Source organism: Sphingomonas sp. AC435, assembly GCF_979253005.1.
The window spans coordinates 56,489-114,159 of the sequence record NZ_CEEDCJ010000004.1; the positions used below are offsets into that span (position 1 = coordinate 56,489).

At 67.2% G+C, this 57,671-nt stretch carries 43 protein-coding genes and 1 tRNA gene (2 of these 44 running past the window's edge); 26 read left to right on the forward strand and 18 right to left on the reverse strand.

Annotated features, from left to right (window positions below; translation table 11 throughout):
- The 3 genes from AC0CH8_RS09340 to AC0CH8_RS09350 all read left to right on the forward strand — a co-directional run.
- Positions 1-64: the 3' end of a membrane-bound PQQ-dependent dehydrogenase, glucose/quinate/shikimate family gene (locus AC0CH8_RS09340; protein WP_465239649.1), read on the forward strand. It extends 2,333 nt beyond the left edge of the window; only the last 64 of its 2,397 coding nucleotides appear in the window; the start codon falls outside the window, past its left edge; the stop codon is at positions 62-64.
- Positions 65-78: 14 nt separating this feature from the next.
- A complete protein-coding gene (locus AC0CH8_RS09345; protein ID WP_465239650.1) occupies positions 79-1,098 on the forward strand; it encodes an SMP-30/gluconolactonase/LRE family protein in 1,020 nt (339 codons plus the stop codon).
- A gap of 198 nt (positions 1,099-1,296) precedes the next feature.
- The gene (locus AC0CH8_RS09350) at positions 1,297-3,540 is read left to right on the forward strand and encodes a TonB-dependent receptor (protein ID WP_465239651.1); all 2,244 of its coding nucleotides are present in this window, start codon (positions 1,297-1,299) and stop codon (positions 3,538-3,540) included.
- A gap of 370 nt (positions 3,541-3,910) precedes the next feature.
- Here the strand turns inward: AC0CH8_RS09350 and AC0CH8_RS09355 are convergent, their stop codons facing one another.
- Positions 3,911-5,284: an MFS transporter gene (locus tag AC0CH8_RS09355; protein ID WP_465239652.1), complete on the reverse strand. Its 1,374-nt coding sequence runs from the start codon at positions 5,282-5,284 to the stop codon at positions 3,911-3,913.
- 282 nt (positions 5,285-5,566) lie between these two features.
- Between AC0CH8_RS09355 and AC0CH8_RS09360 the strand changes: the two genes are divergently transcribed.
- Positions 5,567-7,207 carry a GMC family oxidoreductase gene (locus AC0CH8_RS09360; RefSeq protein WP_465239653.1) on the forward strand — a complete coding sequence of 547 codons (1,641 nt, stop codon included), beginning with the start codon at positions 5,567-5,569 and terminating at the stop codon, positions 7,205-7,207.
- On the opposite strand, the gene AC0CH8_RS09365 is transcribed toward AC0CH8_RS09360, so the two are convergent.
- The 4 genes from AC0CH8_RS09365 to AC0CH8_RS09380 all read right to left on the reverse strand — a co-directional run bounded on the left by AC0CH8_RS09365 (position 7,192) and on the right by AC0CH8_RS09380 (position 12,470).
- Positions 7,192-7,962, reverse strand: coding sequence for a YkgJ family cysteine cluster protein (locus AC0CH8_RS09365; RefSeq protein ID WP_465239654.1), 771 nt, complete (start codon positions 7,960-7,962; stop codon positions 7,192-7,194). The genes AC0CH8_RS09360 and AC0CH8_RS09365 overlap by 16 nt on opposite strands.
- Positions 7,963-8,039: 77 nt before the next feature.
- On the reverse strand, positions 8,040-9,737 hold the full coding sequence (locus tag AC0CH8_RS09370; protein ID WP_465239655.1) for an MFS transporter: 1,698 nt from the start codon (positions 9,735-9,737) through the stop codon (positions 8,040-8,042).
- Between the two features lie 13 nt (positions 9,738-9,750).
- Positions 9,751-11,196, reverse strand: coding sequence for an NAD-dependent succinate-semialdehyde dehydrogenase (locus AC0CH8_RS09375; protein ID WP_465239656.1), 1,446 nt, complete (start codon positions 11,194-11,196; stop codon positions 9,751-9,753).
- Positions 11,193-12,470: an NAD(P)-dependent oxidoreductase gene (locus AC0CH8_RS09380; protein ID WP_465239657.1), complete on the reverse strand. Its 1,278-nt coding sequence runs from the start codon at positions 12,468-12,470 to the stop codon at positions 11,193-11,195. Before AC0CH8_RS09380 ends, AC0CH8_RS09375 begins: the two co-directional genes overlap by 4 nt.
- A 244-nt stretch (positions 12,471-12,714) precedes the next feature.
- Here AC0CH8_RS09380 and AC0CH8_RS09385 point away from each other — a divergent pair, with 244 nt between their 5' ends.
- Entirely contained in the window at positions 12,715-13,038 is a 324-nt protein-coding gene (locus AC0CH8_RS09385) for a YciI family protein (RefSeq protein WP_465239658.1), read from the forward strand.
- A 28-nt stretch (positions 13,039-13,066) separates the two neighbouring features.
- Here the strand turns inward: AC0CH8_RS09385 and AC0CH8_RS09390 are convergent, their stop codons facing one another.
- From AC0CH8_RS09390 to AC0CH8_RS09410, 5 genes are all read right to left on the reverse strand, one after another.
- Complete coding sequence (locus tag AC0CH8_RS09390) at positions 13,067-15,811, reverse strand: DUF5695 domain-containing protein (RefSeq protein ID WP_465239659.1); 2,745 nt, start codon at positions 15,809-15,811, stop codon at positions 13,067-13,069.
- A gap of 67 nt (positions 15,812-15,878) precedes the next feature.
- The gene (locus AC0CH8_RS09395; protein ID WP_465239660.1) at positions 15,879-17,117 is read right to left on the reverse strand and encodes a chymotrypsin family serine protease; all 1,239 of its coding nucleotides are present in this window, start codon (positions 17,115-17,117) and stop codon (positions 15,879-15,881) included.
- A gap of 52 nt (positions 17,118-17,169) precedes the next feature.
- On the reverse strand, positions 17,170-17,934 hold the full coding sequence (locus tag AC0CH8_RS09400) for an SDR family oxidoreductase (RefSeq protein WP_465239661.1): 765 nt from the start codon (positions 17,932-17,934) through the stop codon (positions 17,170-17,172).
- A gap of 82 nt (positions 17,935-18,016) precedes the next feature.
- A complete protein-coding gene (locus AC0CH8_RS09405; protein ID WP_465239662.1) occupies positions 18,017-20,095 on the reverse strand; it encodes a beta-galactosidase in 2,079 nt (692 codons plus the stop codon).
- A gap of 57 nt (positions 20,096-20,152) precedes the next feature.
- On the reverse strand, positions 20,153-23,974 hold the full coding sequence (locus tag AC0CH8_RS09410; RefSeq protein ID WP_465239663.1) for a PAS domain S-box protein: 3,822 nt from the start codon (positions 23,972-23,974) through the stop codon (positions 20,153-20,155).
- A gap of 92 nt (positions 23,975-24,066) precedes the next feature.
- Here AC0CH8_RS09410 and AC0CH8_RS09415 point away from each other — a divergent pair, with 92 nt between their 5' ends.
- Together AC0CH8_RS09415 and AC0CH8_RS09420 are read left to right on the forward strand one after the other, a co-directional pair.
- The gene (locus AC0CH8_RS09415) at positions 24,067-25,566 is read left to right on the forward strand and encodes a tryptophan halogenase family protein (protein ID WP_465239664.1); all 1,500 of its coding nucleotides are present in this window, start codon (positions 24,067-24,069) and stop codon (positions 25,564-25,566) included.
- Positions 25,563-26,240: a DUF6445 family protein gene (locus AC0CH8_RS09420; RefSeq protein ID WP_465239665.1), complete on the forward strand. Its 678-nt coding sequence runs from the start codon at positions 25,563-25,565 to the stop codon at positions 26,238-26,240. Before AC0CH8_RS09415 ends, AC0CH8_RS09420 begins: the two co-directional genes overlap by 4 nt.
- Positions 26,241-26,500: 260 nt before the next feature.
- Here the strand turns inward: AC0CH8_RS09420 and AC0CH8_RS09425 are convergent, their stop codons facing one another.
- The 4 genes from AC0CH8_RS09425 to AC0CH8_RS09440 form a co-directional block, all read right to left on the reverse strand.
- The gene (locus AC0CH8_RS09425; RefSeq protein ID WP_465239666.1) at positions 26,501-28,534 is read right to left on the reverse strand and encodes a hypothetical protein; all 2,034 of its coding nucleotides are present in this window, start codon (positions 28,532-28,534) and stop codon (positions 26,501-26,503) included.
- A 13-nt stretch (positions 28,535-28,547) separates the two neighbouring features.
- Positions 28,548-31,130 (reverse strand): TonB-dependent receptor domain-containing protein, encoded by a 2,583-nt coding sequence (locus AC0CH8_RS09430; RefSeq protein ID WP_465239667.1) that lies wholly within the window; start codon positions 31,128-31,130, stop codon positions 28,548-28,550.
- 165 nt (positions 31,131-31,295) lie between these two features.
- Positions 31,296-32,651, reverse strand: a complete 1,356-nt coding sequence (locus tag AC0CH8_RS09435) for a glycoside hydrolase family 27 protein (RefSeq protein WP_465239668.1) — start codon at positions 32,649-32,651, stop codon at positions 31,296-31,298.
- Positions 32,652-32,720: 69 nt separating this feature from the next.
- On the reverse strand, positions 32,721-34,853 hold the full coding sequence (locus tag AC0CH8_RS09440) for a TonB-dependent siderophore receptor (RefSeq protein ID WP_465239669.1): 2,133 nt from the start codon (positions 34,851-34,853) through the stop codon (positions 32,721-32,723).
- A 190-nt stretch (positions 34,854-35,043) separates the two neighbouring features.
- On the opposite strand from AC0CH8_RS09440, the gene AC0CH8_RS09445 reads away from it, so the two are divergent.
- On the forward strand, positions 35,044-35,832 hold the full coding sequence (locus tag AC0CH8_RS09445; RefSeq protein WP_465239969.1) for an alpha/beta fold hydrolase: 789 nt from the start codon (positions 35,044-35,046) through the stop codon (positions 35,830-35,832).
- A gap of 2 nt (positions 35,833-35,834) precedes the next feature.
- Positions 35,835-37,469, forward strand: coding sequence for an ATP-binding protein (locus tag AC0CH8_RS09450; protein WP_465239670.1), 1,635 nt, complete (start codon positions 35,835-35,837; stop codon positions 37,467-37,469).
- Between the two features lie 33 nt (positions 37,470-37,502).
- Here the strand turns inward: AC0CH8_RS09450 and AC0CH8_RS09455 are convergent, their stop codons facing one another.
- Positions 37,503-38,519 (reverse strand): sensor histidine kinase, encoded by a 1,017-nt coding sequence (locus tag AC0CH8_RS09455; protein WP_465239671.1) that lies wholly within the window; start codon positions 38,517-38,519, stop codon positions 37,503-37,505.
- A gap of 348 nt (positions 38,520-38,867) precedes the next feature.
- Between AC0CH8_RS09455 and AC0CH8_RS09460 the strand changes: the two genes are divergently transcribed.
- The gene (locus tag AC0CH8_RS09460) at positions 38,868-39,683 is read left to right on the forward strand and encodes an outer membrane protein (protein WP_465239672.1); all 816 of its coding nucleotides are present in this window, start codon (positions 38,868-38,870) and stop codon (positions 39,681-39,683) included.
- 132 nt (positions 39,684-39,815) lie between these two features.
- Here the strand turns inward: AC0CH8_RS09460 and AC0CH8_RS09465 are convergent, their stop codons facing one another.
- Both AC0CH8_RS09465 and AC0CH8_RS09470 read right to left on the reverse strand, forming a co-directional pair.
- The gene (locus AC0CH8_RS09465; protein WP_465239673.1) at positions 39,816-40,859 is read right to left on the reverse strand and encodes a ferritin-like domain-containing protein; all 1,044 of its coding nucleotides are present in this window, start codon (positions 40,857-40,859) and stop codon (positions 39,816-39,818) included.
- A gap of 17 nt (positions 40,860-40,876) precedes the next feature.
- Complete coding sequence (locus AC0CH8_RS09470; RefSeq protein ID WP_465239674.1) at positions 40,877-41,920, reverse strand: ferritin-like domain-containing protein; 1,044 nt, start codon at positions 41,918-41,920, stop codon at positions 40,877-40,879.
- Positions 41,921-42,172: 252 nt separating this feature from the next.
- On the opposite strand from AC0CH8_RS09470, the gene AC0CH8_RS09475 reads away from it, so the two are divergent.
- From AC0CH8_RS09475 to AC0CH8_RS09485, 3 genes are read left to right on the forward strand one after another with little or no spacing between them, the layout of a single operon-like run.
- Positions 42,173-42,985 (forward strand): SDR family oxidoreductase, encoded by an 813-nt coding sequence (locus tag AC0CH8_RS09475; protein WP_465239675.1) that lies wholly within the window; start codon positions 42,173-42,175, stop codon positions 42,983-42,985.
- The gene (locus AC0CH8_RS09480) at positions 42,978-44,819 is read left to right on the forward strand and encodes a glycoside hydrolase family 15 protein (protein ID WP_465239676.1); all 1,842 of its coding nucleotides are present in this window, start codon (positions 42,978-42,980) and stop codon (positions 44,817-44,819) included. The genes AC0CH8_RS09475 and AC0CH8_RS09480 overlap by 8 nt, the downstream gene beginning before the upstream one ends.
- The gene (locus AC0CH8_RS09485) at positions 44,807-45,637 is read left to right on the forward strand and encodes a GNAT family N-acetyltransferase (RefSeq protein WP_465239677.1); all 831 of its coding nucleotides are present in this window, start codon (positions 44,807-44,809) and stop codon (positions 45,635-45,637) included. Before AC0CH8_RS09480 ends, AC0CH8_RS09485 begins: the two co-directional genes overlap by 13 nt.
- A gap of 40 nt (positions 45,638-45,677) precedes the next feature.
- On the opposite strand, the gene AC0CH8_RS09490 is transcribed toward AC0CH8_RS09485, so the two are convergent.
- On the reverse strand, positions 45,678-46,328 hold the full coding sequence (locus tag AC0CH8_RS09490) for a prolyl hydroxylase family protein (protein WP_465239678.1): 651 nt from the start codon (positions 46,326-46,328) through the stop codon (positions 45,678-45,680).
- Between the two features lie 113 nt (positions 46,329-46,441).
- Here AC0CH8_RS09490 and AC0CH8_RS09495 point away from each other — a divergent pair, with 113 nt between their 5' ends.
- The 13 genes from AC0CH8_RS09495 to AC0CH8_RS09555 all read left to right on the forward strand — a co-directional run.
- Positions 46,442-47,287 carry a type II secretion system protein N gene (locus AC0CH8_RS09495; protein WP_465239679.1) on the forward strand — a complete coding sequence of 282 codons (846 nt, stop codon included), beginning with the start codon at positions 46,442-46,444 and terminating at the stop codon, positions 47,285-47,287.
- The gene (gspD, locus tag AC0CH8_RS09500) at positions 47,284-49,521 is read left to right on the forward strand and encodes a type II secretion system secretin GspD (protein WP_465239680.1); all 2,238 of its coding nucleotides are present in this window, start codon (positions 47,284-47,286) and stop codon (positions 49,519-49,521) included. Before AC0CH8_RS09495 ends, gspD begins: the two co-directional genes overlap by 4 nt.
- Positions 49,518-51,107, forward strand: coding sequence for a type II secretion system ATPase GspE (gspE, locus tag AC0CH8_RS09505; RefSeq protein ID WP_465239681.1), 1,590 nt, complete (start codon positions 49,518-49,520; stop codon positions 51,105-51,107). Before gspD ends, gspE begins: the two co-directional genes overlap by 4 nt.
- 89 nt (positions 51,108-51,196) lie before the next feature.
- Complete coding sequence (gene gspF / locus AC0CH8_RS09510) at positions 51,197-52,420, forward strand: type II secretion system inner membrane protein GspF (protein ID WP_465239682.1); 1,224 nt, start codon at positions 51,197-51,199, stop codon at positions 52,418-52,420.
- A gap of 22 nt (positions 52,421-52,442) precedes the next feature.
- A complete protein-coding gene (gene gspG / locus AC0CH8_RS09515; protein WP_204200459.1) occupies positions 52,443-52,880 on the forward strand; it encodes a type II secretion system major pseudopilin GspG in 438 nt (145 codons plus the stop codon).
- Positions 52,855-53,343 (forward strand): GspH/FimT family pseudopilin, encoded by a 489-nt coding sequence (locus AC0CH8_RS09520; RefSeq protein ID WP_465239683.1) that lies wholly within the window; start codon positions 52,855-52,857, stop codon positions 53,341-53,343. Before gspG ends, AC0CH8_RS09520 begins: the two co-directional genes overlap by 26 nt.
- Positions 53,333-53,719, forward strand: a complete 387-nt coding sequence (gspI, locus tag AC0CH8_RS09525; RefSeq protein ID WP_465239684.1) for a type II secretion system minor pseudopilin GspI — start codon at positions 53,333-53,335, stop codon at positions 53,717-53,719. Before AC0CH8_RS09520 ends, gspI begins: the two co-directional genes overlap by 11 nt.
- Positions 53,716-54,375: a type II secretion system minor pseudopilin GspJ gene (gspJ, locus tag AC0CH8_RS09530; protein WP_465239685.1), complete on the forward strand. Its 660-nt coding sequence runs from the start codon at positions 53,716-53,718 to the stop codon at positions 54,373-54,375. The genes gspI and gspJ overlap by 4 nt, the downstream gene beginning before the upstream one ends.
- The gene (gspK, locus tag AC0CH8_RS09535) at positions 54,365-55,321 is read left to right on the forward strand and encodes a type II secretion system minor pseudopilin GspK (RefSeq protein ID WP_465239686.1); all 957 of its coding nucleotides are present in this window, start codon (positions 54,365-54,367) and stop codon (positions 55,319-55,321) included. Before gspJ ends, gspK begins: the two co-directional genes overlap by 11 nt.
- Positions 55,318-56,394, forward strand: coding sequence for a type II secretion system protein GspL (gspL, locus tag AC0CH8_RS09540; protein ID WP_204200464.1), 1,077 nt, complete (start codon positions 55,318-55,320; stop codon positions 56,392-56,394). The genes gspK and gspL overlap by 4 nt, the downstream gene beginning before the upstream one ends.
- A complete protein-coding gene (gspM, locus tag AC0CH8_RS09545) occupies positions 56,391-56,861 on the forward strand; it encodes a type II secretion system protein GspM (RefSeq protein WP_465239687.1) in 471 nt (156 codons plus the stop codon). The genes gspL and gspM overlap by 4 nt, the downstream gene beginning before the upstream one ends.
- Positions 56,858-57,583 carry a type II secretion system protein N gene (gspN, locus tag AC0CH8_RS09550; protein WP_465239688.1) on the forward strand — a complete coding sequence of 242 codons (726 nt, stop codon included), beginning with the start codon at positions 56,858-56,860 and terminating at the stop codon, positions 57,581-57,583. Before gspM ends, gspN begins: the two co-directional genes overlap by 4 nt.
- Before the next feature lie 49 nt (positions 57,584-57,632).
- Positions 57,633-57,671, forward strand: a tRNA-His gene (locus AC0CH8_RS09555); it runs 38 nt beyond the window's last position.

The following is a 57,671-nucleotide window of genomic DNA, read 5'->3' on the forward strand; positions in this document are numbered from 1 at the left end:
TCGTCCCGCCTTCTCGATGCCGGCGGGGACGAAGCTCGTCGCCTTCGCGCTACCGACCCGCTGAAAGGACCCTCGCTCATGATCGCCGTTCGTATGCTGGTCACCGGCGTGATCGCCGGAGCCGCCATCATGCCCGCTGCCGCCCCGGCGCAGCAGGCGCTAACCTATGACGCGCAGACACGCACGCCGGTGCCGATCCCGCCCGGCGAGCGCGGCGTGCAGACGGTCACGGCGGTGCCGTGGCTGGAACTGCCCGGCGTGCGCGATCTGGAGGGGCCGGCGTTGGAGCGCGACGGCAATCTGTTGTTCTCCGATGTCGCCGGGCGGCGCGTGTTGCGGGTGACGCCGGACAAGCGCGTGTCGACCGTCGTGACGTTGCAGGGACTGGGGCCGGGCGGCCTCGCGATCCACCGCGACGGCCGCATCTTCATCGCCGCGATCGATATCCCGGGCGAGAAGGGCGCGATCCTGAGCATACGGCCGGACGGCAGCGGGTTGACGACGATCATCCCGGCATCGGCGGGGTTCATGCCGAACGACGTGGTGTTCGACGCGGAGGGCGGGCTGTATTTCTCCGACTTCCGCGGCACGGCGACGGAGCCGAAGGGCGGCATCTATTATGTCGCGCCCAACGCAAAGACCGCTACCGTCGTGCTGCCGAACATCGCGATGGCGAACGGCGTGGCTTTGAGTCCCGACGGCAAGACGTTGTGGGCGACCGAGTTCGGCCGCAACGCGCTGTACCGCGTACTGCTGGCGGATGCGACGCATCCGGCGCCGCTCGGCACCGCGCTCGCCTATCGCTTCACCGGGCCGGCACCGGACTCGCTGCGCACCGATCGCGACGGCAACCTGTATGTGGCGCTGTACGGGCAGGGCAGGGTGCTGGCATTCGGCCGCAACGGCGTGCCGATCGGTCAGGTGCTGCTGCCGGACCGCGATGCCGGCCACAACCTCGGATCGACCAACAGCGCGATCCGGCCGGGCAGCACCGACCTGTATATCGTCACCAGCGACGGCACCGGTCAGCCGGCGCGCATCCTGCGTTCGCGCACCTTCGCACCGGCAGCGATGCCCTATTCCCACAGCGGCGGGTAATCGACGTCGATCTTGGCGTCTGCGCGCAAGCACCTTCCCACGTAGGCGCCTTGGTCGGTTTCGTTTCGCAGCCATACCTTTCCCTCAACACCTCGCTGCGCCGGGGGCCGACCTAGTCTCCAAAAGACTTGCCGGACCCTCGAACGACAAGCGGGTGAATAAACATCCGGATGTCGGATGGTAGAGGAGGGGATTGCAGTGAAAGCATTATACGCGTCCGTCGGTGCCGCCGCGCTGATGGCATCGGGAGCCGCCGCAGGTCAGGACGTCCCAGCGGCTGTTGCAGCCGCGACGGCACAGGATAGCACGACACCTGCCTCGGCCGCCGGGAGCCAGGTTGCGGACACGACCTCTTCGACCCAGCTGGAAGATATCGTCGTGACGGCGCAGCGCCGTTCGGAACGCCTCCGCGAGGTGCCGATCGCGGTAACCTCGATCTCGCCGGAAATCGCCAACCAGCTCAACATCCGCGACGTGCAGACGGTGCAGATCGTCACGCCCGGCCTGTCGATCACCACCGGCATTGGTTACGCCATGACCTACATCCGCGGCGTCGGCGCGGCCTTCTCCAGCCCCGGTGTCGAAAACCCGATCTCGGTCTATGTCGATGGCGGCTATGTCGAGCGCGGCAAGGGCGGCAACCTCGACGTGATGGACCTCGCCTCGTTGCAGGTGCTGAAGGGACCGCAGGGAACGCTCTGGGGTCGCAACTCGACCGGCGGCGCGATCCTGATCAACACCGCCGATCCGGAGTTCGAGAAAAGCGCACGGGTGACGGGCGAGATCGGCAACCAGGATCACCGCCTGATCGAGGGCGTGCTGAACGTGCCGCTCAGCGATACGCTCGCGCTGCGCGTGTCGGGCCGCTATCGCACGGACGGCGGCTACATCCGCAACCTCCCCGATAACTACATGTTCGGCTGGGCGGACAATTCCTCGATCCGCGGCAAGCTGCTGTGGAAGCCGACCGCCGATTTCACCGCGATCGCGATGATCCAGCACGACAGCCGCAAGAACTCGCTGCCCGCCAATTCGCAGATCCTGCCGAACAATCTGTGCAGCCTGTGCTCGCTGACGCCGTACACGTACCCGCTCGCGGATCCGTTCACGACGACGATCAACCTGCTGAACGGCGGCGTCGGCACGGTGGCGAAGAACGACCTCTACAACCTGCGGCTGAAATATGACGCGGGCAAGGTGACGATCAGCACGGTGACGGCGTACGAGAAGAACCGCACCGACGATTTCGTCGATGCCGACCTGACCAACATCAACGGCACGCCGGGGGCCGGGGGGCTCAACTTCGTGATCCCGTCGACCAATCGCACGTTCAACCAGAACGTCACGGCCGCCTCCAATTTCGGCGGCATGATCGAGGCGCTGGTCGGCGTGGATTACCTGAACGACAAATCCACCTACGCGCTGCATGTCGTGCCGAACCTGCTGCCGCCCTTCTCGCCTGCGAACCTCGCCTATATCGACACGACCAGCTTCTCGCCGTTCGGCGAAGTGAACGTGAAGCCGACGGACCGGCTGACGATCACTGCGGGTGGCCGGTATACCTGGGATCGACGCGAGGGTCGCCGCACCGGCGAACCGAACCAGCGCGTGACCTTCAAGAGCTTCTCGCCGCGCCTGGTCGTCGCCTACGACACCGGCCCGGTGAACCTCTACGCATCGTACAACCGCGGCAACAAGGCGGGCGGATTCAGCACGCCGGCGGTGCCGCTCCAGGCGTTCCTGCCGGAGACGCTGGACGGGTATGAGGTCGGCGCGAAGTTCGAATCGTCGGATCGCCAGTTCCGCTTCAACATCGCGGCCTACCATTACGACTATAAGCAGTTGCAGACGCAGGCGATCGACCAGGGCGGACCCAGTGTCGCGCTGTTCCAGAACCCCGACGCCAAGATCAACGGCATCGACGCCGATGCCAGCTGGAAGCCGACGGCGTGGCTTCAATTCCTCGGCGGCGCTACGCTGATGAAGTCGCGCTACGTCAATTTCGACAATGCCGGCGTGCAGGTCGTGCGGCGTGATGCTGCCGGTCGGATCATCGGCACGACACCGGGAACCGAGAACCTGACCGGCTTTGCGCTCCCGCACGCGCCGACCTTTACAGCGTTCGTCGGTGCTACGTTGTCGGGCGAGATCGGCGGCGGCTGGATCGGCAACCTGACGGGTCTGGTCAACCACTCGAGCTCGTTCACCTTCTTCCCCGGTGGCGGTGGCCCGCTGCGGGCCGACACGCAGCCGACCTTCACCACCGCGCGCATGAGCGGCTCGATCGGTCCCGCCGACGAACGCTATGCGATCGGGTTCTACATCGACAATCTGACCGATCAGGTGACCTACAACATCCGCTACACCACCGCGCCCTACGGCACCGGGCAGCAGGTGAACCGCCCGCGCACCTACGGACTGCGACTGACGGCGCGCTACTGACCGGGGCTCTCTCCGCCCGGCAGCCTTCCAGGCCCGGCGTTCCTTCGGGATCGCCGGGCTTTTTTTGCGTGGGGCGTCCCAGCATATGCGAGGGGGGCGAGTGAAGTCCCGAACGGCGTAGAGCGCATCAGGTTGCCCATGCCCGCGCGGCGCTCCTCGGCACGCCGCGCCAGCGGATCACGGCGAGCGGCAGGGGGCTGAGAGCGACAAGGTGGGGGACGTCTGCCATGCGCCCGCTTGCCCATACCGCCGTCGATGGCGGCAGCCTTAAATCACCCTACGTGTCCTGATCCGCGAGCGATGCAGACAAAGAAAAAGCCGCCCGGCGATGACGCCGGGCGGCTCGTATCAGACGTTGCGGTGATCGGCGTCAGTGGATGACGGAGGTCCGCAGATCGGTCTGGCTGCTCTCGGGGATCGTGCGGGCGACAATCGCACCGACGATCCCGATGAAGACCAGATAGCCCGCCGGTGCCACTGGGTCGAACCGGTGCGACAACCAGGCGGCGACCAGCGGCGCGGTGCCGCCGAACAATACCGTGCCGACCTGATAGGCGATGGCGTGGCCGGTCGCGCGGAAGGCGGTGGGGAACAGCTCCGGCATCGTCGTGAACGCCGTGCCACCGTACAGCCCGACGCCGAGCGCCAGCATCACCTGACCCACGAACGCGGCATAGACATTACCCGACGCCGCCAGCATCAACGCGGGGAACGCGACCAGCGCCATCAGCAGCCCGCCCGCGAACAGGATCGGCTTGCGCCCGAAGCGATCGCCCAGTGCACCCGATATCGGCATCATCGCGGCCAGCACCATGATCGCCGCCGCGTTGGAGAACAGCGCCGACGGTGCGGACAGTCCGCCCTCGCGGATCAGGAAGGGATAGAGGAAGGCGATCATCATGTTGGCGCCGACCGCGAGCGGGGCCTGCACCATGATGACGTTGAAGATCGAACGCTTGCCGGTGCGGCCGAGCGATTGCAGCGAGTTGACCTGCTCCGCTTCCGGGGCCGTTTCCTTGAGCTGTTGGGCGTCCTTGAATTCCTGCGGATCGTCCAGCGTCCGGCGCAGCCAGAACCCGACCAGACCGATCATTCCACCCATCAGGAACGGCACGCGCCAGATCCAGTCGGCATAGGCTTCCGCGCCGCCGCTCAGTTGCAGGATCGTGATGAGCAAGGCGGCGGCGGCGTTGGCGGTATAGCCGAAGAACCAGGTCCAGCCGATCCAGCGGCCGCGGCTGCCCGGTGGGGCGGATTCGAGCACGAACGCGCTGTTGCCGGTCGTCTCGCCGCCCATCGCCAGCCCCTGCGCGCAGCGGCACAGCACCAGCAGGATCGGCGCGGCGACACCGATCGACGCATAGACCGGCAGCAGGCCGATCACCATCGTGCCGAGCGCCATCAGCCAGATCGAGACGCTGAGCACCGCGATCCGTCCGACCCGATCCGCCATCATCCCGAACAGCAGCCCGCCGAACGGCCGCGCGAGGAACGCCACGCCGTACGCGCCGAACGTGCTGAGCAGGGCGGTGACCGGATCGGCGTTGGGAAAGAAATGCTGCGACAATACCGGCACCGAAAAGCCGAAGATCGCGAAGTCGTAGATCTCGCACAGATTGCCGATCGACGCCGCGGCCAGCGACCGCTTGGTCGTGTTGGCGGGGATCGGTTCCGTCGGGGTGTCCGCCGCGATCATCGCGGCCACCCCGTTCGACAGGCTGGTGGCGTCCGTTGCGGTGGTCATGATCGGCCGAATCCTCTCCTCGCCGCCGCCGTTCGCCCTGTTCGCCGCGGATCGGATGAGGATCCGCGGCATCGACGTTCATGCGACGGTGGTATCCGTGTATCATCCCGCAGCGACTTCGTACGAGCTAGCGAAAAACACCCGTTATCTTACCGCCTGACGGGAAAGCTCTTTCCGCCCGATGTGGCAGGTCTTGCAAAGTCCTGATGTTACAGCGGCATCTTCGATACGACCGGCCTCGCGCAAGGGGTGCGATGGCCGGCATGAGAGAGGAGCTGCGATATGCAGATCCACGATTACATCGTCGTCGGCGCCGGTTCGGCCGGTTGCCCGCTGGCGCGCGGCCTGTCCGACGATCCGGACATCAGCGTCCTGCTGCTCGAAGCCGGTCCGCACGCGGATCGCTTCTGGGTGCATACCCCCGCCGGCATGGCGAAATTGTACTTCGACCGCGTGCGCAACTGGAATTTCCGGACCGAGCCGATGCCGCGGCTGCATGATCGTCAGATGTACTGGCCGCGCGGCAAGATGCTCGGCGGATCGAGCGCGATCAACGGCATGGTCTTTATCCGCGGCCACCCCGGTGATTTCGACGGCTGGCGCGCGCGCGGCAATCCGGGCTGGGGCTATGACGATGTCCTCCCCTATTTCCGCACGATGGAGCGGTTCGAACGTGGCGGCGACGCCTGGCGCGGCGGCGGCGGACCGCTGAGCGTCAGCGACCCGGTCGAGCGCATGGCGAGCAGCCGCGCCTTCATCGCCGCCGCCCGCGCATTGGGCGTCCCACCGACCGAGGATATGAACGGAGAGGTGCACGACGGCGTCGGCTTCATGCAGCACAGCATCCGCAACGGCCGCCGCCATTCCGCCTACAACGCCTTCGTCGAACCCGTGCGCGCCCGTCCCAATCTGACGATCCGGACCGGCTGCGCGGTGCAGCGCGTGCTGTTCGACGGACGGCAGGCGATCGGCGTCGAGGTCAGGCACGGCGATGGACGTATGGAGACGATCCATGCCGCGCGCGAAGTGATCCTGTCCGCCGGTTCGATCAAGTCGCCGCAGATGCTGATGCTGTCCGGCATCGGGCCGGGCGAACAGTTGCGCCGCCACGGCGTGACCGTGCTCCACAACCTGCCCGGCGTCGGCCGGAACCTCCAGGATCACTTCTACGTCCACACCGCGTTCCGGGCGACGGCGGACAGTTCGTACAACGCCCGGCTGACCGGTTGGCGCAAATTCCGCGAGGGGTTGCGCTATCTGGCGACGCGCAAGGGCTGCCTCGCTCTCGGATCGTCGCAGGTCGCGGCGTTCGTGAAGGGGAAGGCGGAGGAGCCCTATGCCGATCTTCAGATCAGCTTCCGCCCGATGACCTTCAACTATCATCAGGACGGGCAGGTTGCGGTCGATAAATATCCCGGCATGGGCGTCTCGGTGTACCAATTGCGACCGACCGCGACCGGCACGGTGACGCTGGCATCCCCCGACGCGGCGGACAAGCCGCTGCTGACACCCAATTTCCTGACCAGCGCCTATGATGTCGAGACGATGATCGAGGGCATCCGCACGATCCGCCGGATCATGGCCGCGCCACCGATGGCATCGCGCGTCGTCGCCGAGGAAATTCCCGGCCCCGGCATCGCAAGCGACGACCAGATCCACCGCTTCATGGAGGAAACCGGCAATTCCGCGCACCACCAGGGCGGCACCGCCAGGATGGGCGACGACCCGCTGGCGGTGGTCGATGCGCGGCTGCGCGTGCACGGCGTTGAGCGGCTGCGCGTGGTCGATGCGTCGATCATGCCGTTCCTGACGTCGGGCAACACCAATGCGCCGACGATCATGATCGGGGTCAAGGCGGCGGCGATGATCCGCCAGGATGCGGTGCCGCGTCGTCCGATCGCCCGGGCTCAGGCGGAGACATAGGCCCGGTAGGTCGCCTCGGTCAGACCGGCCGCCGGCCCGCTCTCGCCGCCGGCGTCGACGATCAATGCGGCGGTGTCGGCGGAATCGGTGACGAAGCGCCAGCCCGCCGGTGCCGCGGCGGGCGCACCCACCACCGCATCGATCGCCGCCCGCAGGCGGACGCCGTCGGGCAGGACGACCACGCTTCCTTCGTTGGCGAGCGCGACCGCGTGCAGGCCCAGTGCCTGCGCCAGCGCCGCCTTGGCAGCGGCATCCGTTTGTTGCGCATGGGTGAGCGCGGCGATGGCGCCGTCCACCTCCTCGTCCACGATCCGGCCGGCCGCATCGATCAACGGCGGCGCGTCGGGAGACCACGCCTCCGGCGGACACAGTTTCGCCGCGGGATCGACGATGCGATCCGGCCGCATCTCGGCGGGATAGATGCGGCAGGCGCTCGGGCGTTCGGCATAGGCGCCGCACCGCATGTCCGGGAGAAGCCGCGGGCAAGGCCCGTCGAACGCGGCGACGAGCATCAGGCGGACGCGGATCGGCAACGTGCCGCTGACGCCGGCAAACCCGCTCGCCCAGCGATGCAGCGCCGCCGGATCGTCGGGCGGGCCGAGATCGGGTGCGGCTTCGCAGAACAGCTCGACCACGCCGCCCGCCGCGCTCCAGTCCCTCGCCTCCCGGATCGACAACGGCAGGCGCAGGCCTTGGCAGCAGCGGCCACAGGCGGTGCAGGCGAATGTCAGGACGGGTGCGCCGGTCGTCGTCATCGGATCGCTGCTTGAACCATCGCACGGCCGATCGCGAGCCGGCTGGTCGTTGATACCATCATGAAGACCGCTCACCATCAGGCCGCCCGCGTCGGATCGGTCATCGGTTCGCGCGTCGTCGGTTCGTCGAGGCTGGTCGGCACGACGCCGACCGAGCGTTCGATCAGGCGGTGGACGACCGACGGCAATTCCCCGATCCGCAGCCGGCGCAGCGCGTCCTGGTTTTCCGCATCGGCGATGGTCCGGCGCTGGTTGTGGCGGACATAGTCGAGCCACGTCGCGAAATCGAACCGCTCGACCCACAGGGTGGGATCGGCGAGATCGCGCGACAGCAGCCAATGCCGCGCGCCATCGCGCATGCGGATGCGGCGGCGTTCGCTCATCAGCGCCAGGAAAGCGACGATGTCCTCCGGCGCGATGCGGTGTTCGACCGCGATCGTGATCGGGCCGCTGCGCATGTCGACCGGAACCGCCGTATCCGGCTCCTTCCAGTCGTCGAGCGGGTCGAGCGAGACGTCGTCGGTATCCGACAGCGGATAGAGCCGGCCGCTCAGCGCGCTGACGATCAGCACGCCGCCGGCCAGCATCAGCGCGATCGCCGGGCCATGATCCTGCGCGGCGATCCCGAACAGCCAGCTGCCCAGCGCCATCCCGCCATACGCCGCCATCTGGAACAGCGCGAGCGCGCGGGCGACCACCCAGCGCGGCGTGGCGAGCTGGACGCTGACGTTGAGCGTGGCGAGCGCGAACACCCAGCCGGCCCCCGCCAGCGTCATCGCCGGCAGCGCCAGCAGCAACGATCCACCCAGACCCGCGCCGATCGCGCCCGCCGCCAGCACCAGCGAGGCGAGCGTCGTCACGCCCTCCGTCGACCAGCGCCGGCGCAGCGGTTGCAGCACCAGCGCACCGACCACCGCGCCCAGGCCGAACCCGCCGAACAACAGGCCATAGGTCAGCGGCCCGCCACCGATCAGGTCGCGCGCGACCAGCGGCAGCAACGCCGGCACCGCGCTGGCGCCGATGCCGAAGATCGCCGCCCGGCCCAGCACGACGCGCAGGTGCGGCGACATCACGGCGTAGCGCAGGCCCGCGGTCATCGCTCCGCCCAGTTGCTCGCGCGGCAGCAATCGTGGCGGGCGCACCGGACGCCACCGCGCCAGCACGACGATCAGGCCGACATAGGACAATGCGTTGACCAGGAACGCCGCCGCCGCGCCGGCCAATGCGATGATCGCACCGCCCACCGCCGGGCCGACGCTGCGCGCGATGTTGAAGCCCATGCCGTTCAGCGCCACCGCCTGCGGCAGGGCGGCGCGCGGCACCATGTCGCTGACCGATGCCTGCCACGCGGGGCCGTTGATCGCGGTGCCGCAGGCGATGGCGAAGGTGAAGACCAGCAGGATCGCGGGCGACAGCCAGCCGATCCACGCCAGCACCGCCAGCGCGACCGACAGCGCCAGCATCGCCAGCTGCGCCCACAGCATCACCTTGCGCTTGTCGAGATTGTCCGCCGCCGCGCCCGCCCACAATGCCAGCAGCAGGATCGGCAGCGTCGTCGCACCCTGCACCAGCGCCACCTGTTGCGGGGTGCCGCCGACCCTCGTCATCATCCACGCCGCCCCGACCGACTGGATCAGCCCGCCGAAGTTGGACACCAGGCTGGCGATCCACACCGCCCGAAACACCGGATGGCGAAACGGTGCGAGCGCCGGGTCGGCGGCGTTCGTGGCGGACGCTGCCGGATCGGCATCGTAGGGCGTGGATCTCTTCTCCAAGGGCGCCGCCGGCTCAGGCGCGGACCATCTGCTTCAACACCGTCTTGGTGACCTGATAGGCGTCGAGCCCCTGTTCGCCGCCTTCGCGACCGACGCCGCTTTCCTTGACGCCGCCGAACTCCGCTTCCGCGCCGGACACGGCGAAGCTGTTGGTCGCGACGACGCCGCAGTGCAGCTCGCTCCACAGGTGATCGACCTTGTCGATAGCGTTGGTGAAGACATAGGCGGCGAGCCCGACATGCGCGTCGTTGGCGATGCGCAGCGCCTGGTCCATGTCGTCGACGGGCGTGCAGAGCGCGAGCGGACCGAACGGCTCGGTCCACATCGCCTCGGCATCGAGCGGTACGTCGGCGAGGACGGTCGGCGCGTAGAAATGGCCGCGATTGCCGACCCGGCGTCCGCCGGCCTCGATCCGCGCACCGCGCGCGACGGCGTCCGCGACCAGCCGCTCCATCTCGATCACGCGCCGGCCATTGACCAGCGGCCCCATGCCGATCCCGTCTTCGAAGCCGTCACCGACGGTCAGCGCGTCCGCGCCCGCGGCGAAGGCGGTGACGAACGCGTCGTAGACACCGCGATGGATCAGAAAGCGGGTAGGCGATGCGCAGATCTGCCCCGCCACCCGGAACTTGGCGACGACCGCCTGTGCCGCGACGTTGGCGGGATCGACGTCCCCGTCGATCAGCACCGGCGCATGACCGCCCAATTCCATCAGCGCAGGCTTCACGCCCTCCGCGGCGAGGCGCGAAAGCTGCTTGCCGACCCCGACCGATCCGGTCAGCGTCACCATGCGGATCACCGGCGACAGCACCAGCTTGGTCGAGATATCGCCGGCAACGCCGTGGACGATATTGATCACGCCGGGCGGCAGGCCCGCATCCATGAAGCATTGCGCGAACAGGCAGGTCGTGGCGGGCGTTTCCCCCGCCGGCTTGATGATGACCGAACACCCCGCGGCGAGCGATCCGGAAATCTTGCGGGACGGCGCGCTCAGCGGCACGTTCCACGGCGTGAACGCGGCGACGGGTCCGACCGGTTCGCGCACCACCAGTTGCTGCATCGGCGGCGCGGACGGCACGATCCGGCCGTAGCGGCGCAGCAATTGCTCCGCATCCCAATCGAGGAAGCTCGCCGAACGGATCACCTCGGCGCGCGCGTCGGCGAGCGGCTTGCCCTGTTCGCGCGTGATCGTGGCGGCGAACAGCTCGATCCGCTCGCGCGCCAGATCGGCGACGCGGTGGAGCAACGCCGACCGATCGGGCGGCGACACCTTGCGCCACACGGCAAAGCCCCGCTCGGCGGCGGCAAGCGCGCGGTCCAGATCGGCTTCGGTCGCATGGGTCGTGCGGCCGATGATGCTTTCGTCGCTGGGATTGACGATATCCTCGCCGCCCGGACGGTCGTAGATCCATTCGCCGTCGATCAGCAGGCCGACGCGGGGGTAGGGGTAGTCGGTCATTGTGCGAACGTCCTGTGGCTCGGCACCAGAGCGGCAATGCCCGCGCCGCCGCGCTGGGCGGCCTGAAGATATCCGGTGCGGATCGTGCTCGTCATCATCAGCGTGACGCCGTGCTGCGCGCCGAGTGCGGTCAGCCGCGTCAGCGCGTCGACCGTGGCGGCCAGCGGCGGCCCGGCGGCCGCCTCCCCGCGAACGGCGGCGAATGCGGCCGCGGCCGCCGCGCTGTAGGCGGAGCCGCTGGCAAGGATCGGCTCGATCGCCGTAAGGTCCAGACCCATCCGTTCCGCCGCCACGGCATTCTCCAGAACGATGAAGAGGTTGCTGGCCGCCAGTGCCGTTTCGATCAGGGTGATCGCCGCGCCAGCCTCGGCTGCGGACGGGGAAGCGCTTTTCGCCGCGAAGCCCTGTCCGGTCGCACGCTCCATGAACGGCACCACGTCATCCAGCCGCGCTTCGGGTCCCAGCAGGTTGAACGCCAGCCGTATCATCTCGCGCGCGGTGCCCGATGCCGGCATCGCGGCACCCGCCTCGACCCCGAGCGCGATCGCCTGATCGAGGTCCTTGACCATCAACGCCAAGGCGAAATCCGTCGAGGATTTCCCCGCCGCTACCGCAGGCAGGAGTTTCCCCGTGATGAAGTTGCGCCCGCCTCCGCTGTCGAGTGCCGTCGTCATCGCTGCGATCGACAACCCGAGCGCCCGACCGACCGCTACGATCTCCAGCGTGCTCATCCGATAGGCGGCGTTGATGATATTGTTGATCGACTTCAGCGCCTGGGCGTCGCCGACCCGGTCGCTGCAGCGATGCACCTTGGGCGAGATCGCGTGCATCAGCGGCAGGGCCTTGCGGTAGGCTTCCGGCGCGCCCGACGCCATGATCGTGATGCTGCCGGCAATCGCGGCGGGGACGCCGCCCGCCACCGGCGCGTCGATCAGCGCAATCCCCCGATCGGCGAGCACCGCGGCGAAGCGGCGGGTCTCGCTGGGGATACCGCTGGTCTGGTCAACGACGACCGTCCCCGCGGCCAGGGACTCCGCAAGCCCGCCGGGCGCCAACAGCACGTCTTCGACGTCGGCGCTCCGAGGCAGGCAGAGGAAGATGCAGGCGCTGTCGCGTGCAAGGTCGGCAAGCGAGCTGGCGGCATGGGCTCCCGCCGCGACGAGCGTATCCATCGCCGCTGTGCTGCGATCATAGACGTGAAGGTCGCACACCTTCGGAAGATGCGCGGCGAGCGAACGACCCATCGCCCCCAGGCCGATATAGCCCACCTTCATCGTGCGCTGGTCCTTGACCCGAGTTTCGTCGCGGCACTCGACACTTCGCCCGTCATCCTCATCCCCATCGCGGTCCGACGTTTCACGGACTTGCACGATATCAGGGTAAGCCGGGACGGATCGATGAGGAACGTCATGCAAGCGGTAAGATGTTTGGCGGTGGGCGCGAAGGAGTTTCGTTTGATGCCGGCCGGTCCGGTCCTGTACCGTCAACACCTTGGCAAAGAATGGAACGGCCGACGCAATGATCTGGGCGATTTACTGTACCGATGTACCCGAATCGCGCCCGTTGCGCGACGAGCATCGCCTCGCCCACCGTGCCTATTTGAAGCTGTATGCCGAGCGCATCTTCTTCTCTGGCCCCCTTTGGGACGACGCCTGCTACGACCAGATCGGCAGCCTGTTCCTGATCGACCTGAACGGCCGTCACGAGGCCGAGGCGTTCCTCGCGGAGGAGCCCTACACCGTCAACGGCGTGTTCGCGTCGATCCGCGTGACGCCGATGACCAAGGGGCACTTCAACGCCGGTCTGTCCGGTGACAAGCGCGAGCGACCGGCCGCCGTGTGAGCGACCGGTCGGGTGGTCTTCGCCCGGATTATGACGGGGTAAGGTCGACCGTGGTGGAGCGCGTGGCCAGCGGGATCGAATAGCCGCCGCGTACCACCGCCTTGCCGACCGGTGCATAGCCACGGCCACCGGCGGCACCTGCCTCCACGAACAATCGCGCGGCCGGGGTCGTGGGCGTTGCGGGATCGAGCGTCAGCGTGATGCGCCCCGTCGCCGGCGTGTACCGGGCCTGCGCGATCTTGCCCGCTTCCAACGTGATCCATGCCCCCGCCGGCGCGACGAACAGCCGGCTGCGTGCACCGTCTTTGGGGACGACGGTGACGGACCCGGCATCCTCGCGCAGGTTGCCGCCGTACGCCAGCCAGCCGAACTGCGCGTCCTTCACGACATAGGTCGCGGCGGTCAGCGCGTGGCCGTAGAAGCCCATGCCGTAATCGCCGGAATACGCATCCCATGTCATCATGTCGGGCGCGGAGTGGAATGCGGCGGACGAAAACCCCTCCCGGTCGATATTGGTGATCCCGCCGAGCAGGCCGCCATATGCGACGCGCAGCAGGTGCGTGTCCGCCGGGTTCTGACGATAGGCGTCGAACAGCGGCACGGCGTTCAGCGTCGATCCGTAATGGTGAACCTGCCGCTCGATCCGCGCGACCTTGCCGCCGTACAGGAAGTCCCAATACCGGCGCGCATTGCCGTTATAGCCCCAGTTCGGCACCGTCGGGTCGTATCCCAGGATCACCTCGCGCGTGACATCCGCCTGCGGCTGATGGCCGAAATACCGCATCCACGCATACACCTCCGCCTGACCGGTCGAATCCCACGCCATCTCGCTGCCGAACGGATATTTCAGCGTCTTCCAATGGTCAGCGCGCTTGCGCATCAGCGCTTCCATGTTGGTCGCCTCCGCGGTCAGTCCCTCGCGCTTCAGGTCCTTCAGGATGTCGACGAACACGTCGCCCTCCATCAGGCCGAACTCGGCATAATAGGGCGCGTCGCGCATCATCGCGACGGTGGTCTGGTACGCCTTGTCGAGATACCAGCGCCATGTCTGCGTCTTGACCAGCCCGGGATGATTGCGCGCGGTGCGGTACAGCACCCAATGCCCGATCGCGACGTGCGGGTAATTGTAGGCGCGCCCCAGATCGCCGGCGTCCTTCTTCGACCAGGAGGTCCAGGTCTTCCAATTGGCCGCCGCATTGTAGAAGCCGGGGTGCAGCTTCGGGTCGTAATAGAACAGGCTCTTCTTCACCGCGCCCGCGGTCGGACCGGTCGCGACCTGGAGGCCGCCGACGACGGTTTCGTTCACCAGCCGCTCCAGCCGGGCGATCTGCACCGCGTCGGGGTGATCGAGCTGCTTCATCATCGCCGCGACCCAGCTGCCGCCGCCGCCCTCGTCGCTCATCCCCGCGATCCAGACGCGCGGTTCCTGCGTCACGATCGCGTTCGCCTCGCGGTCATAGGTCAGGATCGCAGGTGAGCGGCCGAACGGATCACCCTTGCCCTCGAACCACTGCTTCGTCGTCGAGAAGCGGCCGATGTCCGCCATCGTCTGGTCCAGCGGCTTCGTCACGAAGTAGCTGACCGTCTGGACGCTGCCGTCCGCATAGCCGATCGACAGTCGTGCCCGGCCCCAGCCGGTGCCGCGCACCGCCAGCTTCTGCCAGCCGTTGACCTCCCCCGCGCGGGTCACGGTCAGCGCGTCCGCCGGCTCCACGGTCAGACTGGTGATGGCTTTCGGCGCCTTCACGAACAGCGACGCCTCAAGATCGGTGGGCACGACATAGCCAGGGATTCCGATGGCGACCGGCCGCTGCTGCGCTGCCAGCGTCGTCTCGATCGCGCGGATGCTGGGAGATTGGACGAGGCGGACGCCGACCGTCCGTCGCTCGCCGGGGGCCAGCGTGAAGCTGGTCGGCGCATTCCACTGCTCCGCGGCCTTCGCCCATTCGCGCTCGGCGAAGCCCTTGCTCGCGACCGTCCAGTCGTAGAACCCCTCGGACGTCTGGCCGCGGTCGCTCCGGTCGGTGAACGCCGCCTCCTTCGCCCACTTGTCCTGCAGGATCGGCCGCCACGCCTCCAGCGGACTCGCCGCATCGGGCAGGACGAGCAGGGCGGGGCCGGCGCCGTTCAGCCGAGTGACCTGAAGATATCCCGCGTCGCGGCCGATATACGGGTCGACGAAGCTCGCCTGAGCATGCGCCTCGTCCAGCGAGCGATCGGTGATGATGTTGTCGAACACCATCGGCATGCCGAGTGCGCCGATCTCGACCGGAGCGGCGCTGCTGTTGATAATGGTAAAACGCAACGTCGGCACGCCGTTGTCGTTCATCCAGCGGCGTTCGATCGTCAGCGGCAGGCCGTCGCCCATTGTCGCGGTGATGTCCGCCCCTGCGATCATCCCGGCCGCAGCCGGAAGTGCGGTAATCGGGCGGCGTGCCTTGGCCGACGCGAAGTCACGCCATTCGCCGCCGCCGCTGCGCAGTCGCAGATGGAGGTCGCCGATATGGACATAGCCGTCGCCGGCCCGCTCTGCCTCCCGCGCGGACGGGACGAAATCGAAGCCGGGAGCGGCATCGGGGCGAAGGCTGGCCAGCGTCTGCGTGTCGCTGCGCAGCGCCAGCGCGAAGGTACCGACGCGGTACGGCGTCGTCGCGATCGGCGGGTAGCTGGGCTTTGCGGGCTTATCCTGTGCCGTGACGTGCACCGCCGGGCCGAGCAGGGCGGGGACGACCGCGATCATCGCCCAAAGGCTGACCGACCGAAACATCCTCATCCCGCATCCCCTGAATACCGTATACCATCGCTATTTGTCGGAGCAGCGGCCACAAAGCAAGGGCGCTCTAAGGCGCGGTCAGCAATCGCCAGCCGGTCGGCAGATAATCCGTCGACATATAGAAGTAGAAGGCGCAGCTGCCGTCCGTGCGATAGCTGCCGCCCTTCAGGATGCCGTAGGCGGTGGTGCCGAGAAACACCGGGCTGCCGCTGTCACCGCCCTTGCAGGTCGGCCCCGCCACCGTCGTCCACGTCGGCAGGCACGCACCGCCGCACAGGTCGCCGGCGGGTGCGAAGTCGGTCAGCTCCACCAGCGAGCAGCTATAACCGGTCCGCTCGCCGCGGTGGCAGACGATGTCGCCCGCCCGCGTCGCTGCTCGCCCGCGCGCGCCCGTGACCGGCCGGCTCAGCGTCTTGGCGGTGTCCGCGAAGAAGACGGGTTGGAGGGGGCGGGGGCTGAGGTTGATCTGCACATCCTGGTTGCCCCAGCCCCATTGCCCGGCGAACTCCAGCACCTCCTCGCCTCCCTCGGCGGTGCGGACGCTGACCGAGTCCGCACAATGCGCGGCGGTGGCGATCGCGTCGCGCGTGCCGTCGGTGACGACGAAGCCGGATGTGCAGACATAGCGGCGGGTATCTCCCGGCACGCTGCCCATCAGTCGCATGCCGCCCGACACGTCCTGCAGGTCCAGCGCCGGCTGATCGACCACGCGCAGCCGCACCGGGACGCCCGCCAACGTCGCAAGCCGATCACGTAGCGGCTCGACCCCCTCGCGCTCGACATCGCGGCCGGACACCACCGCGACGAGTTCGCCCGTGCGTTGATCGACGCCGAGCCCCGGTGGCCCGATCAGGCTGGCGCGGATCGCCGCCTGATGCGCGGTGATCGCCTGCACCAGTTCGGTCTGGCTGGCCTTCGCCCCGGTGACGAAGCTGACGACCGCGGTGTCGCCGGCGAGGTTCAGCGTTTCCTCGGGAACAGGCGTGTCGCCGGTGAGCAGCACGACGATGCGGAACGTCGACCGATGATCGATGGCGATCCCGGCGAGGCGGTCGGCATAGCGGCGGGCGATGTCCTCCGTCGCGGGGATGCTCGCCTCCTGCAGCCGCAGCTGCCGAGCGGCTTCTTCCGGCGTGACCGCTAACCTTGCCGCGATCGCACCGGCATCCTGCATCCGCGCCGCATCGGCGGTTTGCAGGACGGCCGGCGGCGGTGGCAGCGGCGGCATGACAACGGATTGCGCCGCTGCGCCGCCCGCTGCCAGCATCGCCGCCGCGACGATGATCGATGTTACGCCCCAGCCCACCCTTGTGCTTTAGCGGGGCAAGCTAACTGGAGCGTGAACGATCCCCGGCCGCCTATTCGCCGCGCGCCCTGGCGGCGAACTCGTTCAGTTGCACCAACGTCTCGTCGAAGCGCCCTTCCGCTTCGGCACGGCGCAGGAAGCCGACGCGCTCGACCAGGATTTCGGGCGGGGTCGGCTGTTGCCGGAACAGCGCGATGACCTCGTCGGCGAACTCGTCCAGCGGCTGATAGCCAGGGCGGCTTTCCTGACCCGGCGTCAGGCCGGTCTGCACCGCCGGCGGCGCGAGTTCGATGACCTCGACCTTGTCCTTCAGCACGTGGCGCATCGCCACGGTGTAGGAATGGATCGCCGCCTTCGTGGCATTGTAGGTCGGGGTGGCGACCATCGGCACGAACGCCAGGCCGGACGTGACGTTGACGATCGCGGCATCCTGCTGCTGCGTTAGGTGATCGATCAGCGCATCGATCAGCCGGATCGGGCCGAGCAGGTTGGTCGTGATCGTGGCCTCCGCATCCGCAAGGTCGCGCGACCGGTCCAACGTCTCGAACCGCATGATGCCGGCATTGTTGATGAGAACGTTGAGCGTGGGATGCTCGGCGAGAAGGCGCTTGGCGAAGTCGGCGACACCCTCCGCGCTTTCCACGTCCAGCGTGATCGCGTGCATGTCCTCGCGATCTTCGCACGCCTTTTGCAGCGCATCGAGACGACGGCCGGCGACGATGACGGTGTTGCCCGCATCATGGAAACGGTGGGCCAGTGCCTCACCGATCCCCGATCCGCCGCCGGTGATCAGGATGGTATTGCCGCTCGGTTTCATGCGCTTCGCTCCTTCGACGTGGAGCGGGTGATGTAGCGCGCGGTTGTTGGCCGATAAGATGCCCGCAAAAATATGGCTCGCGCTAGCGGCCGTCCTCCTCGACGATCGCGACATCCCAAGGGCTTAAGGAAAGCGGTGCGCCAGCCGCGACCTTACGCGTCTTCAGCAATTCCGTGCCGCCGCGAGTGAACGACAGGTGTTGCGGGCTCGCCGAATAGTTGAAGACGTAATGGACGCGGTGCCCGTTCTTCAGCGTGCCGCCCTTCACGATCAGCGGGAAACGAACGCCAGGCAAAGCGGGCTGCACGCCCGCCCGCTCGACCTCCGCCGCGACGATCCTTTCGACCAGCGCATCGCTGGGCATGAAGCCGATATAGCTGACCTCGCCCTTGCCCCAGTCGTTGCGCGTCATCGCCGCGGACGCGGGCCACGACGGATGCTTGTAGCGCGCGACGACCTTGGCGGTGGTGGGGGTCAGCATCTCCATCCACCAGCGTGCCGTGTTGTCCTTCTCGCCGACGCCGAACGGATCGCCGTCGAGTGTGACGCCCTCCGGAATCGTGAACTGCTGATAACTGACGCCCGCCGCCTCCGCGATCGCGCCGGGCTGCGTCGCGTAGCGCACTTTGGTGTTCTCGTCGGAAAAGCCGCTCTTGAACGTATAGAGCAGGTGGCCGCCGCGCTTGGCGAAGTCGTTCAGCCGGCCGATCTCGGCATCGCTGGCCGCGTAGAGGGCGGGCACCACGATCAGCTTGTAGTCGTCCAGCTTTGCGGTGGAGTCCGGCGACAGGATGTCGACCTCCACGTTCATCCGATACAGCGCATCGTAGAACGGCCGCAGCACCTGATTGTAGTCGACGCCACCGTCCGGCTTGAACGAGTCGAAGGCGCTGAGCGCGGTATTGCTGACGTAGATCGCGACGCGGTTGCGCTTGGTCATGCCCGCCAGCTTGGGGCCGATGCGTTTCAGGTCGGCACCCACCGTCGATGCCTCCGCATAGACGGCATTCGGCTTGTAATCCTGCGACAGCAGCCCGCGCCAATAGGTTTCGATGGCATTGGCGGTCGTTGCCCAGTGCCAGTATTCGACCATCTGCGCACCCGACGCCAAGTGGCTGAACGCCTGCAAGCGCAACTGGCCGGGATAGGGGGTCCAGTGCGCAAAACCCTGCGCCTCCGTCTCCAGCACCAAGTAGTTCTGGCCGTTGCGCATGGATCGGGTCACGTCACCGCCGAACGCGATTTCCGCCCCCGTCAGCTTGTCCTGACTGGAATGATAGATGTCGATGCCCGCGATATCGAGCGGCTTCGCCGATTTCCAGTGATCGACCTCCGGCTGGATGCCGAACGAATGACCGCGCCAGCCGAGATCGAAGTTCTGCGTCAGGAACTGGCCCGGTTTCGCATGCGCGCGCACGAGCTTCGCCTGCCACGTCAGGAAGTCGGTGACGAGGCTGCGCTGGAACGTTGCGAAGGCGTTCGACAGGCTGGCGTTGATCGATCCGTTGACGGAGGGGAAGTCCTCCCACCTGTTGATGCGGTTGCTCCAGTAGTCGAGGCCGTATGCCTTGTTCATCGCATCGAGGCTCGGCCACTTCGTCTTCATCGATGCGACGAATGCGGTCTGCACGTTCGGGCCGCTGGTATTGTAAGCCTTGGTCTCGTTATCCAGCTGATAGCCGATGACGGCGGGATGATCCTTCACGTGATCGATCAGTGCGACGATCACGCGTTCCGACGCGGCGCGGTAGTCTGGATCGGTGATGTCCATGTTCTGCCGCCGGCCATACTCCGCGCGACCCTGCGGCGTGACGACCAGCACGTTCGGATGGGTGCGCGCCAACCACGTCGGCACCGCATAGGTGGGCGTACCGACGATGACCTTGATGCCCTGACGATGCATCGCCGCCAGCATCCGATCGACATGGCTGAAGTCGAAAACTCCCGGCTGCCGCTCCAGCGTTCCCCATGTCGACTCCGCGATGCGGACGACCGTGATGCCCGCCGCCTTCATCATCCGCGCATCCTCGTCGACGCGGTCGACCGGCGTGTATTCGTCGTAATAGGCGACGCCGTAGAGGATCGTGTCCGGCAACTGAGCTGCGGCCGGCAGCGATACGACAGCAGTCACCGACAGTCCGACCGCACCTAGAATCCGCATCGCCGTCACTCCATTTTGTCCGAGTATAAGGCGCTGGTTCGGAACGACAACACCGTGTCAGTGGCTGGCGGCTTCCGCCAGTATCGCGATCAGGTCCGCCTGACGGAACGGCTTCACCAGCCGCGGCAGGTCGGGCGCGATCCCTTCGACATCGGCATAACCGGATACGATCAGGACGCGCGTGGCCGGCAGCCGGCGGAGCACGTCGCGGGCAAGCTCGGTGCCGGTCTTGCCCGGCATCAGATGATCGGTGACGAGCAGGTCGGGCCGCAACCCGGCATCCAGCCGGCTGAGCGCATCCTCGGCAGAGTTCGCCTCGATCACCGCATAGCCCAGATCGGCGAGCATGTCGGCGGTGCTGGAGCGCACCAGTTCCTCGTCGTCCACGACCAGCACCGATCCCGCGCGCGGCGTGGTGGCCACCTCGTCGGCACGCTCGATGCCATCCGGGCTGGCATCGGTACTCGGCAGCCACAGGACGACGGCGGTTCCAAGCCCCGGCCGGCTGTCGATCGTCAGTGCACCGCCGAGCTGTGCCGCAAGGCCGTGGACCATCGACAGCCCCAGGCCGGTTCCCTTCCCGATACCCTTGGTCGAAAAGAACGGCTCTACCGCGCGCCGCAGCGTATCCGGGTCCATACCGGTGCCCGTATCCGCCACCGCCAGCCGCACATAATGGCCCGACCGGAGTCCTGCCCGTTGCGCCTCGTCCGACGTGGCGGGGCGCGCCGTGATGCTGAGCCTGCCACCCTCCGGCATCGCATCGCGGGCGTTCACGCTGAGGTTCAGGATGGCCATCTCCAGCTGGTTCTGGTCGGCGACGGCCGCGGGCAGGTCGTTCGCGACCTCGACGTCCAGCTTGATCTGCGGACCCGACGTGCTGGCGACCAGATCGGCCATCCCGCCCACCAGCGCCTTCAGGTCGACGGCGCGCGGCTGGAGCGGTTGCCGGCGCGCGAACGCCAGCAACCGCTGGACCAGCGTCCTGGCGCGATCGGCCGACTGGATCGCACCGGCGATCAGGCGCTGCTCCCGCTCGCCGCCCAGTCCCTTGCGCTGGAGCATGTCGAGGCTGCCGACGATCGGCGTCAGCAGGTTGTTGAAATCATGCGCGACACCACCGGTCAGGCTGCCCATCGCCTCCATCTTCTGGCTCTGGCGCAGAGCTTCCTGCGTCACCGCGAGATCGGCTTCGGCGCGCAGACGATCGGAGATGTCGTTCGCCAGATGGAATGCGCCGATGATCCGGCCGCTGTCGTCGCGCAGCGGCGTGTAGGTGATCTCCCAGGCGGGCTGACCCAGTTCGGGACGGCCGAACGTTTCGACGATCGTGAACCTCTCGCCGTCCAGCGCGCGCCGCATCAGTCCGCGTATCACCTCCCGCTGTTCGGGTATGAACAGGTCGGGAAACACATCGCCGAGCTTCGTGTCGAAGCCGTTGACGCGGCGAAACTCGTCATTGTGCGCCTTGTTGAAGGCGATCAGGCGCAGATCAGCATCGAACGCGCAGATCGGCGAGCCCGTCGATTCAACGATATCGTGATATTGGCGGATCTGGGTCGTCCGCTCCAGCACCTGCCGTTCCAGCGTCTCGTTCAGGTCGAGCAGCCGATCCTCGGCCTGCTTACGCGCGCTGATGTCGTTGAACAGGATCGCAACGCGGTTCGGATCGGCGTCGCTCGGACGGAAGGCGTGCACGTCGAACCAGCGGCCCATCGCCCCGGAGCCGTTTTCGAACCGCACAGGCTCGCCCGTCTGCGCGACCCGGCCGTAAACGTCGAACCAGTGTTGCTCATGCTCCGGTACGATGTCGCGCATCCAGCGACCGACGGCCCCGGTCAGGCCCGTCTGCCGTTCGAACGCGGGGTTCACCTCGTCGAAGCGGTAGTCGACGGCGCGGTCGCCCTCGAACCTCATCTCCACCACGCAGAAGCCGACATCCACCGCCTCGAACAGGGTGCGATAGCGTTCCTCGCTCTCGCGCAGCCGCGCCTCCGCGCCGACGCGCTGGACGTGCGCCCAACAGCGTTCGACCACGGTCTCGACCAGGGCGACATCCTCGCCCCGCCACGTGCGCGGGCGATCCTGATGCACCGCCATCATCGCCACCAGCCGCCCGTCCTTGACCAGCGGGCAGCAGATGATCGCGCCGACGCCGATCGACAGGAACATGTCGCGCCCATCGGCCGGGGCAAGTTCCGCCGGAACGTCGGATACGACCAGCGTCCGACCCTTGCGCATGTCGGCCGCGGCACGCGATCCGAACAGGTCCAGGCTGTAGGTGCCGGCGGAGCTGGCGATGCCGGGCGCGACATAGTCGTCGCGGATGAAGAAACGGTCGCTGTCGGCGTCGACATCCGCATAGGCGCAGCGGGAGGCATCGACATGCCGCGCCAGCAGCTCCGCCGCGGCCAGCATGGCGGTGGGGGCGTCGGTCGCCGCCTGGAGCGTCTCGTCGAGGTCGCGCAGGAAACGCAGGCGCCGCTCGCTGGTGCGAAGGATGTCCTCCGCCCGCTTGCGTTCCGTCACATCGACGGCGGTGCCGACGATCCGCATGCAGCGGCCATGCTCATCGAACTGACTGCGGCCCTTGGCGGCGATCCAGCGGACGACCCCGTCGTCCTTGCCGACCGCGCGATATTCGACATCGTAGAGCGTGCGCCGGTCGGGATCGCAGGCGGCGGCATAGGCGGCGAAGGTTCGGTCGCGATCCTCCGGATGAACGCCTTCGCGAAAATCCTGCATCGTCACCGGCACGTCCGCGAAGATCCCGAACATCCGCTTCACGATCGGCGGCCAGATCAGCACGTCGGCGACCACGTCGACGTCCCAGAAGCCCACATCGGCGGCCTCCGTCGCCATTCGCAGCCGTTCCTCGCTCCTCGCGAGCGCGGCGCGGTTCTCCTGACGCTCGGTCATGTCGAGCATGGCGCCGATCATGCGCTGCGCGACGCCATCGTCGTCGCGGATCACATGGCCGCGATCCAGCACGCTGGCGTAACTGCCGTCGAAGCGGCGGAACCGATACTCGCCGCTCCAGCTTTCGGCGCCGCCGTCGATCGCAGCGTGGATGCTGCCGTCGATCCGTTCACGGTCATCGGGGTGGATGTGCGCGATCCACCACTCGCCGGTCGGCTCCACCTCGTCCGGCTCGTAACCGTAATGGGCCGCCAGCGCAGCATTCCAGATCACGTGATTGGTCGCGAAATCCCAATCCCAGACGGCATCGTTGGTGGCGCGCGCGACCAGCCGATACCGCTCCTCGATCGCCCGCAGCGCCGTTTCCGCCTGCTGCTGCCGGGCGACCGTCCGGGTGAGTTCCTCGCCGCGCCGTTCCTGCTCCCTCAACGCGCGGCGAAGCTCCAGCTGCGTCACGACCTGACGCGCCAACACCTCCAGCACCAGCCGCTGATGCGCCGTAATCCCCTCCGGCCGCGGCACTCGGTCGAGCACGCAAACGGTACCAATCGGCAAACCACTCGCACTACGCAGCAACGCCCCCGCATAAAACCGAACACCGTCCTCCGCAGTGACCAGCGGATTGGCCGCGAAGCGTTCGTCCGAGCGCGTATCGGGCACGACCATGACGTCGTTCTGGAGGATGGCGTGCGCACAGATCGACACGTCGAGCGGCAGTTCGCGCTCGCCGATCCCCAACTCGGCCTTGAACCACTGGCGATCGGTCGACACCAGGTTCACGACCGCGATTGGCGCTCCGAAGGTTTCCGCCGCCAGCCGGACCAAGTCGTCGAAATCGGGTTCGCGCGGGGTGTCGAGGATCGCATAAATTTCTAGCGCCGCGATCCGCTCCGCCTCCGACCAGGATGCGGGATTGAGCGGGGTACGGCGGGCCGGGGCCGCAATGTCGTGCGCATCCATTGCGCGAGGCTAGCAGCCCAAGCCGGTCTCGGCAGCCGGAAAACGCGCGCCAATCCGGGTGCATTTGCTGCCGGATCGGCCTACCAAGCCATATGGAGCAGCAGGCACGGATACGGCGCGTCGTGATCCTCGGTGGCGGGACCGCCGGCTGGATGACGGCGGCGGCGCTATCGCGCAGCTTCGGCCGCTCCGTGTCGATCACGCTGCTGGAGTCAGAGGAGATCGGCACCGTTGGGGTCGGCGAGGCGACGATCCCGACGATCCACTGGTTCAACGACCTGATCGGTCTGGACGAGGCGGAGTTCCTCCGCGCGACCAGGGCGACGTTCAAGCTGGGCATCGAGTTCGTCGACTGGGCCGCACCGGGCAGCCGCTACTTCCACCCGTTCGGCCAGTTCGGCGCATCGCTGCCGGGAGTCGCCTTCCACCACCGCTGGCTGAAGGCGCAAGCGGAGGGGCTTGAACTGCCCCTGTCCGACCTTTCGCTTGCGGGGCGGCTAGCGGCGCAGGGACGGTTCGCGAAGCCCGGCGGCGATGGGCGATCGATCCTCTCGACGCTCGGCTACGCCTATCATTTCGATGCCGGCCTCTATGCGGCCTATCTGCGCGGGCTGAGCGAGCGGCACGGCGTGCGGCGGATCGAGGGTAAGATGCAGGCGGTCGAGCGGCACCCGGAGACGGGCTTCGTCACGGCGCTGACGACGGAGCGCGGCGAGCGGCTGGAGGGTGACCTGTTCGTCGAATGCTCGGGTTTCAGTGCGCTGTTAATTGGAAAGGCAATGGGGGAGGTGTTCGAGGACTGGTCCCACTGGTTGCCCTGTAACCGCGCGGTGGCGGTCCCGTGCGCGCGGACTGCGGCGACGACGCCCTTCACGCGGTCCACGGCGCGTGCGGCGGGATGGCAGTGGCGGATCCCGCTCCAGCATCGCACCGGGAACGGGTATGTCTATGCGTCACGCCACATCTCGGACGACGAAGCGGCGGCGACCCTGCTCGCGAACCTCGATGGCGAAGCGCTGGCGTCACCGCGCGTGCTACGCTTCGCCGCGGGTATGCGGCGGCGCGCGTGGCGGGGCAATGTCGTAGCGATCGGGCTGGCCTCAGGGTTTCTGGAGCCGCTGGAATCGACCAGCATCCATCTGATCCAGAGCGGCATCACCAAATTGCTGACGCTGTTCCCCGACCGTAATTGCGACCCCGCGCTCGCCGATCGGTACAACCAGTTGCTGGGACGAGACATGGACGGGATCAGGGACTTCCTGATCCTCCACTATCACGCGACGAGCGGACGTGACGAACCGCTGTGGCGACACTGCCGGACGATGACGCTGCCCGACACGCTGCTGGCGCGAGAGGAGCAGTATCGCCGCTCCGGCCGGCTGATGCTCGACCCCGAGGAGCTGTTTCGCGACGCAAGCTGGCTGGCGGTGCTGAACGGGCAGGGGATCACGGCAACGGGGTACAACCCGCTGGCGGACGCGATCGACAGCGCCACCAATCGCGCGCAGGTGCAGCAGATCGCCGACGTCATCGCGCGCGCGGCACCAACGCTGCCGCTGCACGACACGGTGCTGGCGGAGCTGATGGCGTGATCCGGCCCGACATCGCCGCACGGCGGATCGGACAGGAGGCACAGCCGATCGCGATCATCGACGGCTTCCACCCCGATACGGATGCGCTGCGTCTTGCGGCCGCGCGCGCCGCGTTCGAGCCGGGCGGGAACCACTATCCTGGCATCCGCGCCACGCTGCCGGTCGACTATTTCGACCGCGTCCGGCCCGCCCTGACGACGGCGCTGAGAGGTGTGTTCGGACTGGCGGGCGACGTTGCGCTGATCGACGCCAGCTTCTCGATCGTCACGCACCCGCCGGAGACGCTGAGCGTGCAGCAGCGACTGCCACATATGGACGCCGTGGACCTGAACCGCATTGCGCTCGTCCAGTATCTGGACCCGGCCGGTGGCGACGGCACCGCGTTCTTCCGGCATCGCGCGACCGGGTACGAGACGATCGACGCAATGCGGTCCGAGCGGTACCTTGCGACGCTCAATGCGGAGTTGCAGCAGGGCGGAGCGCCGCCGGCGAGCTATGTGACGGAGTCGACGCCGCTGTTTGAGCGGATCGCGCAGGTCGACGCACGGTACAATCGTGCGGTGCTGTATCGTAGCGCGTTGCTGCACAGCGGGGCGATCGCACCCGACGCAGTGCTGAGCGACGACCCGACACGCGGGCGGCTGACGGTGACGGCGTTCCTGTCGCTGGGCTGAAGTCGGACGGATCGACATTCAGGCTGGAATTCAAACGATTACCGCAGGTGCGCCGTCACCCGGACTTGGTTCGGATCATGGGTCTTTGCGAAGGCGGGAGCCCGGTGACTGTGCTCCCGCCGTCGCGGGAGCACATCGAGTGTCGGGGCAGGTCGTTGTCCTTGCCCGAACAGAACAGATTTTGAGCACGTTCGGAGTGAAGAAGCTGGTATGAATGAGCAGGGCGAGGAAGCCGGATCGAGCCTGAACGTCGATCCGGTTTACTTCGGCGCCTGCACGGCGAGGTACACGGTGCTCCACAATTGCGCCGCGTTGGACTCGTCCACGTCCTGCTTGCCGGCTCCGAATGGCACGACCTTGTAGCGTCCCCCCTCGAACGCCCAAGACCAAAGCTCGGAACTCTGCGTCGCCCGCGTTGCCGAGATCGCGCGCCACAGCGTCGATTGCGCGCGCGTCAACACCGATCGGGTTGATGCCGGCAAGTCGCGCCGAGCGAGTTGCCGCTCCAGGCCGGCGGCGAACAGCGCCTGCTGCCACGACCACACGACCGCACCGTGATAGGCGGCGGGGGTGAAGCGCGCTTGCGTCGTCGCATCTGTCTGCGCTGCGTTCGCGACGAGCAGGCCGATGTCCGTCATCAGCCCGGCCGGGAAGGGGCGCATGGCCGTGCTGACGTAGGTTTCCAGGTCGGCCGCCGATGGTTGCGCGAACAGCAGCGCGAAGCCTTCGTCGGAGTTGACGATCTTCACCGGTCGCCCTTGCTGATCGAGCGAGAGCGCGTGGAAGACGAGCGGCGAAGTGCCCAGCGCGGCGACCGCCGGCTCGGCGGGAATGGCGAGGTTCTTCGCGTAGCGGCGAACCGCCGGCACGGCGTCGGCGTTCGGAATCGTCACGCTGAACAGGGCCGGCGCATGCTCGCGCCAGACGCTCGCGATGCGCCCGGCGTCAGCCAGCAGCGCGCGGTCGGCAGGTTTCAGATAGAGATCCAGCAGTCCCGCCTTCATCATCCGTGCTGCGGCATCCAATGCGGCGGGGACGAACACCGCGTTGACGTCATAGGCGTAACGGCCGCGGCCAAGTCCCTCTTCGCTGTCGCGCCACTGGCCTGTCAGGCGGCCCGGCTTCAGCGCGATCAGGTGCTCGACAGCGGGTGTGTCGGCGAAGGCGCGAGCATGCCGAGTGACGAAGCACAGATTGCGGACCAGTGCCGCCCCGGTCGGCTCGGTCTTGCCCGGCACGCCTTCGCTGACCAGCGGCGCATCGAGGAAGCGGCGTGCGGCGGCCCGGTCGGCATGATCGAGCAGGTAGCTGCCGGCGACGGGGGCCAGCATATAGTCGTCGTCGATCATCGCGTAATCGAGCACGGCGGCGTCGCCGCTGCCCTTGCGCTGACGACGGTCAACGACGGCGAATTCACCGATCCCCTCTTCGTGCGCGACATCGCCGCTCGCATCGAGGCGCGCGAGCACGGAGCCCAGCCCCGCCTCGATCGCGCGCGGCTGCAGGACGGGCATCAACAGTCGCAGCGACATCAGCGTGTCGCGCCCGAAATAGGTCTGGAACCGCCACGAACCGGCGAGGAACTTCTCCCGGTAGCTGAGGAAGCGCAACGCGTTGCGGGCGGTACTGTCGTTCGCGGCACGGGCGTTGAGCAAGTCGGCCTGCGCGAGGCCGGTCAGCGGTGTCTCGCCGCTCGATGCGGTGATCTCCAGCCGGATCGGCGTGCCGCCGTTCGCGACGATGCGCGATCCCTGCAAGCGGCCGGCGAGCACGCGCAGTTGCAGCAGATAGCCCGGCTTGCCGTCGAGCCGTGGCCGGCTCCAGCGGATCGTGTCGCCCGCGAGAACCGGGGCAACCGAGACGTCCGGCGGGAAGCGTCCGATCGCCTGATAGTCGCGCAGGAAGCGGACGCTGGACAGCACCGCCTGCTTGATGCGCAGTTCCGGCGCGGCGAGGCTCGCGATCGTGACGATCGCCGGCTGGGGTCCAGCGATACCCGGCGCGGTGGTCGGGTGGGGAGGCTGTTCAAGCCGCCACGTCGCCGGCTTCGCCAGCGGCTCGAACCACAGGCCCACGCCGCTATTTCCCGCAGGAAACGCCACGAGAATGCGCGGGTCCGTACCGTTGCGCAGCAACAGGTGCGCCGCGACGCGGCCGTCGCGAACGAAAGCGTTGAGGTTCTGACCCTCCGTCACCTGATAGGCGAGTTCGGGTTTCGCCTGGGCGATCACCGGCCACGGTGCAACGAGCGCCGTGCCGGCCGCCAGCATCATCGCGCTGCGTATCGTCTTCATCGCCTGCGCCTCGTCAGAAGCGGAACGTCACCGATCCGCCGTAGGTCGGTCCGACGATCCCGCGCGCGTAGAAATAGCCGTCGGTGATCGCCTGTGTCTGACCCTGTCGCGGATTGCCCTCGGTCAGGCCGACGATGTCGAAGATGTTCTCCGCGTTGAAGCTGACCTGCAATTGCTGCGTGACGTTCAGGTTCACGCCGACGCTGGTCACGCCGTAACTGGGCAGCGCTACACCGTTGCCGGCATCCGCGAAGATCTTGCCGACATATTTGTAGCGGCCATAGATGTCGCCGAGGCCGTTCGGCAGCTGGATCGCAGGCGTCACCGTCCACAGGCGCGCCGGCGTGCGTTCCGGTCGATTGCCTTCGAACCCGGACTGCGTCGCGCCGTCGATCTGGAGGTTCTCCAGCTTCGGGTCCTGAAACACGCCCTGGAAATCGACCGAGAACCAGCGCACCGGTCGAACCACGACATCGACCTCGACTCCCTTGGTGCGCAGATCGGCGTTGATGTTCTGTTGTTGGGTCGGGTTCACAGGGTTGGCGAAGTTGTAGCTCTGGTTGTTGAAGTTGGTGCGGAACACCGTCACCGAACCGCTGAACAGGCGCCCATATTGGTAACGGACGCCGGCCTCGTAGAGTTCGATCGTCGTGATCGGGTCGATGTTGTTGGTCTGAAACCCGTCGGCATAGCGCGCATAGACCGCGAAGCTGGGCGTAATCAGATAGTTGGCGCCGACCGTCCAGGAGATCTTGTCCTGCGTCAGCTTGCCGTCCGCACCGGTACGGCCGGCGTTGGTGGGCGAGAAGGTGCCGTTGAAGGTCGAGCCGACGTTGCGCACGACGCCGCCGACGCTCGGCTGCACCGCCTGATTGACCGCCGCGCTGTTGCCGTCGAACGCGGTCGCCGTATCGCTCTCCCAGCGAATGCCGCCGTCGATGCGCAGGTCGCCGAACGCGATTTCGTCGTTGGCGTAGAGCGAATAGCTCTCGTCCTTGCGCTGACGGATGCCGTTGCCCCAGTCGCCATAGGACACGAGGCCGCTATCGGTTAGCGACCCGACAACTCCATTGCCCGCATCGAGCGCGACGATGTCGTAGATGTCGCTGTTGTTCTTCACGTCGTTGACGACGCTGGCGGTCGCCGACTGGTCCTGGTTGCGGCGAACGTTGTAGTACATGCCGCCGACAGTCAGCGAGTTCTTGATCGAGCCGGTGCCGACTTCCCACCGCGTGCCGACGTTGATGCCGAGATCGCGGCCGTCGACATAATCGTGGTTGAGCGTCGTTCGTTGCAGGAATCCGTTGCCGTTCAGCGCGTTCAGCGCCGCGGTCTGGTTCGAGCCGATGACTTCGCCGGTGCGGATGTTGCGAATGCCGAACCGCTGGGCGGTCGGATAGGCGGCGAAGCCGGCGCGGAGGAGGTCGATGATCGGCGATACCGCCGGGTCGGGAGTCAGGTAATTGACCGCGCTCGCCAGACCCGCGTTGCCGGTGCCAGAGCCGGGGAACAGGCCGTTGAAGTCGTAGCTATAGTCCATATAGCGGCCACGCCCGAAGATGCTGAGCGTGTCCGACAGCGGAACGTCGATGTCCAGTCGGGCCTGGTTCGACAGCGAGCGGATACCGTCCTTGTAGCGGAACTGCCGGAACCCGTCGGGATCGACCGCGGTCGATACCGGCACCTGGATCGACCGAAAGGCATCGCCGCCGATATTGTCGCGCTGGATGTTGAAGCCGGGGATGCTCGCGGGATCGCCATCATCGAAGCGGTACGGGGCGGAGGCGTAATAGGCGGTCTCCATGTCGCCGCGCCGTCCGGACAGGCGGATCGAACCGCCGCTTGGCAGGCGATATTCCAGCGATCCCTTGATCCGGTAGCCGGCATAATCGAACGGGTTCTTGCGGACGCCGGGGCTGCTCTGGACATAGCCGCCGAAGTTGAAGGCGAGGTTTTCCGCCAGCGGTGCGGAATAGTAGAAGTCCGCGCGCTTCAGGCCGTAGCTGTAGCCGGTCAGCCGCATCGCGCCCTCAAACTCCTTGAAGTTCGGACGCTTGGAGATGAAGTTGATCGTTGCGCCGGCACCGTTGACGGTCAGCACGCCGGACGAGCCGCCCTTCACCGCCTCCAGACGGTCGATCGTCAGATCCTGCTGGAAGAAGAAGTCGGCACCGCCGCCGCCGTATAGGATCGGCATGCCGTCCTCTTCGAGCTGAACAAAGCGCTGGCCACCGCCCTGAAGGCCGCGGACCGAATAGTTGTTCGACGCCTCGCCTGCCGTCGCCTCGACGAAGATGCCGGGAACCAGTTCGAGCATGTCGGCGGTCGAGCGAGGCGCGCGGCGATCGATATCCTCGCGCGTCGCATAGGTGATGTCGGCGGAGGCGGAGATCAGCGGCCGATCGCGCGAGGTCTGGCCGGTGACGACGATGTCCTGAAGGTCGTCGTTGCTCTCGCCCGAGGGTGCGGCGTCGGGCGTGGTCGCCTGCGTAGTGGGCTGATCGCCGGGCACGGTCTGTGCGACGAGGGTGGTGGGGAGCAGGGCGGCCCCCGCCAGCAATACGGCGCGCGGACCGAAGCGGTTGAAGGCGGACATGCTGCTCTCCCGTGGTGGTTCTGCCACTCTGCGGCGGCTGCCACCGGGCTAGACCTGCGTCCTGTCCCCGGCAACGCGCTGATTTGCACCCATTCGAGAATGGGCTTTTACTGTGGCGAGCGAGCCACAGCATGGTTAACAGGCCTCTCGGTCACGCGGTCGAGCCTAGCTCAGGCGTAGTAGTTCCGCACCATGCGCAGCGACCGTGCGCGCGACGCGGCTGGTCGCCTGGCCTGCATCACCGCCCGTCCAGAGATCGCGCACCGACACCGGACGCGACAGGCCGAGCCAGCGCAGGTCGATGCCGACTTCCTTCGGTTGATCGCCGGTGTTGAACAGCGCGAGGTAGCGATCCTGCGACCCCTCCGGCCGCGCGGACCAGATGCGCGTGCCATCCTCCACGAAATGCGGCTGGTTGTCGGTGGACGACTGGTTCACCGCCAGCACCTCGCGATTGGTCAACAAGGCAAGCGTCGGCGCGTCGAGGTGGCGCAGATCGCCGCCCATGATGAGCGGCGAGCGTGCGATCGACCACAGGGTCATCAGCGTACGCTGTTCGTCCGGCGTGAACTTCGTATCGCGCTGGCCGAGCGCGAGGCGGCCGAGCGGCAGCATATCGGCGTCGGGCCACGCACCGGGGCGGCGCCACTGGTTCCAGTTCTCCAGCCGGGTGAACTGCGTCTCCAGCATCCACCACTCGTCCCAGAAGTCGTCGGAGATGCGCCACATCTGCGCGTATTCGCGGACGTGCCCTCCGCGGGCCACCGGCGTCTCGCCGGGCGACAGGCTGAGCATCATCGGCCGGCGGCTGTTGACGATCGCCTGATGCGCGCCCTCGATCTCCGGCGCATGCGCGTCGTAGGGGCGGCTCATGTCGTCCATCTTCACGAAGTCGACGCCCCACGACGCATACAGCGCAAAGACGCTGTCGTAATAGGCCTGAGCGCCCGGTTTACGCATGTCGACGCCATACATATCCGGGTTCCACGGACAGACGCTGGACGTATCGGCAATGTCGGCGGCGCGGTATTTGGTGCCGAGCACAGGCAGGTTGCGCTTCACCGCCAGCCGGGGGATGCCGCGCATCAGGTGGATGCCGAACTTCATGCCCATCGCGTGGACGTCGGCCGCCAGTTTCGTGAAGCCGGACCCGTCCGCGCTCGATGGAAAACGGTTGGGGGCGGGGAGCAGACGGCCATAGCCATCCATCGCCGGCACCGGTTCTGCGTTGTATTGGTAGCTGGACGCTTTCGGCTCGTACCACTGGATGTCGACCGTGAAGATATCGTAGCCGAACGGCAGCAGCTTTGCGCGCATGATCGCGGCAGTCTCGCGTGCCTGCGCCTCGGTGATCGTCGTGGCGAAGCTGTTCCAGCTGTTCCAGCCCATCGGCGGTCTTGGGGCGAGCAGGGCAGGGGCCCGTTGCGGCGACCCCGCCGCCCCGAGCTTGGAGGCAGCGATCAGCGATCCGGTCAGTGCGGCGCCGGCGAGTGCCTGCCGCCTGTTGATTGCCGAAGTCATCCGCGTCTCTCCTGCCCTGTTCCCCCTATCAGTGACCGATCTCCTCTTGTCGGACAAGTGGCAGCAGCATCAGTAACGGACGCTGATCGTTCCGAGCGCCGTCCGCGGCGCGCCGTAGAAGCTCTGGTCGTACGTCAAGCCGGTGATATAGCGGCTGTTCGTGACGTTCCGCAGATTGGCGCTGAGCGAAACATTTTCGGTCAGGCGGAAGCTGGCGAGCAGGTCGAGCAAGGCGTAGCTGCCCTGGGTGATCCGCGCCCGTACCTGCGTGGCGGTCGTTGCGTCGTAGTAGATGCGACTCTGATACTGGAGCGATGCACCCAGTTTCAGACGGTCGAGCGACGGCGGGGTGTAGCTGACGTTGAGCCGGCCGGTGTTGCGCGGCACGAAGGTACGCACCGGATCGCCATCCTCTCCATCGACGCGCATCAGGGTGTAGCCGCCGGTGATCTGGAGGCCGGCGGCAATTTGTCCGCCCACATCGAGTTCGATACCCTGCGACCGGGCATCGACACCGGTATAGTAGCTGCGCCCGGCGGCGAAGCCGGCATAGGCGGCGGTATTGTCCTGCCGTGTCTGGAAGATCGCTGCGGTGGCGTTCATCCGGCCGCCGAACCACGCGCCCTTGATGCCGAGCTCGAGGTTGTTGCCCTTGATCGGCGACAGCACGCGATTGTCGACGTCCACGTCCGTCTGCGGATTGAAGATCGTCGCGAAGCTTGCGTAGGCCGTCAGGTTCGGCGTCAGGTCGAGCGTCGTGCCGACGAACGGCAGGAAGCGCGTGTTGTCGAAATTGACCGGAACTTCATAAGACACGCCGCTGCTTTCCGCATGCGTCAGGTTGCCGCCGACCATCAGCTTCAACGGATCGGCCAGACTGAACCGCACGAGCCCGTAGGCCGTCTCGCGCCGGGTGTGCCGGTCGAGGCTGAGGGTGTAGTTCTCCGCAAAATCCGGTCGGACCGCACCGCCCGCCAGCGCCACGTCGAGGTTGATCGGCTGGTCAATCGCGCCGTAGCTGGAATATTGCCGGTATTGCTGCGCGCTGCGATTCACGCCGACCATGACGTCGTGCTGGCGGCCAAACAGCGTCACCGGACCGGTCGCATAGGCCTCGAGCGTCAAATTGCGGGTCGGCGCCTTGAACGCGCCCGGATACGTGAGGAGGCCATCGCCGGTCGCGCGATCCGGGTTGCCGTAGAGGTAGAACAGCGTGTTGTCCTCGTCGGTCGCGCGACGGATCGCACTGGCGCGGGCGACCCAGCCATTGTCGAACTTGTGCGTGACATCGCCGAAGATCTGGCGATCGATGACGCCCCAGCTCGACCATTCCGGTGCGGTGCTGCCGGACCGATCGAATTCGGTGCGCGTGCCGTCGGTATAGAGCAGCGGCACCGCACCCCAGAGCGCGCCCCTGCTCTTGTGATCCTGATGCCCGTAGCCGCCGCTGATCGTGGTGCTCGCTCCCAGATCGGCCTCGACGATGCCGTAGCCGGTCCAGCGACGGATGTGATTGCGGTCGAGATTGGTGTCGGCATCGTAATAGACGCCGACGGCGCGTGCCCGGATGCTGCCGTCGCGGTTCAGCGGTACGCTGACATCGCCCTCCAGACGAAGGTTGTCGTAGGAGCCGTATTGCGCACTGGCACTCGCATGCAGGTCGCGCGTCGGCCGCTTGCGGATGAAGTTGATGACCGCCGAGGGGTTGCCGGTGGACGACAGCAGGCCGGGCGCACCACGAACGACCTCGATATGATCGTAGATCGCCGTGTCGATCGACCCGGTCTGAATGCCGAACGCAAAGGGCACGCCGATGCCGTCGATCTGGAACGTCTGAATGTCGAAGCCGCGCGCCGAATAATTGACGCGGTCCGTATCGGAGAACTGGATCGTGACGCCGGGGACCGTGGCGAGCAGCGCGTTCACGTCGTTGAGCTGGAAGTCCTGGATCTGGGCGCGGGTCACGACGCTGATCGACTGTGGCGTTTCGCGCAGGCTGAGCGGCATGCGCGTCGCGGTGGTCTGACCGTCGATCGTATAGTCGTCGCTGCCTGCGGTCTGGGCGCCCGTCACGACGATGTCATCGCCCGACGTCGGTTCGCTCTGCCGTTGTCCCTCGTTGGTGCGCTGCGGTTCCGCAGCGGCAACGGGGGTGGTCGAAGCTGCCGCGGCCGTCGCCAGCAGCGCCAAGATCGCTGTCATTTTTCTGATACTCCCTGAACGCGGAGGGCCTTTGCGACTGATCTATCGTTATTGCAAGTCATTATCGATGATTGCGGCAATCGCTGGACGAAGAGCGGCGTGATCCGGTGGTGCCGCGGCGGTCATTGGGTTTGCAAAGCGAGATCAGCGCGTTAAGCTCCGCACGGGAAACAGGGGATCAAGGTTGGACGTGCTGCGCCGAAACAATGTTCAGACCACAGGAAGCGGAACGAAAACGATTGTATTTTCGCATGGTTTTGGATGTGATCAAAGCGCGTGGTATGACATCGTCCCGCACTTCGTGAATGAATACAGGACGATATCTTTCGACCATGTTGGGTCGGGCGGCTCTGACCTATCCGCGTATGATCCTGCCAAATACGATAGCCTGTATGGCTATGCTCAAGATGTCATAGAATTGTTCGATGCCTTGAATCTGGAGAACGCGACGTTCGTCGGGCATTCGGTTGGGGCCATGATTGGGCTACTGGCGGCGATCCAGCGTCCGCAATGCTTGTCGTCGTTGATCATGCTGTGTCCGTCACCTTATTATGTGGACGAACCCGGCTATGTCGGCGGGTTTACGCCGACTGATCTCGAAGAGTTGTTGGAGGTGGTCGACAGCAACTTCCTTGGCTGGTCCCGCGCGACCGCACCGATCATCATGGGCAATCCCGAGCGGCCCGAACTGGGTCAGGCGCTGGGCGCGAGCTTTTGTCGCACCGATCCCGCCATCGCCAAACGCTTCGCGCGCGTCACCTTTCTGTCCGATCATCGCGCCGATCTGCCGCTATGTCGGACGCGCAGCCTGGTGATGCAAACGCGGGCGGACATGATCGCGCCCGAAGAGGTTGGCGCGTACATTGTCGGGCGGATGCCGAACGCCGAACTGGCGTTGATGGACGCGACCGGCCATTGCCCGCATATGAGCGCGCCGGCGGAGACGATCGCCACTATCGAACGTTTTCTGGAGCGTTAGCGGTGCCGCCGGGCGAACCACCGCCGGAGACCCTGCCGCCCGAGGAGACTCTGGCGGAACTCTATGACGACGCGCCGTGTGCGTACCTGACAATGGATGGCGACGGCCGCATCATCCGGGCGAACAACACGGCAATCGGCTGGATCGGTATCGCGCGCGAGGCGCTGATCGGGTTGTCTCTGCGGACGATCATGACGCCGGCGGGGCGCATCTTCTTCGAAACGCATGTCGCGCCGCTGCTGGCGACCGAGGGTCTGGCGCAGCAGGTGGCGATCGACCTGAAATGTTCTGACGGGCATCGCATGCCTGTCCTCAGCGACTGGCGCGGCGTGGTGCGGGATGGACGCACCATTGGTATCCGCGCGATGTTCGTGGATGCCACGGATCGGCGGGCCTATGAACGCGATCTGCTCGCCGCGCGCGAACGGGCCGAGGAGACGGCGGCAAGGCTGACCGCAAGCGAGGCGGAATTGCGGGAGCTGAACGAGACGCTGGAGCGGCGCGTTGCGGAACGCACCGCCGATCTGGAACGCGCTCACGAACAATTGCGCCAGAGCCAGAAGCTGGAGGCAATGGGCAGCCTGACCGGCGGCGTCGCCCATGATTTCAACAATTTGCTGACGCCGATCCTCGGCTTGCTCGATACATTGCAACGTCACCACATCAGCGACAATCGCGAGCGGCAGGCGATCGCGGGCGCGCTCGCATCGGCGGAGCGCGCGAAGACGCTGGTGCAGCGGCTGCTGGCCTTCGCGCGGCGACAACCGTTGCAGGCGCGGGCGATCGATGTCGGCGACCTTGTCGGTGGTATGGCTGAATTGGTCGCCAGTACCTCCGGCCCGCGTATTCAGGTGCTGGTCGAGCGCGATCCGGCGCTGCCCCATGCTCTGGCGGATGCGAACCAGATCGAGATGGCGGTACTGAATTTGGCGGTGAACGCCCGCGATGCGATGCCGGCGGGGGGTACGCTGACGCTGGGGGTGTATGCCGAGGAGTCCGGCAGCGGCATGATCCGGCTGGTGGTGGCGGACACCGGCATGGGCATGGACCGGACGACGCTCGAACGGGCTGTGGAGCCGTTTTTCTCGACGAAGGGGATTGGCAAGGGGACCGGGCTGGGGCTTTCGATGGTCCACGGGCTGGCGGCGCAATTGGGCGGGAACCTGACGCTGCACAGCGAGCCGGGCAGGGGGACGACAGTGGAGCTGCGCCTGCCGGCCGTCGATCGCCCAACGCCCGTGCTGCCGGCTGCGTCGGAGGCCGCGGTACGGTGCGGCGCACCCGGCAGCGCGTTGCTGGTGGACGACGAGAAGCTGGTCCGGTTCGCGACCGCATTCATGTTGAAGGATCTGGGCTTCACGGTGGTCGAGGCGGATTCGGCGGAGGCAGCGATCCGGCTGCTGGAGGACGGATTGCGGCCGAACATCGTCGTCAGCGATCACCTGATGCCCGGGATGAGCGGGACCGAACTGGCGTTCAAGGTCCAGGAATGGCTCGGCATTCCGACGCTGATCGTGTCCGGTTACGCCGATGTCGAAGGGGTAGCGGCGGGGCTGCCGCGGCTGAGCAAGCCGTTCCGGCGGAAGCATCTGGCGGAGGCGCTGGAGCGGATGAGCGGGATCAATCTCGCCGCCTGACCCCCAGTGCTGGCGCTAACCGCCCTCCTGGCGCTACCCTGAGTGCGGGCGGTCCAGCGTCAGTGTGCAGCAGGTGCCGCCTTTGCCATGAGAGATGGCGATGCGGGCGGAGATCACCTCCGCCAGCGACCGCATCAGATCGCCGCCGTGCCCCGCCATGTCGGTCGCGGCATCGCGCCCGCCATCGTCCTGGACGACGATCTCGATCGTGGAGGCGGTGGCTGTTACCTTCACGCCGATCAGGCCGCCACCGTCGTCGAACGCATGTTTGAGCGCGTTCGTAACCCATTCGTTGACGATGATGCCGATGACGATCGCCGACTGGACGGGAACGTCGATCGGGTCGACGCGACAGATCACCTCGACGTGATCGGGGGCCGCGCCCGTCCGCAACAGCGACGCGATCCGGCAGATATGGCCGCCGAGGTCGATGACCTGCGGCGTGGCCATCCGGCTCGACAGGTCCTGATAGACCGAGGCGATCGTTTCCAGCCGTGACGCCGCCTTGTCGAGTTCGTGCGCAAGATCCGGATTGCCGGTCGACTGATGCGCCAGCAGGCCGGCCGCGATCTGGAAGTTGTTCTTCGTGCGGTGGTCCATCTCGTCGATGAACAGCGACAGCGTCTGCACGCGCCGCTCGCATTGCGACCGGACCAGCGCCGCAGCGCTGCGGTAGGCGGCGGTCGCCCAGATCGACCCGGCGAGCGCCGCCGTCGACAAGAGGATGTTGGCAAGGTCGGTGGTGATGCCGCCGTGCACGGAGACCCAATTGGGAAAGACGTAGCGGATGGTCAGCAACTGGCAGCAGACCGCAGCGATCGTTCCGGCACGTCCGCCGGCCACCAGTGTCGCTATCATGACCGCGGGAAAGGTCAGTACGAACGGCGCGACACCGCCAACGACCAACTCAATCCCGAGACGCGCGAGAACCGTACTGGCGGCCGCCAGGAAGGCGACGAGGCAGTCGAACGCAAGCCGTTCCGACTCCGTCCGCGGTTCGGCGAACTGCGCCGTCATCCATGCAGGCGGTGTTCTCGCGATGTTCGACACAGACTATCCTTGTTCGAAGCGCGTCCAACGTATCGACCAGCGATATGGCTCCACCAAAAGCTTGCGCTGTCAACGATCAATCTCGGGAAACTATATTGAGCGAAGTATTTACCTTCATTTATCAGTGCTCACGGCTCAACTACCCGGACCGTTACTCGCCAGCGGGGAGTGCGACATCAGATGATGATCCCGGATCGTCGAGCTCGTAGGTGTTGCCGCACTGCAACAGGTCTCGATCTATCGATTGCAACCGATGGACCTATTCCCGCCGATCCCGGTTCTTGCCCTCGACGCGACAGTCCGGGAAAAAAATCTATGCGCTTTCAAGTAGTTCTAGCCGCAGCCTCGATGGCGTTCATGGCCTCTGCTCCTGCCGCCGCGCAGGAGACGACCGAGGACCAGCCGTTTTCAGGCCTCTATGTCGGGGCCGCCGGCGGCTACGATGTGCAGGGCAACGATCGCGGATCGCAGATCCAGTTCGACCGCAATCTCGACGGCCGCTTCGGCGATCAGGTCCTGACCGGCACCGGCGCGAACGCCTTCGGTCCGGGCTTTTGCAACGGCGCGGCACGGTCGCAGCTGTCGCCGGCGAATGGCGGCGGTTGTTACAAGGACAAGGACGGCTGGGCCTATTATGGTCGCGTCGGTCTGGACGCACAGCGCGGCAACATCGTCGTCGGCGTGGTCGGCGAGTTCGGCAAGACCGAGATCACCGATGCGGTGACCGGGTTCTCCAGCACGCCCGCGAGCTATGTGATGTATCGCAACGTCGATTGGGAAGCGTCGGTCCGTGGCCGCGCCGGTTACGCGGTCGACACGACGCTGTTCTACGGCACGTTCGGTGCGGGCTATGCGAAGATCGATCGCCGCTTCGCTTCGACCAACACCACGAACACCTTCACGGGCAGCGGCGACCGCAATCAGTTCGGTATCCTGGGCGGCGGCGGCATCGAGCAGAAGATCGGCCGCAACTTCTCGATCGGCATGGAATATATGTTCCATCAGTATCAGGATAACGACTACCGCGTCCGTGCGACCGGCGCTGCCGGCACGCCGTTCACCAATGGCACCAATGGTGGCACGACGAGCGGCACCGATTTCCGCCGCGGCGACGACAATTTTCGCTGGCACAGCCTGCGCGCGACGGCAGCGTTCCGCTTCTGACGTTGCGCCGTGCTTGAAGAAGGGGCCGGGTTACGCGAGTGGCCCGGCCCCTTTTTTTTGTGGCTTAGAAGCGAGGCGCAGAAAAACCCGGCTTCCTCGCGGAAGCCGGGTTTCTTCATGCAGGGTAGCGCGTCAGGGATTGGCGACCGTGGTCCTGATGTTGCCGTTCACCCCCTCCGGGAAGAAGCCGCCGCGCTGCGTGCCGACGGCGGCATTCAGGAACACGACGTTCAACACCTGATTGGCCGTCCGGCCCAGCACCAGCCCGTTGGCGTCGGTCGGGACGAGGTTGGCCTCGCTCGCGGTACCGATGCCCTGGTCGGTGTCGGTCGAGCCGTCGAGCGCATCGCGGGAGTCCGAAATGCGCTGGATGCGGTCGAAGATCGAGGTCGCCGGTGCCGACAGGCCCAGCGCATAGAGCGACGAGCGGATGACGCCGTCGTGATAGGCCTCGGTCGCCAGGATGCCCGCCGATGCGTCGAGATAGGTCTTGTTCGTGATGAGGCGCGCCGAACCGCGATAGGCGGTGACGCCGACATCCGTCAGCAGGTACGATCCAATCAGGAAGTTGATGTCGTTCGCGAATGGGTCGAAGATCTCGTTCGCACCGATCACCCCGGCCGCGCGTGCGGCAGCGGTGAATGCGCCCGGTACCGTCGCCCCTCCGGGCGTGACGACCGCTGCGCTGCCCGACAGGTTGATGCTCGGCTGAGCCACCGCCGCCGATCCGAGCTGGGTGCGGAGGAAGGTGATGTGCGCCAGCTCGTCATACGCGATCTCGCGCGCATATTGCGCGATCACCGGGTCGGAAAAGTCGACCGCCCGCGCCGCTCCGTCGCCGGAGCCGGTGATGACGCCGCTCTGGAAGCCGGTACCGGTGCGCAGACTGGCGGGGATGCCGCTGCCTGTCACCGCGTATGAATAATAGTTGCCCTCCAGATACTCGAGCTGGAGCGCGAAGTTGAGGATGTCGGCGTCGGTCACCGGGGCCTGCGTCGGCGCGGGGGTCGGCGTGACGACCGGGTCCGGCGTGTCGTCATCGCCGCAAGCCGACAGCAGCGACAGGCCGCCGGTCATCGCCGCCGCGCCACCGCACATGCGGATGAAGTTGCGGCGCGCCATGCGCTGATGTTCCGCCTTTTCGATCGTGGCGAGGAAATCGATCTTGTCGTTCATGATGGTGACTCCCCTGCTCACTTGGCGGCGCTGACGCGGATGCCGCCATTGACCCCGGCGGGGAAGAACCCGCCCAGTTCCGCGGCCGCGTTGGCGGTGTTGAGGTAGACGATGTTCAGGACCTGCTGCGCCGTCCGGCCGAACGCGATCCCGTTCGGATCGGTCGGCACGAAGTTCGAGCCGGTGCCGGTCGACGTGCCAGCCTCGGTCGTCACCGGCGTGGGCCGCGACGCGACGCCCTGATCGTCGTCGGCATAGGTTTGCGGCGGGCCGGCCTGATCGGTCGAGCCGTCGACCGCGTCGCGTGCGTCGGAGATCTGCTCCGTCGCGGTCACCAGCGCCGGGATCGCCTGGCCGCGGCGATAGAGCGCGCCGCGGATGATCCCCGCGTGGAACGCCTCGGCGGCGAGGATGCCGGCCGCGGCGTCGAGGAAGGTGTTGTTGGTCAGGAGCGACGAGGAACCCTTGTAGGCGGTGACGCCGACATCCTCGAACAGATACGCGCCGAGCAGGAAGTTGTCGGGCGAGGCGTAGGGATCGAACACGCCGTTGGTCAGCGTGACGCCCGCCGCCGCCGCCGCCGCGGTGAACGGGCCGTCAGCGTCGCCGGCGATGTTGATCGTGGGCTGCGCGACCGCCGCGGAGCCAAGCGCCGTGCGCAGGAAGCTGACATGCGCCCGTTCGTCGGCGGCGATCTCGCGCGCATATTGCTGGATGAGCGGTTCGCCGCTGAAGTCCACCGCGCGCGCCGGGTTGGTCGTGCCGGTGATGACGCTGCCTCGGGCACCCTGCGACGTGGATCCGCCGAGCAGGTCGTCCGGAAGTCCCGATCCGCTGAAGGCGTAGCTGTAGAACTGCGCTTCGAGATATTCGAGGTTGAGCGCGAAATTCAGGATGTCGGCGTCGAGGTTCGCGGTCTGCGCCTTCGCTGTCGACGTAAACGCCACCGCGCTGGCGCCGATCGCCGCCGCACCGATCGCGGCCCTGAAGAATTCGCGGCGCTCGCCCCGTCGCTGCACGCGGCGGTCCAGAACCCCGATCAATTGTGAATCATCCGACATGCGGCATCCCCTTTTGAGAGCATTGCGCCAGACGCCGCGTCCATCCGCGGTCGTCATCAGGATCGCCCGCGGTCATTCACGGACGATCGCCGAGAGAACGTTTTGGCGCCTAAAAAGATACAGTGAAATCAAACTGATAAGGATCATAGACGTGCATCAGGCATGTCATCCCATCGGGATGGCGACGCCGCGCGCATCCCATCCGCGGCTGGACCGTTACCCCGGAGAACCGACGTTTTCCGGAGACCTCGCGTGCCCGACACCTGCCTGCGCCTGAACAATCATGCCGCCATCGTCACGGGGGCGAGTTCCGGCATCGGTCTCGCCGTGGCGGAGGCGCTGGCGGGCGAGGGGGCGGCGGTCGTCGTCAACTATCGCTCTCATCCAGAGCCTGCCGACGAACTCGTCGACCGGATCAGGGCGGCGGGAGGTCGCGCCGTGGCGGTGCGCGCCGACGTGTCGCAGGAGGAGGATGTCGTGCGACTGTTCGACGAGGCGACCGAGGCGTTCGGCCGCGTCGATCTGCTGGTCGCGAATTCGGGCGTCCAAAAGGACGCGGGCATCGCCGACATGACGTTGGAAGACTGGAACACGGTCATCGGCATCAACCTGACCGGGCAGTTCCTGTGCGCGCGCGAAGCCGTCCGCCGCTTCCGTGCGCAGCCGAAGGACGGGCGGCCGGCGCGCAGTGCCGGGGCGATCATCGCGATGAGTTCGGTGCATGAAGTGATCCCCTGGGCGGGGCACATCAACTATGCCTCCGCCAAGGGGGGCGTACGGATGCTCACGCGATCACTGGCGCAGGAGGTGGCGGGCGACGGCATCCGCGTGAACGCGATCGCGCCGGGAGCGATACGCACGCCGATCAACAAGGACGCTTGGGAGACGGACGAGGCGCTGACGAAGTTGCTGCGCCTGATCCCGTATGGGCGGATCGGCGAGCCCGAGGATGTCGCGCGCGCGACGGTGTGGCTGGCGTCGGACGAGGCGGATTACGTGACGGGCACGACCTTGTTCGTCGATGGCGGCATGGCGCTCTACCCGGAATTCCGCGATAATGGCTGAGGCCGCCGCGGCCAAGGCCGGAACGGTGCCGCCGCTCAGGACGATCGGCGATCACGGAATCATCGGCGATCTGGAGACGGCGGCGCTGGTCGCGCGAGACGGGACGATCGATTATCTGTGCTGGCCGTCGCTCGACAGTCCGTCGATCTTTGCCGACCTGCTGTCTCCGGGGTCGGGCGGGACGTTCACGATCCGGCCCGATCTGGAGTCGCCGCGCAATCTGCAGCTGTACGTGCCCGACACCAACCTGCTGCTGACCCGCTGGATGGCGGAGAGCGGCGCGGCGGAGGTGCTCGACCTGATGCCGCATCCCGATGCCCGCGCGCATCCGGACCGGGAGGCGCGCTGCCTGATCCGGCGGATCACGGTGACGCGCGGGGCGGTGGATTTTACGATCCGGTGTGCGCCGCGCTTCGACTATGCGCGAGAGGTGCCGGAGGTGACGGAGGAGGCCGGCGGCATCCGCTTCGCCGGCCGCGACCTGACGCTGCGGCTGTTCGCGTCTGTGCCGCTGACCTGTGAACCGGGCGCGGTGGAGGCGCGCATCACACTGTCCGCGGGCGAAACCGCATGGTTCGCGCTGGGCGAGGAGGCGTTGCTGCGCCCCGTCGATGCCGGGATCGCAGCGGAAATCGTCGCGACGACCGAGGCCTGGCGAGGCTGGGCAGGGCATTCGACCTATCGGGGCCGCTGGCGCGAGGAAGTCCTTCGCTCCGCGCTCGCGCTGAAGCTGTTGACGTCGCGGCGGCACGGGTCGATCGCGGCGGCGGCGACCTTTTCGTTGCCGGAAGCCACGGGGGCGGGACGGAACTGGGATTATCGCGCCAGCTGGATCCGCGATGCGTCGTTCACCGTCTATGCGTTCATGCGGCTGGGCTTCTACGACGAGGCAGAGCATTTCCGGAAATGGGTCGGCCAGCGGATGATGGCAGCGGATGCCGATAACCCGATCCGCATCATGTACGCGATCGACGGGTCGGAGGCGCTCGACGAATCCGAGCTCGATCATCTCGCGGGCTACGCGGGCAGCCGACCGGTGCGGATCGGCAACGCGGCTCATTCGCAGAGCCAGCTGGATATCTTCGGCGAGCTGATGGACAGCACCTATCTGTCGAATAAATACGGCGCGGCGATCAGTCACGAGGGCTGGGAGCATGTCCGCGGCATCGTCGACTATGTGATGCACAATTGGGATCGGCCGGATGCCGGTATCTGGGAGATGCGATCCGAACCACGCCACTTCCTGCATTCGCGAGTCATGTGCTGGGTCGCGATGGACCGCGCGATCCGGCTGGCGAAGAAGAGGTCGCTGCCCGCCCCGATCGTCGAATGGGCGGAGTGCCGCGATGCCATCGTCGCGGATGTCTGGGCGAACTTCCGGCACCCGGAACACGGCTATTTCGTGCAGGAGCGGGGCGGCACCGAACTGGACGCGGCCCTGTTGATGATGCCGCTGATGCGGTTCGTATCCTCAACGGATCCGGTGTGGCTCAAGACGCTCGACGCGATCGAGGAGCATCTGTGCGACGACGGTTTGGTCTATCGCTATCGCAACACCGACGGGCTGGAGGGCGGGGAGGGCGCGTTCACGACCTGCACCTTCTGGTACGCCGAATGCCTCGCGCGTGCCGGGCGGCTGGACGACGCGCAGATGATCCTTGCCAAGGGGCTGAGCTATGCCAACACCTTGGGCCTGTTCGCCGAGGAACTGGACGAACGTGGCTTGCAGCTCGGCAATTTCCCGCAGGCCTTGACGCATCTGGCGTTCATCAGCGCGGCCTTCTTCATCGATCGCCGGATCGACAAAAACTACCAGCCCAATTGGCAACCCTGATGCCGGTCGGTCGCGACGACGACGACGCGCTGCGGGAGGCAGCGGCGCATCGCGGCATGAAGCTGGTCAAGTCGCGCCGGCGCAAGCCGGGAGCGGGCGACTATGGCAAATACGGACTCACGGATGCGGGCGGAAAGGCCTTGCTGGGCATCGGCGACGACGGCCTGACCGCGACGGCAGACGATGTTCGAAGCTATCTGCGCAAGGCGGAGGGATCGACATGGGCAGCGTCCGCGGACGTGACGCCGGTGCGGTATCCGCCGCGGCCGGTCGTGGAAAAGGCCGAGGAGGAGGAGTCCGCGGAGACAATCGTGGCGGCGCGCAAGCCGCGTCAAGCTCAGCAGGTGAAGGAGAGAGAACCTGAACCTGAACCCGAACCTGAACCCGAACCTGAACCTGAACCTGAACCTGAACTGCGTGTCCGGCCTGCCGTGAAAGGCGACTTGAAGGCGGTCGCGGCGTTGCTCGACGCCCAGGAGTCGGTGTCGGCGGACCGGTTCGACGCCTTGCGCCGAAGCGGCGGCGGCGTGCTGGTGGCGGATCGCGGCGGGGTCATCGGCTGCATCGCCTGGCACATCATACTGGGTCTGCATGCGCCTCCTATCGGGCGGCTTACCGCGATCGTGGTCGACAGGGCCACGCGACGCCGGGGCGTCGGGCGGGCGATGTTCGACGCGGCGGTGGCGGCGATGGTCGATCAAGGGTGCGGGAGCGTCGAGGCGGTCGGCGCGATCGCGGTGCGCAACGCCAACGGTTTTTACCGGACGGTCGGGTTGGGGCAGGAGGGATACCGCTTCGTGCGGGATGTCGGGGAATGAGGTGGTGGTATGAGCCACGACTCCTCACCGGCGCTCTTGTTCACCAGCCCCAGGGCCGCTCCCGGAACCACTTCGTCACGACGTATTTGGCGCCCGCCCGGACCTTCATGCCCTGATGAAGCGTGGCCGGGTTCATGGTCCGGTCGGGGCGGCGGTTGTTCCAGCATACCAGTTTACCGGTCTCCGGCTGGATGATCTTGTCGACCGCCTTGAACCGGGTCGCGCCGCCGGCCTCGGGTTCGTTGAGGTAGATCATCACCGTCCACGTCCGGTTGCCCGCGACCGAGCAATAGCGCTCGAAGTCCGCGCCGTTCGGCTCGAAATAGTCGGTATGCCCCTTGAACTCCTGCCCGACGGCGTAGCGTTGTCCCTGCAACGGCTCGCCATGCGCCGGATCGAGACCGGTCAGCGCCGTGATCGCCGCCTCCACCTCTCGGACGGCGGGATCGTCAGCGTCGAGATCGCCCGTTTCGCTGGTCCGGAAGCCGTCATCGCCCGTGGCGTCGGCGATCGTGGAGGGCCGGCGCACCGCATCGATCTGCGCGATCAGCGCCGCGCAAAGCTCGGGCGACAGGAAGTCGCGGCGGACGAACAGCGTCAATTTGGGGCTGGGGATGCGCTGTACGCCGGACTGGCGGAGGATGCTGGCCGCCACGGGGGCTTCGTCGATGCCGGAACCGGATGTCGTCATGCCGTCACCCTGCCAGCAGGCGTTCGTTCTCCGCCAGCGCCTTTTTGTTTCAGTCCGCTGACGCAATCGCGTAACATGGCGTCGATAGGGCGATCGGGCGGGATGGGATTGCGATGCAGTTGAAGCTCGACGCGCGTGCGCGCCGCTGGTTGCGGCGGCTTCCGCGCGTCAACGTCTACTCGGTGGCCGAACTGGCGCTCATGGCCGGTCTCGCGACGCAGGTCGCGCGGCTGCTATGGGTCGTCGCCACCCCCGTGACGCCGCTGGGCGACTGGCGACCGGCGGGTATCGCGCTGCCGGGCAGCCCCCTGTCGATCCTGTCCGGCTTCGACCCATTCTTCCGTCTGGGTGCCCCCGCCGACGCGCCCGCCGCCGTCACCAGCCTGCAACTGACGCTGTTCGGCATCCGTCTGGACGAGGCGACCGGCCGCGGATCGGCGATCGTGGCAGGCCCCGACGGCGTGCAGCAGAGCGTCGCGGTGGGCGAAGAGGTCCAGCCCGGCGTCCGCCTGAAGGCGGTGGCGTTCGATCACATCACGCTCGACCGGGGTGGCGCGACCGAGGACCTGTTCCTCGACCAATCCGGCGCGACCCCGGCGCCGCCGGTTGCGGGGGCCGTACCGATGACCGCTGCCGCCCCCGGTGTAGCACAACCGCCAGTGGCCGATGCCGTGCCCGCCAGCCGTATCCGGCAGGAGATCGGCTTCATCCCACGCCTCGACGGTGGCAGGATCAGCGGCCTGATCGTTCGGCCACAAGGTAGCGGCGTCGTGTTTCAGAAGGCGGGCCTGCGCGAAGGCGACGTCGTGACGTCGATCGGCGGCCGTCCCGTCAGCGGCCCCGGCGATCTCGACCGGGTTACCGCCGATTTTGCGGGTGGCGGCAACGTCCCCATCACCGTCGAGCGCGGGCAGCAGACGCTGTCGCTCTCCATTTCCGTTGCAGGCTCCCGTCCGTGAAGTTTTCCCATCTCCTGATCCCTGCTGTCGTATTGGCGGCTCCCGCGCTGGCGCAGACCACGCTGAACGTCCGCGATGCCGATATCCGCGCGTTCATCGCCGACGCCGCTCGCGTCACGCAGCGCACCTTCATCATCGACAATCGCGTGCAGGGAAAGGTGACCGTCGTCACCGACCGGCCGCTGTCCCGCTCCGAATATTTCGAGGTGTTCCTGTCGACGCTCAGGGCCAACGGCCTCGTCGCGGTGCCGACGGGTAACGGCGCGCTCCGTATCCAGCCGATCGACAATGCCGCCAGCCAGCCGACGCGGATCGGATCGGGCGGCGCGGCGCGCAACAGCTTCGTGACGGAGATCGTCCGCCTGCGCTCGGTCGATGCGGCCAGCGCGGTCGAGACGGTGCGGCCGCTGGTATCCGCGCAGGGTGCGGTGACCGCCAATCGCGGCGGCAACAGTCTCGTCGTCGTCGATTTCGCCGACAATATCCGCCGCATCCGCGAAGTGTTGCGGCGGATCGATACCGATAACTCATCGACCCGCGTCGTGACGCTCCAGAACGCCGGCGCGCGGGAGATCGCGACCGCGCTTCAGGCGCTGGCCTCTGGCGGATCGGCGGCGGCTGGACAGCCGCAGGGGCAGGGCGGCGCGCCGTCCGCGGGCGGAGGCAATGCCGGCGGCATCTCGATCGTGTCGATCGACAGCAGCAACTCGGTGGTCCTGCGCGGCGACCCCGCGACGGTCGGCCGGCTGGCGCAGATCGCCGCCGACCTCGATCGCAAGGCGCGCAGCGGCACCGAAATCCGCGTCGTGTTCCTGGAGAATGCCGACGCCGAGCAATTGCTCCCCGTCCTGCAACAGCTCGTCGGTCAGACGCCCGATCCCGTGCAGGAGACGACGCTGTCGCGCGGGTCGTTCCAGACCAGCAACTCGGCCAGTGGCACCGGCGGCGGCACGAGTTCGCGCACGGTACAACCCGTGCAGCAGGCCGCGCCGCAATCCTCCGGCAGCGGCGGCCAGCCCAACGCGCAGAACGCCGCCGTCACCACGCAGGGCGGGCGGACGGCGGCGGTCGTCACCCGCTTCCAGGGCGCCAACGCGATCGTCATCGCCGCCCCCGCGGACATCCAGCGCCAACTGACCGAGGTGATCCGCCAACTCGACACCCGCCGCGAACAGGTGCTGATCGAGGCGATCGTCGCCGAAGTGTCGGACCAGACCGTCAGCCGGCTCGGCGCGCAGTTCCTGCTGGGCAATCTTTCGGGCGGTGCCTTCGCCGCGTCGACCTATACCAATACCGCGCCCAGCCTGCTGACGATCGCCGGCGCCGTCGGCGCGCGCGAACTGGCGACGACGACGACGACCATCAACGGCAACACGACGACGACGACGACCAACAACACCGTGTCCGACACGCTGGCGCAGTCGGCGGTCAGCTCGATCCTCGGCACCACAGGTGGCTTCGCGGGCTGGGGCGGCAAGATCGGCGACACGATCTTCGGCGCGATCATCAATGCGGTGAAGAGCGACAATACGTCGAACCTGCTTCAGGTCCCGCACATCATCACGCTCGACAATCAGCAGGCGCACAGCCTCGTCGGGCAGGAGGTGCCGGTGACGACCGGGCAGGCGCTGTCGCCCGGCAATTTCGACAATGCCTTCCGCACCGTGCAGCGCCAGAATGTCGGTATCCAGCTCGACGTGAAGCCGCAGGTGAATACCGGCGGCTCGCTGAAGATGTATCTGCGGCTGGAGGTCAGCTCGGTCGCGGGTCCGGTGTCGAGCGACAATTCGGAACTGATCTTCAACAAGCGCGCGTTCGAAAATACCTTCACCGTCGACGATGGCGCGATCACCGTCATCGGCGGCCTGCTGGACGACAACGAACGCCGCACGATCGAGAAGATCCCGTTCCTCGGCGATATTCCGGTGGTGGGTAACCTGTTCAGGTCGAAGGCGAAATCGCGTACGAAGACGAACCTGATGGTCTTCATCCGCCCCACCATCCTCCGCAACGCCGAAGACAGCCGCCGCGTCACCGAACAGCGCTACGGCTACCTCCGCGCGTCGCAGGGCTATGCGGAGCCGGGCGCGGAGCCATCGATCGACCAGCTTGTGCGCGATTACTTGAACGCCGCCCCGCCGATTCCCCGCGCACCCCTGCCAGGCAATATCGAGGACCCCAATATCGCCGCTCCGCTGCAAGGCGCGAAGACGATCCGCCCGGAGCGGAAATGACAATCCGCACCGGCGAGGAACTGGCGCTGGCCGAGGAGCAGGCCGTGCAGGCCGCTATCCTGCCGCCGCCGCCGACCGGCGGCGTCGCCGACCTGCCGCAGGTGACGATCCCGTATCTGTTCGCCCGCCGCTTCGGCGTGGTGGTGCAGGCGACGGATACCGACGGGCACCTGACGATCGGCTTGCGCGAAGGCGCGGACCCGAAGGCGCTGATCGAGGTGCGTCGCCATCTCGGTCGCCCGTTCGACGTGGCGATCGTGCCGCAACAGGCATTCGACCGGCTGCTGTCGGATGCTTACGCGATGGACGGCCAGGCGAACGCCCTGGCCGCGGTCGGCATGGGCGACGAGCTCGACCTGCTGGCGGACGGGCTGCCGACCGCGGAGGATTTGCTCGATACGGCGGACGACGCGCCGGCTATCCGCCTGATCAACGGAATCATCGCCGATGCGGCCCGCCACGGCGTGTCGGACATCCATATCGAGCCTTACGAAACCGGCCTCGTCGTGCGGATGCGGATCGACGGCGTACTGCGCGAGACGTTGCGGATGCCGCCGCATGTCGCCCCCGTCGTGGTCAGCCGCATCAAGGTCATGGCCCGCCTCGATATCGCCGAGCGTCGTATTCCGCAGGACGGACGCATGGGCCTGACGCTGGGGGGCAAGTTGCTCGACGTACGCGTCTCGACATTGCCCAGCCGCGCGGGCGAGCGGGTCGTGCTGCGTATCCTCGACAAGGAGAATGCCGGGATCGACCTCGACGCGCTGGGCATGACACCGTCGATGTTCGCCCTTCTGCGCGGCGCGTTAGCCGAGCCGAACGGCATCATCCTCGTCACCGGGCCGACGGGTTCGGGCAAGACCACCAGCCTCTATGCTGCACTGCGCCTGCTGAACGACGGCAGCCGCAACATCCTGACCGTCGAGGACCCGGTGGAATATGCGGTCGACGGTGTCGGCCAGACCCAGGTCAACGCCAAGGTCGGCCTGACCTTCGCGGCGGGCCTGCGCGCGATCCTGCGTCAGGACCCGGACGTGGTGATGGTCGGCGAAATCCGCGATCGCGAGACGGCGGAGATCGCGGTGCAGGCGTCGCTGACCGGCCACCTCGTGCTGTCGACGGTCCATACCAACGACGCCGTCGGCGCGATCACGCGCATGCGCGACATGAAGGTGGAGCCGTTCCTGCTCGCCTCGACGCTGCGCGCCGTGATCGCGCAGCGGCTGGTGCGGCGGCTCTGCCCGGTCTGCCGCGAGCCGGTGCCGGCGCGCGAGACGGTAGCGCCGCTGCTCGGCATCGATCCGGCGGCAAAGGTGCGCCGCGCGGTCGGATGCGAGAAGTGCGGCCATTCGGGCTACAAGGGCCGCATCGGCGTGTTCGAGGCGGTGCGCGTCGACGAGACGATCCGCCGCCTGATCAACGAGGGCGGCGACGAGCAGGCGATCTCCGATCACGCCTTTGCGCGCACCACGAACCTAGCCACTGCCGCACGCGAACTGGTGCTGGCGGGCGAGACAACGCCGGAGGAAGCGGTGCGGGTGTCGCGGCGCGATGTCACCGATGTCTTGGACGCGGTGGATGCGTAATCACCCTTACCCTTGGCCGGCCCCTCGCTTTCCCCGCGGGAGAGGGAGAGAGGAGCGAAGCGACGGAAGGGTGAGGGCCCCCCTGTCCAATGGCTGACTTCGACTACATCGCCATCGACACGCGCGGTGCGGAAAAGCGCGGACACGTTGCCGCAGCGTCGATCGACGCCGCGCGGACCGCGCTCGACCGGCAGCGGCTGTATGTAGTGCGCCTCGAACCCGGATCGCCGCCGGTCGCGACCGCGCGGCCGCTGTTCGGGCTCAAGCTGGGTCGCGCGAAGATGAGCGGCAAGCAGTTGACGCTGTTCACGCGCCAGCTCGCGACACTCAACCGCGTATCCCCGCTGGAGGAGTCGCTGCGAACGATCACTCGCCAGACCGAGCAGGACAGCGTCCGCGCGATCGTCGCTCAGGTACATGTCGGTGTCGTTGAGGGGCGCCGCCTCGCCGATTCGATGGCGCGCGAGCCGAAGAGCTTCCCGCCCCTCTACCGCGCGATGGTCGCGGCGGGCGAGAGTTCGGGCACGTTGCCGACGATCCTCGACCGGCTGGCGGCGTTGCTCGAGCGGCAGGCGGAAATCCGCGGCAAGCTCATTACCGCGCTAGCCTATCCCGCGATCCTCGCGATCGTCGCACTCGGAGTCGTCTCGGCGCTGATGATGTTCGTCGTCCCGCAGGTCGTCGAGCAGTTCGACACGGTCGGGCAGGAATTGCCGTTCCTGACGCGTATGGTCATCGCCTTTTCCGATCTGCTGGTCGGGTGGTGGTGGGCGATGCTGCTGGGCGTGGCACTGGCCGGCGTGGTGCTGTGGCAGGCGCTGAAGCAGCCACCGATCCGGCTCGCCTTCGACAGCTGGCTGCTACGCATTCCGCTGATCGGGCGGCTGCTGCGCGACCTGCATGCGGCGCGGATGGCGCGGACGCTGGGAACGATGGTCGCCAGTCGTCTGCCGCTGCTCGACGGGCTGATGCTGACGGCCGGCACGATCCACAACCGCCGGCTTCGCGTCGCGTCGGACGACATCGTCGAGGCGATCCGCGGCGGTGGTAGCTTGTCGGCGGCGATGCGGCGCGCGGGCGTCTTTCCGCCGCTGCTGACGTATCTGGCGGCGTCCGGCGAAGCGGCGGGGCGGCTGGACGAGATGCTGGAACGCGCGGCCGACTATCTGGAACGCGAGTTCGATCGCTTCACCGCGACCGCATTGTCGCTGCTGGAGCCGGCGATCATCGTCATCATGGGTGGCATCGTCGCGACGATCGTGCTGTCCATCCTGCTGCCGATCCTGCAACTGAACACGCTGGCCGGCGGGTAGCGGCAGGACAATGAGAGGTTACATGCGTACCAAGGACAAGAAGCCGCCGAAGCGTAACGGCTTCACGCTCGTCGAACTGATGGTCGTGATCGTCATCATCGGCCTGCTCGCGACGATCGTCGCGCTGAACGTGCTGCCATCGGGCGACACTGCGCGCATTCAGAAGGCGAAGGCCGACATCGCCCAGATCGAGGGCGGGCTGGAACTGTATCGCCTTCAGATGAGCGTATTTCCGACGACTGCGCAGGGCCTGAACGCGCTGGTCAGCGCACCGTCCGGCGTCGACGCCTCCCGCTATCAGCAGGGCGGCTATATCAAGCGCCTGCCCGACGATCCTTGGGGCAAGCCCTACCTCTACGCGTCGCCCGGGCAGCACGGCGAGGCCGATGTCTGGACCTATGGTGCGGACGGCAAGGAAGGCGGCGAAGGGATCAATGCCGATATCGGCAGCTGGCAGTAAGCGAGCCCGCGACCGCTCCGGCGAGCGCGGCTTCACGCTGATCGAACTGATGATCGTCGTCACGATCATCGGCTTGTCGGCGGCCGTCGTCGCGTTCGCGATGCCCGACCCGAGAGGCCGCGTGCTCGACGAGGGGTTGCGCTTCGCCGCCCGGATCAAGGCGGCGCGCGACGTGGCGATCGTCGGCGGGGCGCCGGTCAGCCTGTGGATCACCAGTGGTGGCTATGGCTTCGACCGCCGCAGCGACGGCGCGTGGGTGCCGCTCGCCGAGAAGCCGCTGCGCGTCGAGCGCTGGTCGGAGGGGACGCGCGCCAGTATTCCCGACGCCAGCGGCCGGGTACGCGTGACCTTCGACCCGACCGGCACCGCCGATCGTGGCGCAGACATCCGGCTAAAGCGCGGGACTGCCGATGCGCTGGTCAGCATCGGTGCCGACGGAGAGGTCCGCGCCGATGCCCAGTAACCGGCGGGAACAGGGCTTCACGCTCATCGAAATCATGGTCGCGCTGGCGGTATTCAGCCTCGCGGTGCTGGCGCTCGTCCGGCTGGAGGGCGCGACGGTGCGCGGCGCGAGCATCATCGACGAGGATGTCGCGGCCGAACTCGTCGCCCGCAACGTCGCGCTCGATGCCCTGACCGAGGCGGAGGCGCCCGTGCCCGGCCGCACCTCCGGGGCGGAGACCAACGGCGGTCTCCCGTGGCGCTGGACCCGGCAGGTGTCCTCGGTTGGCGACTCGAGGGTGGTCCGAATCGACGTGGCAGTTGCGAATCGCCGTGGGCAGGTGGTCGGCCGCGTGACGATGATCCGGCCCCCGAGCGTACCGGTACTGACGACATGACGCCCCGCGCGCCTTTGCTGGATAGGCAGTCTGCCGAGCAGGGTTTTACGCTGGTCGAGGTCATGGTCTCGCTGATGATCTTCGGGATGATCGCGGCGGCGGGGGTGGCGATCCTGTCGTTCAGCATCCGGGCGCAGGCGGCCACGACGAAGCGGCTGGACGACGGTGCGGCGCTGGTGCGGACGATCTCCGCGATGTCGGCCGATCTCGGTCAGGCGATCCCGCGTGCCGCCCGCGACGAGTCCGGCACGCTGCGACCCGCCTTCGTGGGCGAGAACGGGACGCTCGCGCTCGTCCGGGGAGGCTGGACCAACATCGATGCGGCGGCGCGGCCGGGGGCGCAGAAGCTGGTCTGGCAGATCGTCGACGGTACGCTCCAGCGCATCGGCTATCCGCAACTCGACGGGGCCGCGCCGCTCTCCGCGACGCCGATGCTGACCGGCGTTCGCGACCTGACGCTTCGCTATCGCTACAACGGTGCGTGGAGCGACCGGTGGGACGGGGCGGGGGGCGTGCCGTTGCCGCAGGCGCTGGAGATGCGGCTGACCCGACGCGACGGGACGTTCTACCGCGCGATGTTCCTCGTCGGCACCGGCTATGCGCCGCCGCCCGTGCAGCCCGACAGCGACGTGTCGCAAGCCGACAATGCGAATTGATCCGCGCGAACGCGGTGCGGCGCTGCTAACCGTGCTGATGCTGGTCGCCGTGATTGCCGTCATGGCGGGCGGCGCGCTGGAGAAACTGCGCCTGTCGACCCGGCTGGCGTCCAACGCCGCCTCGGGCGAGCAGGCCCGTGCCTATGCCGTCGCGGCGGAGGCGATGGCGGTGGTGCGGGTCGGCGACCTGATGGTGAGCAGCCCGAAGCGCATCACACTGGCCGGCGGGTGGAGCGGACGGCCGTTCGGCCTGCCCCTACCCGGCGGCGGATTGGCGACGGCGCGGGTCAGCGACGGCGGCAATTGCTTCAACCTCAACGGTCTGGTCACGCAGGTTGCACCGGGGGTGTATTCCTCCGGCGACATCACGCAGCGCGTTCGCTTCACGCGGCTGATGGGCCTGATCGGCATTCCGCAACAGGTGGCGCAGCAGGTCGCGGGAGGCGCGGCGGACTGGATCGACACCGATCAGGACCAGCAGGCCGGCGGTGCGGAGGATGCGCGCTACACCGGGTATCGCACGGCGGGGACGCTGATGGCCGACCCCAGCGAATTGCGCGCGGTTGCGGGCGTGACGCCGGAGATCTACGCGGCGCTGCGTCCGTGGGTCTGCGCGCTGCCGACGACCGAGGCCGCCAAGATCAACGTCAACACGCTGCTGCCCGAACAGGCGCCTCTGCTGGCGATGGTCGGCCCCGACACGCTGTCGGTCGACGCGGCGCGGGCGCTGCTGATGAGGCGCCCGCCGCAGGGTTATGGCGATGCGAACGCCGTCTTCGGGGGGCTCGCGAATGCCGGTAGCCAGGACACCGCCGTCACCTCGACCTGGTTCGACCTCCGGATCGACGTTTCGGTGCCGGGCGCGACGCTGGAGGAAAGAGCGTTGATCGACGCGACGAGGCTTCCCGTCCGGCTCGTGTCGCGGCAATGGGGCGAGGATATATGACGACGCTCCTGTTCCTCCCCGCCGGCGATGCCGGGTTCCGCTGGCTTCGCGTCGGCGACGGCGGGACGATGGCGCGCGGCGACGGCGTACCGGAGGGTGACGATCCCATCGTCGCGGTGACGCCGGCCGATGCGGTGACGCTGCACTGGGCCGACCTGCCGACCCGCAGCGCAGCGCAGGGCGTGGCGGCGGCGCGGCTGCTGGCGGCGGAGGCGAGCGCTGCGCCGGTCGGCGAGCTGCACGTCGCGGTCGGCAGCGAAGGCGAAGGCATGGAACGGCCGATCGGCGTCGTCGGTGCGGGGACGATGCAGGCGTGGCTCGAACAACTGGCGAGCGCCGGCGTCGATCCGGTCGCGATGATCCCCGCGCCGATGCTGCTCCCGCGCCCTGACGAAGGGTATATCCGCGCCGACATCGGCGGGCAGGGCGTCGTGCGCGGTCGCACCGCGGGCTTCGCGGACGAGGCGCGACTGACCGATCTGGTCACCGGCGACACGCCTCCCCAACCACTCGACCGCGCCGCGCTGGATGCGGCGCTGTTCCGGGCGGCGGCGGAGCCCGCGCTCGATCTGCGGCAGGGACCGTTCGCGCGGCGGCGCGGCTTCGCGATCGACTGGCGGCTGGTTCGGCGGCTTGCGGTGCTGGCACTCGCGATCCTGGCGGTGACGCTGGCGATCTCGCTTGTGCGACTCGCCAAGTACAGCTTCGCCGCCGATCGGCTGGAGGCACAGGCCGACGCGCTCGCCGCCACCGCATTGCCGCGTGGCGAGACGGTGACCGATCCCTCCCGCCAATTGACGGAGCGGCAGCGGCGGACATTCGGACCCGGCGTCGGCTTCTCGACCACGACGGCCGCCGCGTTTGCGGCGATACGCTCGGTGCCGCAGACGGAACTGACCGGGCTGGACTTCGCCAACGACGGTGCCCTGCGCCTGTCGGTCGCGACCGAGCGCGAATCGGCGGCGACGGACCTGAAACGAGCGTTGGAGCGCGCGGGCTTTACCGTCCGAGCCAGCACCTTCGTCGCCAACGGCAACCGGGTCAGCGGCGAACTGACGGTGATCGCGCCATGATCGCCCTGCGGACATGGTTCGTGCAGCGTGCCAAGCGCGAACAGCGGCTGTTGCTGGTCATGGCGGCGCTCGCGGTCGTGACGATCGTCTGGGGCCTGATCATCCGTCCCGCCGCCAATGCCTTGTCGAGCGCGCGCGAACGGCATGCGGCGGCGGTCATCCGGCTGGGCGAGACTCACAATCTGGTCGATGCACTGCGGCAGGCACGTCGCGCCCCGCCGATCGTCGGCACGCTGACGGAGATCGTCCGAACCCGCGCGGAGGAAGCGGGCTTCCCGCTTGCCAGCATCGATCCGGACGGCGGCGACGGCGTGCGCGTGACGATCGCGGCGGCACGCGGGGCGGCGCTGTCGACGTGGCTGGCGCGGCTGGAGCGCTACGGCATCGTCGTCGAGAGCGCCGCCCTGACCGACAATGGCGACCGCACCGTCGCGGCGCGGCTGGTGCTGCGGAGCCGCGGCCAATGAGGCGCATCCGGCTGACGACCGGTCCGACTGCGCTGTTCGGCGCGATGCTGGTGGCCGCGCTGATCGTGTTCCTGCCGATGCGGCTGGTGCTGGGCTGGGCCGGGGTAGGCGATCAGGGCGTCGTCGCGCGATCGGTGAGCGGCACGATCTGGGGCGCGACGCTGTCGGAGGTGAAGTTCGGCGACCTCGCAGTTGGCGATCTGCGTGCCCGCCTGTCGCCGCTGCCGCTGCTGGCGGGCCGCGCGACGATCGTCATGAACGGACCCGGCGGGATCGGTGCACCGCCGCTGACGGGCAAGGCGTTCGTCAGCCGCAGCGGCATGGGAGTCGACGGACTTACCGCACGCCTTGCGACCGGGGCCTCGTTCCAGCCGCTGCCGGTGTCGACCATCGACCTCGACGCGCTGACCGTGCGTTTCCAGGACGGCCAGTGCGTCGCGGCGCAAGGCCGCGTCGTCGCCGCGCTGGCGGGCGAGTCGGCAGGGATCGCACTGCCGTCGTCGGTCAGCGGCAACGCCCGGTGCGACGCCGGGGCACTCCTACTGCCGCTCGCCAGCGCGGGGGGAACGGAGGCGATCGCGCTCCGCATCACCGGCGGCGGACGCTACCGTGCCGACCTGTCGCTACGCCCCACGGACCCGGCCGCAATCGAGCGACTGACCGCCAGCGGCTTTACCGCGGGACCGGACGGATTTCGGCTTTCGGTCGAGGGACGCTTCTGATGGCCTTGACGGCGGGGCGCCGAGGACGCTAGGGGCGCTGCTCTTCGCGGCGACCGTAGTTCAATTGGTTAGAGCGTCGGCTTGTGAT

What these genes read in the sequence shown, in the direction of transcription:
- AC0CH8_RS09490 (WP_465239678.1), bottom strand. Translation starts at nt 46,328, where the DNA reads ATGACGACATCCGGTTCCGGCATCGACGAAGCCCCCGTGGCGGCCAGC.
- AC0CH8_RS09410 (WP_465239663.1), bottom strand. Translation starts at nt 23,974, where the DNA reads ATGGATGCGCACGACATTGCGGCCCCGGCCCGCCGTACCCCGCTCAAT.
- AC0CH8_RS09390 (WP_465239659.1), bottom strand. Translation starts at nt 15,811, where the DNA reads ATGAGGATGTTTCGGTCGGTCAGCCTTTGGGCGATGATCGCGGTCGTC.
- gspI (WP_465239684.1), top strand. Translation starts at nt 53,333, where the DNA reads ATGCCCAGTAACCGGCGGGAACAGGGCTTCACGCTCATCGAAATCATG.
- gspE (WP_465239681.1), top strand. Translation starts at nt 49,518, where the DNA reads ATGACAATCCGCACCGGCGAGGAACTGGCGCTGGCCGAGGAGCAGGCC.
- AC0CH8_RS09380 (WP_465239657.1), bottom strand. Translation starts at nt 12,470, where the DNA reads ATGAAGGTGGGCTATATCGGCCTGGGGGCGATGGGTCGTTCGCTCGCC.
- gspF (WP_465239682.1), top strand. Translation starts at nt 51,197, where the DNA reads ATGGCTGACTTCGACTACATCGCCATCGACACGCGCGGTGCGGAAAAG.
- AC0CH8_RS09375 (WP_465239656.1), bottom strand. Translation starts at nt 11,196, where the DNA reads ATGACCGACTACCCCTACCCCCGCGTCGGCCTGCTGATCGACGGCGAA.
- gspM (WP_465239687.1), top strand. Translation starts at nt 56,391, where the DNA reads ATGATCGCCCTGCGGACATGGTTCGTGCAGCGTGCCAAGCGCGAACAG.
- AC0CH8_RS09345 (WP_465239650.1), top strand. Translation starts at nt 79, where the DNA reads ATGATCGCCGTTCGTATGCTGGTCACCGGCGTGATCGCCGGAGCCGCC.
- gspL (WP_204200464.1), top strand. Translation starts at nt 55,318, where the DNA reads ATGACGACGCTCCTGTTCCTCCCCGCCGGCGATGCCGGGTTCCGCTGG.
- gspJ (WP_465239685.1), top strand. Translation starts at nt 53,716, where the DNA reads ATGACGCCCCGCGCGCCTTTGCTGGATAGGCAGTCTGCCGAGCAGGGT.
- gspG (WP_204200459.1), top strand. Translation starts at nt 52,443, where the DNA reads ATGCGTACCAAGGACAAGAAGCCGCCGAAGCGTAACGGCTTCACGCTC.
- gspK (WP_465239686.1), top strand. Translation starts at nt 54,365, where the DNA reads ATGCGAATTGATCCGCGCGAACGCGGTGCGGCGCTGCTAACCGTGCTG.
- AC0CH8_RS09460 (WP_465239672.1), top strand. Translation starts at nt 38,868, where the DNA reads ATGGCGTTCATGGCCTCTGCTCCTGCCGCCGCGCAGGAGACGACCGAG.
- AC0CH8_RS09360 (WP_465239653.1), top strand. Translation starts at nt 5,567, where the DNA reads ATGCAGATCCACGATTACATCGTCGTCGGCGCCGGTTCGGCCGGTTGC.
- AC0CH8_RS09495 (WP_465239679.1), top strand. Translation starts at nt 46,442, where the DNA reads ATGCAGTTGAAGCTCGACGCGCGTGCGCGCCGCTGGTTGCGGCGGCTT.
- AC0CH8_RS09440 (WP_465239669.1), bottom strand. Translation starts at nt 34,853, where the DNA reads ATGACAGCGATCTTGGCGCTGCTGGCGACGGCCGCGGCAGCTTCGACC.
- AC0CH8_RS09385 (WP_465239658.1), top strand. Translation starts at nt 12,715, where the DNA reads ATGATCTGGGCGATTTACTGTACCGATGTACCCGAATCGCGCCCGTTG.
- AC0CH8_RS09470 (WP_465239674.1), bottom strand. Translation starts at nt 41,920, where the DNA reads ATGTCGGATGATTCACAATTGATCGGGGTTCTGGACCGCCGCGTGCAG.
- gspN (WP_465239688.1), top strand. Translation starts at nt 56,858, where the DNA reads ATGAGGCGCATCCGGCTGACGACCGGTCCGACTGCGCTGTTCGGCGCG.
- AC0CH8_RS09400 (WP_465239661.1), bottom strand. Translation starts at nt 17,934, where the DNA reads ATGAAACCGAGCGGCAATACCATCCTGATCACCGGCGGCGGATCGGGG.
- AC0CH8_RS09520 (WP_465239683.1), top strand. Translation starts at nt 52,855, where the DNA reads ATGCCGATATCGGCAGCTGGCAGTAAGCGAGCCCGCGACCGCTCCGGC.
- AC0CH8_RS09430 (WP_465239667.1), bottom strand. Translation starts at nt 31,130, where the DNA reads ATGTCCGCCTTCAACCGCTTCGGTCCGCGCGCCGTATTGCTGGCGGGG.
- AC0CH8_RS09465 (WP_465239673.1), bottom strand. Translation starts at nt 40,859, where the DNA reads ATGAACGACAAGATCGATTTCCTCGCCACGATCGAAAAGGCGGAACAT.
- AC0CH8_RS09355 (WP_465239652.1), bottom strand. Translation starts at nt 5,284, where the DNA reads ATGACCACCGCAACGGACGCCACCAGCCTGTCGAACGGGGTGGCCGCG.
- AC0CH8_RS09405 (WP_465239662.1), bottom strand. Translation starts at nt 20,095, where the DNA reads ATGCGGATTCTAGGTGCGGTCGGACTGTCGGTGACTGCTGTCGTATCG.
- AC0CH8_RS09425 (WP_465239666.1), bottom strand. Translation starts at nt 28,534, where the DNA reads ATGAAGACGATACGCAGCGCGATGATGCTGGCGGCCGGCACGGCGCTC.
- AC0CH8_RS09480 (WP_465239676.1), top strand. Translation starts at nt 42,978, where the DNA reads ATGGCTGAGGCCGCCGCGGCCAAGGCCGGAACGGTGCCGCCGCTCAGG.
- AC0CH8_RS09415 (WP_465239664.1), top strand. Translation starts at nt 24,067, where the DNA reads ATGGAGCAGCAGGCACGGATACGGCGCGTCGTGATCCTCGGTGGCGGG.
- AC0CH8_RS09365 (WP_465239654.1), bottom strand. Translation starts at nt 7,962, where the DNA reads ATGACGACGACCGGCGCACCCGTCCTGACATTCGCCTGCACCGCCTGT.
- AC0CH8_RS09435 (WP_465239668.1), bottom strand. Translation starts at nt 32,651, where the DNA reads ATGACTTCGGCAATCAACAGGCGGCAGGCACTCGCCGGCGCCGCACTG.